The following is a 57,671-nucleotide window of genomic DNA, read 5'->3' on the forward strand; positions in this document are numbered from 1 at the left end:
TGTCGTTATCTTTTTTTGATAACTATTGAAATTACAATATTTTATAGCTATTTTAAAGGGATAAACTTGACACTACCTAAATAACTGAGGGGGTGTATGTATGAAGGTCAAGGAATTGATTGATAGTTTCAACTATGCAGTTTCCGGTATTATGACTGCTATGAAGCTTGAAAAGAGTTTAAGAATACATTATATTGCCGCAATTGCGGTAATCAGCCTGAGTACACTATTTAACCTTACCAGGGTGGAGTTTATGATTCTTCTTCTGACGGTTGTGTTGGTGGTAGTTTTGGAAATGATAAACACAGCAATAGAAAAAACAATAGATATGATAACCAGGGAATACCATCCACTGGCAAGGGTAATAAAGGATGTTTCTGCAGGCGCAGTCTTAATAGCTACATTCAATGCTGTGATTGTAGGATATCTTATGTTTTTTGAAAGATTGAATCCCTTTAAGGAATTGGTTCTGTTAAAAATACGAAATTCACCGATTCATCTTACTTTTGTTGCTCTTATACTCGTTGCACTTCTTACAGTTGGCTTGAAATCCAAATTCTATAAGGGCCATGGCACTCATTTTCAGGGTGGTGTAGTAAGTGGCCATTCTGCCGTAGCATTTTGTATAGCGACAATTGTATCAATTTTATCAGAGAATCTTTTGATAATAACATTGGTTTTCGGATTGGCATTTCTGGTCGCGGAAAGTAGAGTTGAGGGGAAGATTCATTCAGCGATGGAAACAATCGTTGGAGGTATACTAGGTATTCTTGTAGGGATACTGATATTTCAGATAGTTGGATAGGGGGAAGAAAATGGACATTAGAAAGATATTGACACTTATAATGGTAGTGATAATGAGTTTAAGCCTTATAGCTTGTAATAATAATCAGCCGTCAGAAGAGCCAGAGCTACCAGTTGAGATACCGGCTGAAGAACCCGAATCAGTTCCAGAGCCTGAGCCGGAACCAGAACCAGAACCTTCGGGGATTCCATCTCCATTGAGCGGAATATATGCAGAAGAAGAAATTGTCAATGGAAGAATCATCTCCATTATATTTGACAACCATCCCAAAGCGAAATGGCAATCAGGCTTAAAGGATGCAGAAGTAATATATGAGTTTCCCGTGGAGGGACCATACACTAGATACTTGGGACTTTACCTGATAAATAATCCGGAATCAGTAGGGCCAATTAGAAGTGCAAGACCGTATTTTGTTACAATGGCTTTGCAATTTGACGCTATATTCGTTCATGTTGGAGGTAGCGAACAGGCAAAAGTAGATGTAAGGAATCTCAATTTAGGAGAAATTGATGGTCTTACAAGCTCATCAAGAGTTTTTTGGAGGATGTCCCATAAAAGAGCTCCCAACAATATGTATTCAAGCATGGAAGTTTTGAGAGATGTTCAGGAAGAAAGAGGATTCCGGGATAAAAGCGAGTATGAAGGGTTTGTATTTGATATGGAGAGAGAAAGTAGAATAGGTCAATCGGCTGAAGAAGTATCCATTACATATAATGATGAAAATAACACCAGGTTTGTATATGACGCTGAAATAGAGAGATATGAACGATATAAGGATGGAACTAGACATGTGGACGAATCGGATGAGAGTGGACTTTATGCAGATAATATAATAATTCAGGAGAACTCAATGAGAGTTCTTGATAATGTAGGAAGACTTGGTATTGCAGTCGAGGGCGAAGGTGAAGGTAAATATATATCAAGAGGGGTAGTTGAAGACATAAAATGGGTAAAGGATAACAGGAAGGCAAAAATTTACTACCTTGATAAAAACAATGAAGAAATCAAACTTACACCAGGAACAACTTGGATTCAGGTTGTTAAACCTATGACACCAATTACTATAGAATAAGTGAGGTTTTATAATGGATAAGAAGGAATTGATTAGAAGGGCTATAAAGGCTAAAAAGAAGGCTTATGTACCTTATTCAGGTTTTCATGTAGGGGCAGCCATATTAACAGAGGATGACAAAATTTATGATGGCTGCAATATTGAAATTGCATCATATTCACCAACAATATGTGCTGAAAGAACTGCCATATTCAAGGCTGTATCTGAAGGTCATGAAAAAATAAAGGCAATAGCAATTGTTGGAGATGCTGATCACACATATCCCTGTGGTGTGTGTAGACAGGTTATACGTGAATTTGGCAAGGATACAAGGATAATTATTGCTAATTCAGAAGAAGATTACAGAGAGTATGATTTGGAGGAACTGCTTCCACATAGTTTTGGGCCAGAGGATCTGCAATCTGCAAGCAAGGAGGAAAAAGATGTATAAATCAGGATTTATAACGGTAATTGGTCGACCAAATGTTGGAAAATCAACGCTTTTGAATCAAGTTATAGGAGAAAAAATCTCCATAATTTCTGACAAGCCACAAACTACCAGAAATAAGATTCAAATGGTCTACACTGGTGATGATTTTCAGATAGTATTTTTAGATACACCAGGGATGCAGATGCCAAAAAACATACTGGGAGACTACATGCTTAAAATATCCAGAACAACTCTGGAAGAGGTTGATATCGTAACATTTATGGTTGATGAAAGCATGCAAACAGGAAAGATGGATAGTTATATTCTTGACCAGCTCAAAGTTATAAGTACACCTATTGTTCTATTAATAAATAAGACTGATAAACTTAAAAAAGATGAGGTTGAAATTTTAGTAAAAAAGTATAAGGATATGGGTATATTTGAGGATGTAATTCCAATTTCAGCATTGAACAATGATAATATCGAACGATATCTGGAGGTTTTAAAGGAGATGATACCTGAGGGACCACAGTATTTTCCAGATGATATGATAACAGATCAACCAGAGAGATTTATAATATCTGAAATTGTAAGGGAAAAAGCTCTGGTTAATCTTGAAGATGAAATACCTCACGGTATATATGTTGAGATTGATAAAATTGTTCAACGTGAAGACAAGGAATTAATTGATGTTTTTGCTAATATTTACTGTGAAAAGAATTCACATAAGGGCATGATAATTGGCAAAAATGGAAGAATGCTAAAGACAATTGGTCAACAAGCTAGAGAAGATATTGAGAAACTAATGGGAAGTAAGGTAAATCTTCAGTTGTGGGTAAAAGTGGAAAAAAATTGGAGAGAGAAAGCCAATAAGGTAAAATATTTTGGCTACAAATAGAAGGGTTTAATATGTCTGGGACAAATGGAATAGTAATATCGGGCATGAAATATAAGGAAAGCAGTAAAATATTGACAGTTTACACAGAGGATCTGGGAAAAATAAGGGTCCTTGCTCAAGGAGTTCTTAAACCTAAGTCTGGAGCAATGGCATCCACTGAAGTTTTTGCCTTGAGCAGTTGGAACTTTAAAAGAGGCAAGAGCTTTTACTATATCGAAAGTGTCGACCTTATTGATTCTTTTTATACCATTCGAAATTCTATGGAAAGAATGCTTTTCGGCTTCTATGCTCTGGAATTGCTGGATAAATCGACACCAGACGAGGAGGAAAATTTGGTTCTATTTTCTCTTTTGGAAAAATTTATGACTATATTGAAAAATGAAGATAATCTCCTGGCATTAATTGTAGCCTATGAAATTAAATTTGCTAGTTTTATTGGATATAGGCCTCATCTTGACAGCTGCTTGACATGTGGTAATAAAAACTCAGATATTTGGGAATTTGACGGCACCAAGGGAGGAATTCTATGTCCAACGTGCAGTGGATCTGGAAGAGACAGGATTAGTCAGCTGGAAAAGGATCAGATGATTAGTCTATTGATGTCTAAATTGGAAGATGTAAGAAAGCTTGACATAAGCGAAAGCACTTTATGGAGATTTCACAAAAGGTTGTCTGAGTACCTATTGTACAATCTTGACATCAGGGAACTAAAATCCTTGTCCATGATAGGACAGGGACTGTTATAGGAGAGCTCACCTGCTCTTGACAGATGGGTGAAATTTTGTTAAATTAATAAACGAAACTTAATTCTATACGATGATGAAGAGAGTACCTGTAGCTGTTTAGCCAAGAGAGTCCGATAAAGGTGGGAACGGACCTGTATGGTTATGGGGAACGGCACTTCTGAGTATTGCAATCTAAGAGAATACCTTGTAATAGGTATTAAATAGGGTGGAACCGCGGAAGAGACCTTTCGTCCCTATAAGGACGCTAAGGTTTTTTTGTATTCAAAAATAAAGGGGGGATTAATATGTATTTTCAGGATTTGATGCTGAAATTACTAAATTACTGGGGTGAAAAAGATTGTATTATAATGGAACCATATGATGTGGAAAAAGGTGCCGGAACAATGAGTCCACATACATTTTTGAGGGCTTTAGGTCCGGAGCCATGGCAGGTGGTCTATGTTGAACCTTCAAGAAGACCAGCTGATGCAAGATATGGAGAGAATCCCAACAGAGTATACCAACATCATCAGCTTCAAGTTATTCTCAAACCTTCACCTGAGAATATTCAAGACCTATACCTGGACAGTCTGAAAGCCATAGGTATTGATCCACTTAAGCATGACATAAGATTTGTTGAAGACAACTGGGAGGCACCAACTCTCGGTGCATGGGGTTTAGGTTGGGAAGTATGGCTTGATGGAATGGAAATCACTCAGTTTACATACTTCCAACAGGTTGGAGGGATAAATTGTGAATTGGAATCTGGAGAATTGACATATGGACTTGAGAGAATAGCAATGTATCTTCAGGATGTCGATAATATTTTTGATATCCAATGGAATAAAAACTTTACCTACGGAGATATATTCAGAAAGGCTGAGTACGAACATTCTATCTATAGCTTTGAAAAAGCTGATATAGAAGTATTGAAAGAGCTTTTCAATACTTATGAAAAAGAAGCAAACAGAGGAATTCAGGAAAAGTTGGTTGTACCCTCATACGACTATGTTCTTAAATGCTCACATACCTTTAATGTCTTGGATGCCAGAGGTGCAATATCAGTTTCAGAGAGGACAAACTATATCGGCAGGGTTAGAAATCTGGCAAGAAGTATAGCAGCTCTTTATTTGGAGCAAAGAAGTGAAATGGATTATCCTTTGTTGAAAAAAGGTGGTGCAGACAATGAATAGAAGATTCTTACTTGAAATAGGTGTCGAAGAGCTTCCTGCAAGATACATCAAGGACGCAATAAGACAGCTTAAAGAAAATGCTGAGGCTTTATTCAAGGCAGAAAGAATATCCTTTGAATCCATACAAACATACTCAACACCACGTAGATTAACTATCGACATAAAAGGATTAGGTGATGAGGGCGAAAGTCAGCAGGATTTTGTAAAGGGCCCTGCTGCAAGAATTGCATATGATGAAGAAGGGAATCCTACTAAGGCTTTACAAGGATTTATGCGTGGACAAGGTGTTTCAATTGAACATATTAAAACTGAGGACTACAATGGTGAGGAATATATTTATGCAACAGTGCACAAGGCCGGAAAATCTCTTCAGACAGTACTTCAGAAAGGTCTGGATGGAATAATAAAAGAAATCACCTTTCCCAAGTCGATGAGATGGGGTGGTAAAAACATAAGGTTTGCTAGACCTATTAGGTGGTTGGTAGTTCTTCTTGACAACAATCCAATTCCGTATGAACTTGAAGGTATAAAGGCTGGAAGTATAACCAGAGGTCATAGATTTCTTGGAAGTCAAAATATCAATATAGAAGACATAGATAAATACAGTGAGCTTCTGAAGGAAAATTACGTTATAGTTGATGAAGAAGAAAGAAAAGATATAATTAGACTTCAGGCTGAAAAGCTTGCCAAGGAGAAAGGTGGTTCAATTCAGAAGGATGAGGACCTGTTGGATGAGGTTACGAATCTGGTTGAATACCCAACGCCCATCATGGGAAGAATCAAAGATGAATATTTGAGCCTTCCATTCGATGTGATTACAACACCTATGAAGGAACATTTAAGATATTTCCCTGTGCTTGATGACAAGAACAGACTTCTTCCTTATTTTGTTACCGTAAGAAACGGAGATTCACAATTTGAGGAGATTGTCGTAAAAGGGAATGAAAAAGTACTTGGTGCAAGGCTTGAGGATGCTAAATTCTTCTATAAGGATGATATAAGCATACCATTGGAAGGATACGTGGAAAAACTTAAGGCACTTACATTTCAAGAAAAACTCGGAACTGTTTATGATAAAACAAGCAGAATAATGAAACTTGCTGAAAAAATTGGAGATTATCTCGAAGTTGGTGAAGAAACTGAAAAGAATCTTCAAAGAGCAAGCTATCTATCCAAGGCGGATCTTGTTACAAAAATGGTAACTGAATTTACAGAGCTGCAAGGCAAGATTGGAATGGAATACGCTGAGGAAGCAGGAGAGAATGAAATTGTGAGTTTGGCCATATACGAACAATATATGCCAAGATATTCAGGAGATGAATTGCCTTCTACAACTGCAGGCGCCATTCTGTCAATAGCTGACAAACTCGATTCAATCTGTGGCTTGTTTGCCATAGGAATTAAACCAACTGGATCACAGGATCCATTTGCTCTACGAAGAGCAGCTTTGGGCATTATTAACATCATTATGGATAAGAAACTAAACATTTCATTATTGGAGCTTATAGACTTTTCACTCTACATTTATGTTGAAGAGAATGGACTAGCCTGTGATTACAATAAAGTAAGGGTTGAAATTCTTGAATTCTTTATAGGTAGGGTAAGAAACATATTCCTTGAAACTGGAATGCCATATGATGTTATTGATTCCGTTATTAATACTGGCAGTGATAATATCTATGATATGAGAACAAGGGTTGAAAAGCTATCCAACTGGTTCCGAAAAGAAGATGTGGCAGATATCCTTGTGGCTTTCAATAGACTAAGCTCAATGGCCATCAAGACAGAGTCAACTGAAGTCAAGAGAGATCTTCTGGCGGCTGAAGAAATTCAACTTTATGATGCATACAATAATATTGAAGATAAGGTAGATTCACATATAAACAAGAAGGAATACGACAAGGCTATGATGGTTCTTGGAACTCTCAAGGATCCAATCAATGAATACTTTGACAAAGTTATGGTTATGGTGGATGACCAGGAGCTTAAAAACAATAGACTGGCGCTACTTAGAAGAATATATTCAAAGATGATTATGGTATGCGACCTGACATATATTGTCGCCAGATAGGTGGTGGTTTTATCCAACTCTCAAACAGGCAGGAAACAATAATAAGCATAGTTCAGGATAATCAACCAATAACCAGTAGTGAAATAGGCAAAAGGTTAGGGTTGACAAGGGCAACGATAAGGCCAGATTTGGCAATACTAACCATGTCAGGGATTCTGGATGCGAGACCCAAAGTCGGGTATATATATCTAGGGAGACCAGATATCGACATTGTGTCAGATAAGATTTCATCGATCAAAGTCAAAGAGATTATGTCAGTGCCTGTTGTAATGGAGGAAGACAAATCCATATACGATGCTGCTGTATATATGTTCACTGAAGACGTAGGTTCAATATTCATTACTCAAGATGGGTACCTATCAGGTGTTATTTCAAGAAAGGACCTTCTGCGAAGTGCCATGGGAAGAATGAATCTAAACAATACTCCTGTTGGAATGATAATGACAAGAATGCCAAAGGTTGTTGTAATACTTGAATCGGAATCCATTTTAAAAGCTGCTATTCAGATGATAGAACACGAGATAGATAGTCTCCCAGTAGTTGAAAATGTAGAGGGAAAGGATAGAAATTACAAGGTGACAGGGAGGATTACCAAAACAAACATAACGAGAATGTTTGTCGAACTGGGTACCAATATCTAGGGAGGGAATCATTATGAACAGACTTACAGTATACGTATTGTCAGACTCCATAGGGGAAACGGGAGAACTGATAGCAAAAGCTGCAGCCAAGCAGTTTATTACAGAGAATTATGAAATCAAAAAATATCCTTTTATGGATGATAAGGATGGAATAAGAGAGATTTTTCAGGAAGCAGTACCCGGAGAAAGCCTCTTTATATATACTACTGTTCTAAGTGATATAAAGGACCTTATAGACAGTCTTGGTGAAGAAAACAACATACCGGCAATTGATGTAATGTCTCCACCCATGTTGGCAATAGAGAAGCTCTTGGGCTATGCTCCCAAGAGGGAAGCGGGACTAATCAGAAGAATTGATGCAAACTACTTCAAGAAGGTTGAGGCTGTTGAATTTGCCGTCAAATATGATGATGGTAAAGACCCAAGAGGAATTGAAAAAGCGGATATATGCCTGGTGGGTATTTCCAGAACGTCAAAAACTCCTCTTAGCATGTATCTAGCTCATAAAAACTTCAAGGTAGTCAACATACCATTGGTACCAGAGGTAAGCGTTCCGGCGGAAATTTACAAGAAGGATCGCAGGAGGATAATCGGATTGGTGGCTGATCCGAAAAAACTAATTGAAATAAGAACTGAGAGACTTAAAGCTCTTGGGCTTAAGAATTCTGCGAATTATGCGAGTGTTGAAAGAATTCAAAGTGAGCTTGAATACTCCATGGATATTATGATGAATTTAGGTTGTGAAATAATAGATGTCTCAACCAAGGCGATAGAAGAAACTGCCTCAATAATAATTGAGCACATGGCAAATGAATTTGGGGACAAAATGTTTTAGTGCACTAAATATACTCAATATTAACAAAGCGTTCTTAGGGACGCTTTTATTTTGTGATTTAGCCTAAAAGATGTTTTTTAATAAAAAAGAAGGAATTTAAGAATCCATGTTGAATATATATATATAGGAAATATGGAGGTGAAAAATGAATATTCGCGAGCAGTTCGAACAATTAGAACTCAAGACACTTTCATCTCTTGCCAGTTTAAGCATGAATACAGCAGGTCGCAAGGTAGAGGAAGAGAAGTGCCAAATAAGAACCGAGTTTCAGCGTGACAGGGACAGGGTCATCCACTCCAAGGCATTTCGGCGCTTGAAACATAAGACACAGGTTTTTATTGCACCTGAAGGCGATCATTTCAGAACCAGACTTACACATACTTTGGAAGTGGCTCAACTTGCCAGAACAATGGCAAGAGCATTAAGATTAAATGAAGATCTGGTTGAAGCAATCGCATTGGCTCATGATCTTGGACATACGCCATTTGGTCATACGGGTGAAAAGGTTCTGGATAGAGTTAATCCTCGTGGATTCAAGCATAACGAGCAAAGTGTAAGGGTTGTTGAGTTACTTGAAGGACATGAAAAAAGGCAGGGTTTGAATTTGACATACGAGGTCTTGGAAGGTATAATGAATCATTCTGGGGATAATGTATCAAAAACCCCTGAAGGCCAGATTATAAAGTTTGCAGACAGAATTGCATATATAAATCACGACATAGATGATGCTATAAGAGCAGGTGTTATTGAGGAAAAGGATTTGCCTGATGATTGCGTACAAGTATTAGGAGATACTCATGGCAAAAGAATCAACACAATGATAGTGGACCTAATAGAGAATAATATTGGTAAGGACAGGTTGATAATGAGCAATCTTGTTGGTGAGAAGACCAGCAAGCTCAGGCAGTTTATGTTTGACAATGTATATCTGAATAAAGATGCAAAGAAAGAGGATGACAAGGCGGAGTATATCATAGAGGTTTTGTTTAAGTATTACAAAAAGAACTTCAATAGGCTTCCTTCCGAGCATCTGGGTATATATGAAGGTGTTGAGGCTGATAAGGAAGATATTATCTGTGATTACATTGCAGGGATGACGGATAGATATATTGTAAACCTGTATATGGATATATTTGTACCAAAGCCATGGGGAAAATAATAACATATTTCGGAATTTGGAATACTAAACTAGACAAGTGGTGAGAGAATGTCATATTCGAACGAAGATGTCCTTGAGAAAGTCAAGGATCAGATGGATATAGTGGAATTGGTTGGTGAATACGTTCATCTAAAAAAATCAGGTTCAAACTACGTGGGACTATGTCCGTTTCATAGTGAAAAGACTCCTTCATTTACTGTATCTGAATCGAAGCAGATATTTCATTGTTTCGGTTGTGGTGAAGGCGGAGACGGAGTAACGTTCATAATGAAGAAAGAGAATCTTGATTTTATTGATTCCTTGAAGTTTCTTGCAGATAAATATGGTATTCCATGGGAAAATGATGGAAACAAGGAAGACAATGAAGATAAAAAGAAACTTTATGAAATGAACAAGGAAGCTGCACGGTATTTCCATAATAATTTGATGAATAATAAAAAACCGAGGGAGTACCTTGCAAAGAGAGGAATTACTGCAGAAATAGCAAGAAAATTTGGACTAGGTTATGCTACAGAAAACTGGGATGGACTTCTGAAAGAGCTTCTTGTAAAAGGATATAGTGAGGAAGATTTGGTCAAAGCCGGATTAGCTGGAATTAGAAAAGACAAATCCGGATATTTTGATAAATTTAGAAATAGAGTAATTTTTCCTATTATTGACACTAGAGGAAGGGTCATTGGGTTTGGAGGCAGGGTGCTTGATGAGAGTTTACCCAAATATCTGAATTCACCTGACACAAAGGTTTTTAACAAAGGCTATCACCTATACGGTTTGAATTTGTTGACAGGAAATACAGACAGAAAAAAGATACTTCTCGTGGAAGGATATATGGATGTAATATCTTTATATACAGGGGGTGTCCCTTTTGCTGTTGCAAGCCTTGGAACTGCACTCACAAAAAGTCAGGGAAAGCTTCTTAAAAGATATGGGGATGAAGTTTTAATATGTTATGACAGCGACAAGGCTGGCATAAAAGCAACCCTCAGAGCAATAGACGTGCTGAGAGAGTTGGAAATCGATCCTAGAGTTGTTTTTCTTCCAGAAGGAATGGACCCAGATGATTTTATTAGAGAAAATGGACAGGCAATGTTTCAAAAAAAGATAAATACTGCGTTAAGTTATATTGATTTTAAGGTATATATGTTAAAAGAGGATCATGATATCAAAGAGCCAAAAGGTAAGATCGAGTTTACTCGAGAGGTGGCAAAAATTATCAGAAGTATGAAGTCGCCTGTTGAACAGGATGTATATATTGACAAAATATCCTCTGAAACGGGAGTATCAAAGGAGGCAATATCGCGTGAAGTCCTTGGGAGAGAAAAACGACAAAGAAAGTTCAATGAAACCAGGAAAATTGAACCTGCTTTTACAAATCTTCCACCGGCACATACCAAAGCTGAGATGGATCTTATAGGATTTATGCTAATTGATAAAGAATATTTTGATAGGATTTCTGATAAAGTAATATTTGAAGACTTCCAAGACATGGAATGCAGATTTTGTTATAGAATCATAGCCGATACCTATAACAGATTCGATACAATTGATAAGAACTCTTTACGGGAGGAATTGTCTGAAGACCAACAGAGCAGCGATAAGTTTAATGAGATTCTAGACCACCAGCCTAGATTTCTGGCATCAAACTGGGAAAGAGTAATTGATGATTTAGTTAGGACCATAAGGCACAATAAGTTGGTAAGTGAGAGAAATTCTATTTTAATAGAAATGGAGAAGTTGGGAAAAAACGAAGAAGACCAGGAAAAATTTCTTAAATTGCTTGGTAGCATAGATGAACTAAACAAGAAAATAAATTCATTAGTTAAGTAGGGAGGAAATAAATTGAACGATACAACTAAGAACCCAGAAAAAAACTTCACAAATAAGCAGCTCGCCGAGAAGAAGCTTTTAGATAAGGGTAAAAAGAACGGCTTGTTGACTTATAAAGAAATAATGGATACATTAGAGGCAATTGACCTCGATTCGGAAGAAATTGATGAAATTTACCAGAGAATAGAAGATAGTGACATTGATATCATGGGGGAAAAGGATGATGAAATCCTGCTGACTGATGACGAGGATGAGGATGAAGACAGTGACGAGGATATTGAAAAGGTAGTCGACGAAGAGCTTGAGAGCGAGGACGATGTTAAGGAAGATCTTACTGTTCCAAAGGGAATAAGTGTAGATGACCCAGTAAGGATGTACCTAAAAGAAATAGGCAAGATTCCACTACTCACAGGTGAAGAGGAGATTGACTTGGCCATGAGAATGGAAGAAGGCGAGGAACTGGCAAAGAAAAAGCTGGCTGAAGCCAACCTGAGACTCGTGGTAAGCATTGCCAAGAGATATGTTGGAAGAGGAATGCTATTCCTTGACCTGATACAGGAAGGGAATCTCGGCCTAATGAAGGCTGTAGAGAAGTTTGAGTATAGAAAAGGGTTTAAATTCAGTACCTATGCAACATGGTGGATAAGACAGGCTATAACAAGAGCAATTGCAGACCAAGCCAGAACAATCAGAATACCTGTTCATATGGTAGAGACAATAAACAAACTTGTTAGAGTACAGAGACAACTTGTACAGGAGCTTGGAAGAGATCCTTCCCCAGAAGAAATTGGTCAGGAAATGAACCTCGATGTTGAACGTGTCAGAGAAATAATGAAAATAGCTCAGGAGCCTGTATCACTTGAAACTCCAATTGGAGAAGAGGAAGATAGCCATTTGGGAGATTTCATTCCTGATGAAGATGTACTTGCACCTGCTGATGCAGCTACATTTACAATGCTAAGAGAGCAATTGATTGATGTTCTGGACAGCTTAACTCCTAGAGAGCAAAAAGTATTGAAGTTAAGATTCGGTCTTGATGACGGCAGAGCCAGAACTCTTGAGGAAGTAGGAAAGGAATTTGAAGTTACTCGTGAAAGAATCAGACAGATTGAAGCAAAGGCATTGAGAAAGCTTCGTCATCCAAGCAGAAGCAAAAAATTAAAAGACTTTCTTGAATAAGATTCGCTATGCGGGTCTTATTCCTTTTGAAAAGGAGAATTTTATGAATTTATCACCTAGACTAAAAAGAATTGCTGATTTTATACCTAATAATTCAATAGTTGCCGATGTTGGTACTGATCATGGTTACGTGCCCAAGTATCTTATTGACAAGGGAATAAGTAAACTGGTAATCGCCACAGATATAAGCAAGGGATCTCTTCAGAAAACAGTTGACTATATCAGAGAAGAAAATCTTGAGGAAGAAATTACAACAAGATTAGGCGATGGCCTTGATCCAATACGACCATTTGAAGTAGATACTCTTGTAATTGCAGGGATGGGAGGCTTGCTTATAGCTGAAATAATGTCGAAATCCATGGAAGTATCAAAAAGCATTAACACTTTGATTCTCCAGCCTATGGTAGGTTCACCCGAACTAAGGAAATATCTCCTCCAGAACAATTTTCGTATCGTTGACGAGGATTTAGTAAGAGAAGGAGATAAGTTTTACGAAATAATTGTTGCAAAAACAGGATTACAGAAATTTGACAAGGAACTGGATTATGAAATCAGTCCTGTAATGCTGAAGAAGAAAAACAGTCCAGTTCTAAGAGAGTTCGTTGAGATGAAAATAAAGATGAATGAAAATGTCATTGAAAAACTTAGGAACAGAACAGGTGAAAAAAGCATGTCTAGACTGCTGGAACTCGAAAAGATAGTAGAGGATTATAGGGAGGTGTTTTCAAAGTGAAGGCCTTGGATATAGTAAGTAAGTTTGAACAATGGGTTCCATTAAACCTCGTGGATTCCTGGGATAATACTGGTCTTCAAATCGGTGATCCTGAACAGTTGATTAAAGGAATAATCATCTCGATGGATGTTACAGAGGATGTTGTTGAAGAGGCAATACGAGAGCAATGCAATATGATTGTTACACATCATCCTTTTATATTCAGACCAATGGATAATTTGGTTTTAAACACATACAAAGGGAGATTAATAAAAAGAATAATTTCCAATGACATTTTGATCTATAATGCACATACCAATCTTGATCTTGCTGTAGAAGGAATAAACGATCAGTTGGCACTTATATTTGGAATGAAAAACACTGAAACATTGAGTGAATTGAGCAGCGAAGAATTGGTGAAAGTTGCAGTCTATGTTCCTGAAACCCATCAGAATAAAATCCTTGAGGCTCTGTCCGAATCTGATGCCGGTCATATTGGAAATTATAGTGAATGTAGTTTTACTGTAAGAGGAACTGGTAGATTTAAACCTCAGGCAGGTTCAAATCCATTTCTTGGATCTACCGGCAGGTTGGAATCAGTTGCTGAGGTCAGAATCGAGACTATAGTAAAAAAGGATTTACTCCAGAGAACGATGGATATGATAAAGGAAGAACACCCGTATGAGGAAGTTGCATTTGATATTTTCCCAATACTTAACAAGGGAAAAGGATTTGGATACGGCAGAGTAGGAAATATCGAGGACTGCACGCTGAAAGAATTGGCTGAGAGTACGAAAGCACTCTTAAATCTGGATGAAATTCGAGTTTACGGAAGCGATAAGGGTATAATCAATAGAATTGCGGTTTGCGGAGGAGCTGGCTCTGATTTTATCAGAGATGCCGCAAGAAAAGGAGCACAAGTATACATTACGGGAGATATAAAATACCACGATGCACAGTTGGCATATGAAGAGGGTATTGTTATTATTGATGGGACACACTACGGAACAGAAAGCATTATTCTACCTGTCATGGAAAGAAAACTTGTTGAATCTACGCATAATAGCATTAAGATTAAAATTCATGAAGACAGATCATTTCACTTTGCATGCTACTAAATAGGAGGGGTCCGTATGTCAAATCTTGACAGGCTATGGGATATCGAAAAACATTATGGTAATTTAGAGTTATTTGTAAAAGAACTGAATGTCCTTGAGGAGAATAAGGAAATGCTTCGAATGGAGAATAGGTACCAGGCGTTAAAACAAACTTATGAAGACCTGGTGCTGAAAAAGAAAACACTCAAGACTCATCTGCGAAAACTTGATCAGGAAGTCCAAATTCACGAAGAGAAATTTAAGATTGCTGAGAATACATTATACAGCGGCTCTGTTACAGACCTAAAGCAGCTGAATCATTTGGAAAAAGAAAAAGAGCACCACTTTATTTCCATTGATAAGCTGGAGGATGACATTCTGGAATCAATGGGGACAAGTGATAGTGTTGATTCTGAAATAGATAACATATCAAGGGATATCTTGATGCTAGACACTGAATTAGTAAAGAAGAGAGTTGAAGTGGATAGCCTCATGTCTGAGTTGAATGATAAAATCAATAATGAAAAGAGTATAATTGAAGAGTTGGAGAATTCTTGTGATGAAAATCTTCTAGTAGCTTATCATGGCATACGGAGTAGAAAAGGTAGTGGAATAGCAGAAATCAAAAATGATGTTTGTGGTGGTTGTCACATGCGGATACCAGAAAATCTCGTTGAAAAAGCAAAACAGGGAAAGAAGATAATCAATTGTGAGAACTGTGGGCGAATTCTATATCCATTGCAGGAGTAAAGACGCATTCTAGTTTAAAAATGTCTCTATTTATGCTATAATATAAATAGAGTAAGTTGTATGGTCGCATGTCCATGACATGAGGAAAGTCCGTGCTCCGTAGAGCAGGATGCTGGATAACGTCCAGTGGGGGCAACCCTAAGGATAGTGCAACAGAAATAGACCGCCAGAAATGGTAAGGATGGAAAGGTGAGGTAAGAGCTCACCAGCATCTAGGCGACTAGATGGCTCTGTAAACCCCATCCGGAGCAAGACCAAAAAGGAGCATAAAAAGGCAGTTGCTCGTTGCCGCTCCAAAGGTAGGTCGCATGAGTCTGCTGGTAACAGTTGGCCTAGATAGATGACCATAGAAACAGAACACGGCTTATAGACTTACTCAAACATGAGAACCTTCGGGAGATACCCGGAGGTTTTCTTATTTCAAGTATTCCAAGAAAATATTTATCAAATAAAGATTAGGTAATATCAACATTTGAGTTGTATTGGATCAAATTTTGTAACCGTTTTGTAAATATTTCATTGTAAACATTAGTTTCATGTATTATAATACTTTTATGAGATTAATCGAAAAAGGGAGTGTTCATATTGCATAATAGAAAACACAAACTGGCATTCAAGACTTTGGTTCTTTGCATGCTAATGGGAGTTGCATTCAAAGACACAGGCATATTCATAAAGGATTTTGCACTGATGAATGATCAGACAGCAGAGATTATGTTTGCAAAGGAAGAAGAGGTAAAAGTAGCAAAGGAAGGAAGCGATTCCTACCAGGTGCTTAAGGATGGTACATATTATAGTATTCCAAAAGATGTAATGATAAGGACTACAAGAAGTTCGGATAGATATACGGTAAAAGAACCTGTTACAATGTATAAGGAACAGGATGTAAATTCCCAAGTGGTCAAGGAAATACAACCTGGTGAAGAGTTGGTCATGGCAAGCTACAATGAAACATTTGGTTATTTTATAACAGCAAAAAGCTTTCATATTGGCTATGTTCACATGAACAGTACACAAAGAAATATCACTGAAAACATATCCTACGGTATGTCGAATATAACCAGGGTATTGAAAAATGGCGAGAATACACTTGTACTTGTTAAGGGTGGATCAGTAGGTGTAAAGAACTTTCAAAATGGTCAGTTTGAAATAGTAGACGACGAGATGAACAGTTACTTTATTGAAGAAACTGCAGTAACTCTTTTCAGGACTTTGGAGCAGGCATCAAGAGCAGCTGAAAGAGGTACGGGGACTTTAATAGCGAAAATCGTGGATGCTGCACACAGAGAAATTGGAAAGCCATACGTTTATGCAGCTGCAGGCCCTAACGCATATGATTGCTCTGGATTCACATACGCTTTGTTTAAGAACGAGCTTGGAATAATGATTCCAAGAGTATCATCTTCTCAAGGATCTGCTGGAGTAAAAGTTGAGAAGTCTCAACTGATCCCAGGAGACCTGGTATTTTTCAACACAACTGGAAGAGGAATATCCCATGTAGGGTTATATATTGGAGATGGAAATATGATTCATGCATCTTCTGGGAAAAGACAAGTAAGGATTGACACAATAAACTCAGGTTATTACAGTCAAAGGTATGTGACTGGCAGAAGAGTAATAAATTAGAATTGGCCTTAAAATGCACCTGATATGCTCCTTTTAAAGTAGACAGTTGAAATAACAAAAATTTCAACACTACTTTGAAAGGAGCTTTTCTTATGCGTAAAAGTAAAATTAGCGGTTATCTAAAAGTTAAATACGTTGAAGAGTATAAAGCTGGAAAGATTAGTATAAATGATATTTGTGATAAGTTAGGAGTTGCAGATAAAACTGTTCAACTATGGATTAATAATTATGATGTATTTGGTGCTTCGAACATTGAAAGCGGATCTACAAATGCTAAATATACCATAGAAACTAAAGTTGCCGCTGTAAAGGATTATCTTGATGGTAAAGGAAGTCTGCAAGAGATTTCTGCCAAATATAAAATAAGAAGCAAAACTCAACTCAGAACGTGGATTAAATTGTATAATGGTCATAAAGAACTCCGATCTACTGGAGGAAAAGGGAGTGAAATCTATATGACCAAAGGGCGGTCCACTACATTGAATGAACGAATAGAAATTGTGAGTTACTGTATAGCTCAAAACAAAGATTATACAAAAACTATGGAAAAGTATAAGGTATCTTATCAGCAGATTTACAGCTGGGTTAAGAAATATGAGAAGAATGGCGTAGATGGCCTAATCGACAAACGTGGAAAGAAAAAACCTCTGGTAGATATGACAGAAGTCGAACGCTTACGCGCTGCAAATAAGTTGCTTCAATCTGAAATCGAACAAAAATCCATGGAGATTGATTTGTTAAAAAAGCTCGAAGAACTGGAAAGGAGGCGACGCTGAGCGGAGTACGTCAAGAATCCCTCTATAAGGCCATAAAAGAACTGAATGAAGAAAAAAGATACCCTATAGAAAGACTATGCAAAATACTAAGCCTCAACAGGTCTTCATACTATAAGTGGCTTCGAAGAAACAAGAGTGGAAGAGAAATAGAGAATGAGGATATCACACACAAGCTAGCATATCTATATGCTATGTATAATGGCATCTATGGTTACAGAAGGCTTAGAGATGAGCTGGAAGAACAGTTTGGAATCGACTGTAGTGAAGGTCGTATTTACCGTCTAACCAGCCTGGTTGGATTGAAGTCAGTAATCCGACGAAAGCGACCAAAGTATCAGCGCTCCACTCCTGAAATTACAGCTGAAAATATACTCAATCGTGACTTTAGAGCAGATAAACTGAATGAAAAGTGGCTGACTGATGTTACGGAACTGAAATATGGAAATGGCCAGAAACTTTATCTCAGTGCAATCCTTGACCTCAAGGACAAGAGTATCGTCTCCTTTTCCATAGGTTCTAGCAACAACAATAAGCTGGTTTTCGACACATTTGATTTGGCTGTTGAAAAGTATCCTGATGCAAAACCACTATTTCATAGCGACCGAGGGTTTCAATATACCAGTAAACAGTTCAGACATAAACTCGATGAAGCAGGTATGTTACAAAGTATGTCTCGGGTAGGTCGATGTATCGATAATGGGCCCATGGAAGGTTTCTGGGGGATTATCAAGTGCGAAATGTACTATCTGAACCAGTTCCGTACATATCATGATTTACAGGATTCAATAAGTAAGTATATCCATTTTTATAATTATGAACGCAGACAAAGAAAACTCAATATACTACCCCCAATGTCCTATCGTTCGATCCTTGAAAATGCTGCATAGAAAAAAGAGTCCCACCAAGATGATGGAACTCAATAATTATTTTTGTTATTTCAACTGTCTACTTGACTTATAGCAGATCAACCCTCTAGGGTGCTTTTGTTTTTTTTCTATGTTATAATTAAAGTAATAATTACATGAGGAGGTTCGTAATGACTGAAATATTAAAGGGAAATGTAGTAGCAGCAAGTATTAAAGAGGACATGACAAAAAGAATTGCAGTTTTAAAGGAAAAAGGTATTGTACCAACACTTGGAATAATAAGACTCGGTAACAATGCAGGGGATGTTTCTTATGAAAAGAGTATAATCAAAGCTTGTGAGAAAATGGATATTCAAGCCAAGGTTTATGAAAAAGAGATTTCCATCGATACATCAGAGCTTGTATCACTACTGGAAGAGCTAAACAGTGATGCGGAAATTTCTGGAATACTTTTATTCAGACCATTGCCCAAGCATATTGATGAGGAAGTAATAAGAAGCTCAATTAGTCCAGACAAGGATGTTGATTGTATGCATCCGTTGAATCTTGAAAAGATATTTGAAGGAAATATGACTGGTTTTGCACCGTGTACACCAAAAGCAGCAATGGAGATTCTTATTCACAATAACATTCAGCTTGAAGGAAGCAAGGTTGCTGTAATAAATAGATCAATGGTAGTAGGAAAGCCACTTGTTATGATGCTTCTTGAAAAAAATGCAACTGTTACCATTTGTCACTCAAGGACAAAAGATTTGGCTCAGATAACCAAGGATGCAGATATAGTTGTAACGGCTCTTGGAAAACCTAAATTCTTCGGAGAGGAATTCTTTAGCAGTGAATCCGTTGTAATTGATGTAGGAGTCGGAATGACAGAAGATGGTAAACTAAGTGGAGATGTAGATTATGATAATGTATCTGAGAAAGTTTCAATGATCACTCCTGTACCTGGAGGAGTTGGAAGTGTCACTACGACAATCTTGCTTAATCAGGTTGTACAGGCAGCTGAGAAATAGAAAATACAATAAAAAATGCTTGAAATCATAAGATTTCAAGCATTTTTTTATTCATTCTCTGTGTCGTCCTGATCACTATTACCATTTCCATTGCCGTTACCATTGTTATCTGGGTCATCATCAAGTTCAGTGGAAGGTGGCATCTCCTCAGGAGGAGTTTCTCCTTCGTTGTTCTCAAACCATTCGTTTAGCCAGTCAAGTACGGGGTTTTCAATTACAGTATTTTCATTGTGATCATCACATACTTCAGTAGGAACCTGGTAATTATAATCACTAGGAACTATTCCGTTATGATCATCTGGATTATATAATGGACTTCTTTCTATAAACACTCTAGTTGCAACATTTTCATCAGGACAGTATTCATTTGCAATCTTCCCGTTCGTAACATCTATCTTGACTTCAACATGCATGTCACAATAAGCCTTAGGAACTGTTCCGCTAGCAAAAATCTCAGTTCTTACTACACCTCGCGGATCATTTGAACAAAGGTTGGTAGCAAGTAGTCCTGACTGTGTACAGATACTTGCAGACACAATTCCATCTGGTCTATCAAAACTGGTTTTACTTTCAAGACCTTCGTGTATTGTATTGTTAATGTACTGCCAAAGCTGGGCTGCAGTACTGCTGTTTCTAGATAGGGTGACTCTTGGGGAGTCATTCCCGATCCATGTACCTGAAACATAATAGGGTGTGTATCCAACAAACCAAATATCAGCCTGATTCTGTGTAGTACCGGTTTTACCAGATACGGCCATGTTTGACATTCTTGCCCTTCCTGCTATACCGCTTGAAACAGTTGTTCTAAGAATATCACCCATAATATATGCAACCTGGGGCGATGTGACTATTGTTTCTTCAGGTGTATTGTCCAGCAACACATTACCATTCTTGTCAAGAATCTTTGAAAAAGATACCGGCTCTATAAACACACCGTCATTTGCAATAGCACCATATGCTGCCGTTAGTTCAAGCGGGCTTAATCCGTTTGTCATACCTCCAAGACCCAATGCTGAAAGATTTTCATCATTTGTAGCTCTATTTTCCATGCTCGTAACAAAATTATCACGTTCTGGATGATCTTTGTTTATTATTCCCATTTTTTCAAGATATGAAATAGAAGTTGCCACACCGATATTCTGTACAGTTTTAACAGCGTTTACATTTACTGATTGTTCAACTGATCTTCTCAAGGTATGGATACCTCGGTATCCATTGTACCAGTTCTTTGGCCAGAGAGTTCCATTTCCGTCATAAAAAGGGATATCATCAATGGCTGTTGCAGCCGTCATGCCACTTGCAAGTGCAGGCCAGTAAGTGGATACAGGTTTTATTGCAGATCCTGGCTGTCTTGCTGAAGCAGTTGCACGGTTTAGAATTCTGGAACCATCAATATCCCTGCCGCCAACAAGAGCTTTGATGTGACCGGTTTTGTAATCCAGAACCACTGTTGCTGACTGTGGTTGTACAACGCCTTCCTCGTGAACATAAAAATATCTGTTACTGATTGTAATTCTTCCATCTTGACTTTGATAGAATTCAGGATTGTTGTCAAGATAGCTTTTATCAATAGTCAGTACTCCTTCTGCAACACTGAATTGTCCTTCTGGTATTACAATTGAACCAACGCTATGGGATACCAGATTTTTTTTGTCATCAATTGTATAATAGTCAACTATATCAAAGTGAGTGGGATAGAAGTTGATTTTATTTGTATTAATTATTAGATTACCATTTTCAAGTTGATACTCATTTTCTTGTAGTATCAGAGAATTATCCTCAGTCATTAGAGAATCCTTGCTGAAGTAAACAATCTCATTTTTGTCGTCAATCACATTTCCGGCACTGTTGATTCTCCAGTCAACAAGGACTGGTCCCCTGATTCCATCTGTATTGCCAACTAGGATCTCAACAAAATTTGTGTAGATGTTCTCAAGCTGCTTTTGCATCTCCATATCAATGGTTGCATATATTGTAAGACCACCGGTAAAGAGCTCGATTTCTGCTTGTTCTCTTGTATATCCTTTTTTATCGACTAAGGCCTCAACTACCTGAGTTTTAACATAGTCTGCAAAATACGATGTAATATCCTGTGGTTTCTTTTCTTCTGGATTTAGACTGGATTTTATATCCTGTGCAATGGCTTCTTGGTACTGACTTTCAGTTATCTTTTCTTGTTCCAGCATTTTGTCCAATACGAGTCTTTGTCTATTAATTGAGTCTTCGTTAAAAACTGCAATAAATGTTTCACCCAAGACATCCAATTGTCCAACCTCATAATGTATTTCAGGATCAAAGTCACCTGGCTTTACCCGATAGTAGGGTTGGAACTGAGTTGTGCTTTTTACTACCCCTGCCAATAGGGCGGACTCAGCAATAGTAAGATCCTGAACATTTTTTGAAAAGTATGTCCTTGAAGCTTCCTGAACACCATAAGCATTTTGGCCGAAATAGTTCCTGTTCAAGTAGGCCTCAAGAATCTGGTCTTTGGATAGAATTGTTTCAACTTTAAGTGCCAGATATGCTTCCGTGATTTTCCTTGTCAGCTTGACTTCATTACTTAAGTAAACATTCTTGACCAGCTGCTGGGTTATTGTACTTGCACCTCTTAGACCACCTGATCTTAGGTTGTCCACCAATGCTCCCATAATTCCTTCGATATCCACGCCTGGATGCTCTTCAAATCTATGATCTTCTATTGCAATAAAGGCATCAACAAGATGCTGAGGCATTTCCTTTATACTTACAACGGTTCTAAGTTCCTCAGCCTGAATCTTTTCGATCAGATTACCGTTTAAATCATAAATACTGGATGTTTCAGCAAGTGATGTTACAATTGTAGTTGGATCAATTTCAGGCGCTTCATCTAAAATCGAAACCACTGCGGCACCTACTGCTCCTCCTGCCATAATACCTGCAATAATTATCATAACCAGTAATATTTTTATGGCTTTTCCTATGGTAAATTTATTTTGTTTTCTTTTTCTTTTATTCTCAGTGGACATTATTGACCTCCTATATTTTGATTACAAAAACATAACATATTATACCACAGAACAATTTTTTTGTTAAGCAAAGTAAGGTTACAATAGTATTACGGAATAGCGGTTTCAACTGGCCTATAAGCTCCAAAAGTGTTATACTGTAAGCATCCGGATGGGAGAGTGATGTTATGGAAGAGAATAAAGAAAAAGTTTTGCTTGTTGGAATTGAATTGGATAGAGACAAAATAGATATTGACGATTCTCTCGATGAATTGGAAGAACTTGTAAAAGCAGCGGGGGGAGAAGTCCTTGCTCGAATAATTCAAAAGAAAGATAAAATCAATGCAGCTTATTTTATAGGGACAGGTAAAGCCAAGGAAATTCAAGAATACTGTGAAGATCTTGAAATAGATACTGTAATTTTCAATGATGAGCTATCAGGCGCACAATTGAGGAATCTAGAAGAGATTATTGACAGAAAAGTGATTGACAGGACAACTTTAATACTAGATATTTTTGCACTAAGGGCTGTATCAAAGGAAGGCAAGCTTCAGGTTAAACTTGCCCAACTTAAGTACAGGTTGCCTAGGCTTGTAGGTTTTAGTGATTATCTTTCCAGAGAAGGTGCCGGAATAGGAACAAGGGGACCTGGGGAGCAGAAACTTGAAACCGATCGTAGACATATACTAAGGGAAATCAATAATATCGAAAAACAGCTTAAGGATATTGAAGGAGTACGAGATGTAAAAAGAAAAAAAAGAATATCATCCCAGATGCCTATGGTTGCTCTGGTTGGATATACCAATGCAGGCAAATCAACCTTGATGAATGAATTGATGTCTGAGAAGGATGGTACGGGTGATAACAAGAAGGTTTACGTTGAAGATATGCTCTTTGCCAGCTTGGATACAGCTCACAGGATTGGGAAGCTACCCAACGGTCAGGATTATCTTCTTGCAGACACAGTAGGTTTTGTATCAAAGCTTCCTACAAAGTTGGTGGAGGCGTTTAAAGGGACACTTGAGGAAGTTGAATATGCCGATCTGCTTTTACATGTTGTTGATGCATCAAACAAGGATTTGGATATTCAGATAAATACAACCATGGATCTTTTAAAAGATCTTGAAACTGTGGACAAACCAATTATAACGGTTTTTAACAAAATTGATAAATTGGATATATATAAGGTCAATACATCAGGAAGAGATACGGATAATCCAATTTATATATCTGCCAAAAAGGGTACAGGCGTAGAGGAATTGAAGAAACTGATTCAAGAGACCCTGCCAATGGAATATAGGAAAGTAAGGATGCTTATACCATTTGAAAAACAATCAGTTTCAAGTTATTTTATGAATCAGTATCAGGTGGATGAAATTGAATACACCGAAGAGGGGACAATTTTTGTGTTGACCATCAATCATATTGATTTTCAGAAGTACAACCAATATATTGTGAAATAATTGAAGGGAAGTCAAATATATGAGTCATAGCTACAAAACAATTGCAAGTAGAGGTGTAGACGAGTTCATTGTAAATAAGTCAAGATTTATTGGGTATGCTTCTCCTGTATATACAGAGGAAGAAGCCTTGAGTTTTATTGAAGAGATTAAAATCAAGCATAAAGATGCTACCCACAATGTTTCTGCATATGTGTTGGGGGAAAATTCTATTATTCAGAGATTCAACGACGACGGAGAACCATCAGGTACAGCAGGAATACCTGCGCTTGAAGTTTTAAAAAAAGAGGAAATAAGAAATGCAGCATTAGTAATTACGAGATATTTCGGAGGTGTGAAGCTTGGTGGAGGTGGACTTATAAGAGCCTACACAAAAGGAGCAAAAATTGCCATAGAGTCATCAATTATTGTAATAATGAGTGAGTTCAATCTGGTATCACTGAAACTTCAATACACAGCTTATGGAAAAATTGAAAACTATTTTATCGAAAATGGATATACACCTGAAAAAGTTGAATTTAGAGATGACGTTACAATGGAGATATTTGTCAAAAAGAACCTTTATGACAGATTTGTTTCAGATATGATGGATATGACCAGTGGTGACATTAAATACAGAATTATTGAAGAAAAGTTTCTTCCTGAAAAAGATGGTGTGAGATGGAGAGAATAGAAGGGTATAAATTATAGCGAGGTGATTATTATGACATCAGACAAAGAATTGAAGAATGAAATGATGGAATCCAAGAAATGGGTTGTTGTTGGAGTATCAGGTAAGAAGGAAAAGTACGGCTATAAAATATGGAAGATCCTAAAGGAAAATGGGTATACAACATATGGAATAAGCCCGAATTACGATGAACTTGAGGGTGATAAGATTTATAAGTCCCTGGCATCATTGCCTGAAAAAGTTGATGTACTTGATATGGTAGTACCACCAAAGATCAGCATTGGTGTCCTGGATGAAGCAAAAGAAGCTGGAATAGAAATGATTTTCTTTCAACCGGGGACCTACAATGATGAAGTTGTAGCAAAAGCGGAGGAATTGGACCTCAGATACCTTTTGGATGATTGTGTTTACGCAACACTGAAAGCTGAGTAATAGACCAGGGATGGTCTATTTTCCTTTATAATTAATATTTGGAATATTATATACAATTATTAAGGAGGAGTTGATAAAGTGAAAGATATGAAAATGGAGTTGGATAATATTGTAACCTGGCTTCAGGAAAAAGTTGAGGAAGCAAATGCAAAAGGAGTTGTATTTGGATTAAGTGGAGGGATTGACTCTGCGGTAGCGGCAGGACTGGCAAAAAAAGCATTTCCACAAGATTCAATGGGAGTTATTATGCCAATTTATAGCAATCCTAAAGATGAATCTGATGCATTGATTATCGCAAGAGATTTGGATATTGACATTACCAGCATCGATCTTTCTCAAGTCTATGATTCTTTTCTCAAAGCACTTCCTTTTGAAGGAGAGAATCCATTAGCCAATGCAAATATCAAACCAAGACTCAGAATGATGACTTTATATTATTTTGCACAGGAAATGGGATATTTGGTTTGTGGAACAAGCAATAAATCGGAGCTTCATGTTGGTTATTTTACAAAACATGGTGATAGCGGGGTTGATTTGTTACCACTTGCCGATTTTGTCAAAGAAGAAATATTTGAACTTGCCAGGCTTCTGGAGATACCTTCAGAAATAATTGAGAAACCACCGAGCGCAGGGTTGTGGGAGAACCAGACTGATGAAAAGGAGATGGGATTTACTTATAAGGTTCTTGATAATTATATAAGAACTGGTGAGGGTCCTGAAGATTCGGTAAAAAAAATTGATCACATGAATAAAATCAGTGAACATAAAAGAAACTATCCCCCTGCCTATAAAAAAAGCATCTAACGATGCATTAATGTAGCTTTTCTTGATACCCATAAAAGGAAAGTTCTTGATCAAAAAGAGTTGAACTTTCCTTTTCGTATTAAAAAAAGTTAGTGAAATTTATTTTAGCATATGCTAAAATAAATAAGTTAATGGAAGGAGATGTTTAACTATGGCAGGACATTCCAAATGGAATAACATTAAGAACAGAAAAGGTAAGGAAGATGCCAAAAGAGGCAAGGTATTTACCAAACTGGGAAGATATATTATGGTGGCAGCCAAAGAAGGTGGGGGAGACCCTGATTATAATCCGTCATTGAAAGCAGCTATTGATAAAGCGAAAGCTGAAAACATGCCAAACGATAATATTGAAAGAGCTATCAAAAAGGGAACTGGTGAATTGGGTTCTGACAGTTTCGAAGAAATCATCTATGAAGGATATGGACCATCAGGAACAGCACTAATAGTGAATTGTTTAACTGACAACAGAAATAGAACAGCTTCAGATGTCAGGCATGCATTTGATAAATACGGTGGGAATCTGGGACAAAGTGGATCAGTATCATTTATGTTCGACAGAAAAGGTTTAATTGCAATTGAAAAAGAAGATTCAATAGATGAGGATGAATTAACCATGCTTGCAATAGAATTGGGAGCAGAGGATTTCGAGGCAGATGAAAATGGATTTGAAATAATCATGGAACCTACTGACTTTAACACAGTCAGAGATGGATTACAGAAATCTGAATACAGCTTTGCTGTAGCGGAGCTTACTTATTTACCTCAGAATATGGTATCACTTCAAGATGAAAAAGACATAAAGAATATGGAGAAACTCATAGATATGCTTGAAGACAATGATGATGTTCAGGAAGTTTACCATAATTGGGAGATGCCTGAAGAAATGTAATTTAAATAATTGTTTTGCAAATATCAATTAAAATAGTCTGGTGGAAAAGAGGACAGAAATCCCATTATTCCATCAGATTTTTTTAGAAGAGGTGATGGATTGAGAACTTTTAACATTGCACTTATTGTTGTACTAGTGGTTTCTGTATCAATTATAGCGCTTGTAATGGCAATCGAAGAAAATACTTACGACCTGGATTACTACATGGATTCCTATGAGGAAAATGGAGTATATGATGTTACAGGAAAAACACCTGAAGAATTGGAGGTAGTTTCGAAAGACATTATTACTTATCTCAAGGGGTCCGATGATAGTGCCTTGGATAGACACTTTAATGAAAGGGAAATTCAACATATGGAGGATGTCCTTCAGTTATATGAGCTGTCGAGAGTTCTAAAACTGGCATCTGCATTATTTGCCTTGGCAGTGGTTTTTTGGTTTCTTTCAAAAGAGATGGCAGGCTTTATGGGCAAATGGATGTCCATTGGGCTCTTTGCAAATCATTTGCTTCTTATTGTCATGGTGATTCTTGTCTTAACTGATTTCACAAGGTATTTTACTGTTTTTCATGAAATATTCTTTGATAATGACCTTTGGATATTGAATCCGAGGACAGACTTGTTGATCCAGATTCTACCTGAGCCATTTTTCATAAATATTGCAGGCAATATTGGGATAAGCTTCATTAAGTATCTCTCCATAGCACAACTTATTGGATATATTTTCTACAAGAAGGGTAAATACACCATAGGTAGATTTAAAAGCAAAAAAAGATATTGATTAACATGACTTATAGGATGAGTTAACAAGCTTTTCTAAATCCAAGGTTTGTTTACAAATTTGTTTCTATCATGTATAATATGAAATTAAATTGTTATGTATGACAGAGTAGGTAAAGAGCGTTAAGTGCCTCGGGATGGGAAGTTGCCCGTTGACGAAAGAAGATTTCTGCGATTCTTTACCGCATCCGCTGACAATTAAGGGTACCTTCTTTAATTGGCAGTAGCTGTCAGTTAAAGAAAGGGGATTCAAATGAAAAGAAAAGAGGGGAAAATAAGTGTTAGAATCATGGTAAAGGCTGGTTTTCTGGTTGCAATATCAATTGTTATGACCAGATTTGCCTACATCATGGTACCACTTGCAGGTGTTTCAGCTTTAAGGATCAGTTTTGGAGATTTACCGCTGATGCTTTCAGGAATGATGTATGGGCCACTGGTAGGAGGACTTACAGGATTTGCGGCGGATATAATTGGATTTCTGATTAATCCTCAGGGGCCATACCATCCGGGATTCACATTAAGTTCAATACTTTGGGGAGTAATTCCTGGCCTGGTATTCTTTAGGCTTAAAAGAGAAAAGAACTACGATAAAATATATTCCTACAAGAATATATTTGTAGCTGTTTTGCTGGTATCAGTAATAGTTTCATTGGGACTTAATACTTATTGGCTTTCAACACTATTTGGAAAAGGGTTTATCATCCTTCTCCCAACAAGGGTTCTGGCAGCGCTAATAAGCATACCATTGAACACTATTGTCATTAAATATCTAATGAAGTATATGAGAAATTTCATTTAGCAAAAAATGGCACTACTTAATGCTAGAGGAGTGCTTTTTAGACTTAACATTTATTTGACAATCTCTTTGAAAAACCATGGTAAAAAGAGTATAATGAGTATATGAATAAATAATAGGAGGGTTACGATGAAGAAAACATTACCAATTGCATTATCAAACAGACATATTCATATAAGCCAGGAGGATCTTGATACACTATTTGGAGAAGGATATGAGCTTACGAAAATGAAGGACTTGTCTCAACCTGGACAGTATGCCTGCGAGGAAAAGGTAGATGTTGTCGGTCCCAAGAAGACAATCAAGGGAGTAAGAATACTTGGCCCTGTAAGACCCGATACACAACTAGAAGTATCCATCACAGATGCTTTTACACTTGGCGTCGCTCCAGTGGTAAGAAATTCAGGTGATGTAGCAGAAACACCAGGGGCTAAAATAGTTGGGCCGAAGGGTGAAGTGGAGATTGACAAAGGGATTATTGTTGCCGCAAGACATATTCATATGCATACGACAGATGGTGAGGAATTTGGTGTAAAGGATGGAGAAATTGTTAGCATTAAAATTCCTGGGCCAAGAGGTCTGGTATTTGACAATGTCCTTGTAAGAGTAAATCCAAACTATGCATTGGAAATGCATGTAGATATTGAAGAAGGTAATGCTGCAGGAATAAGAAACGGAGATATGGTGGATATTATTATTTAGGGGTGACTAACTATGATTGATTTGGCAGGCATTATTGATCACACTGCATTAAAGGCAGATACTTCCAAGGATTCAATAAAGGTATTGTGTGAAGAAGCTAAGACGAATAAGTTTAAGGCTGTTTGTGTGAATCCGATTCATGTAAAATATTGCAGTGAGCTTCTTAAGGACTCAGAAGTAAGAGTGGCAACTGTTATAGGTTTTCCGCTGGGAGCAAACACACCTCAGACTAAAGCATTTGAAACAAAGGATGCAATAGCCATGGGGGCCCACGAAGTAGATATGGTTATTAATATTGGAGCACTTAAGGATGGAAATTACAGTCTGGTAAAGGAAGATATTGAGGCAGTCGTTGTAGCTTCCGAAAACAAGGCACTTGTAAAAGTCATAATTGAAACTGCACTTTTAACAGATGAAGAAAAAAGGAAAGCTTGTGAGTTGGCAATGGAAGCAGGAGCTAATTTTGTAAAGACGTCAACTGGGTTCAGTACAGGTGGAGCAACCCTTGATGACGTAAGACTAATGAAGTCAATTGTAGGTGAAAAACTGGGAGTCAAAGCATCTGGTGGAGTAAAGAATCATCAACAAGCAGTTGCAATGATGGAAGCAGGCGCCACAAGAATAGGAACAAGTTCAGGAGTAGAAATTGTTAAAGGATAAAAATAAAGGGTCTGACCCTTTATTTTTTTGATAAAATAATTAAGAGTTTTAGTGATTGGGTAATAAATGACTTGTACAATATAGAAAGGAGGGATTGTAGAAATGGAATCCCAGAGAAAAAAAATTGGTAACGGAGTGCATATAAATTCAACTTATACAGATAAATTCAAGTCCAACTATCTTGGGGTTTATATCATAAGACCACTGGATAGGGAAGAAGTTACATTGAATTCTTTGTTGCCAACAGTGCTTAATAGAGGGACAAAGAACTACCCAAGTACGCTTAGGATGGAAAGAAAACTTGAAAACCTTTTTGGAGCTAATCTAAAAATCAACTCTTCAAGAAGAGGAGAGAGACAGATTATAAAAATTTCAATGGAATGGGCTGATGGAAGATACACTGGAGAAGAAGGACTTGATAAGGATGTTCTTCAAATGGTCAAGGAAGTTCTTTTCGACCCATATACTGAGGAAGGTGTATTCTCCAAAAACTATATAGAACAGGAAAAGAAGAATTTAAAAACAAGAATTAACAACAAAATTAATGACAAAAGGAGCTATTCAATCAATAGATGCATAGAAGAAATGTGCAAAGGTGAGAAGTTTAGCATTTATCCCAATGGATATGTAGAAGATGTTGATGGAATAGATGAAAATATACTCTATGATCATTATCGAAACATTCTTCTGACAAGTCAGATTGAGATAGTATATACAGGGCATGATAACAAGATGAATCTGGAAGAACTTATGCCTAAAGAAATCCTGGAAAGGGAAAACATAACCTATGTTCCAAGGGAAGTAATCATAGAAAAGTCCCAGAATAAAAATCAGGTTAGAGAGAAGATGCAAGTAAATCAGGGTAAGCTGGTTCTAGGGTATAGAACTGGGATAAGATATGAAGATTCATTATATAATGGATTGCTTCTTGGGAATGAAATCTTTGGAGGAGGACCAAATTCGCTCCTATTTAGAAATGTTAGAGAAAAGCATAGTCTTGCCTACTATGTAACATCAAGTATTGTTAAGCATAAGTCCATAGTTTTACTTGATGCAGGAATCGAATATAATAATTATCAAAAAACTGTAGATCTTATAAACGAAGCATTGCAGGATATGGTTAAAGGCAACTTTTCTGAAGAGGATATGGAAATAGCAAAGAAATCAATCAGAACATCCAGTGAATCAATAATTGATAATCCTCAACTTGTGTCAGAATTTGTTTTTGGGAAAATAATATCCAATGATGATAGAAGCCTGGAAGAAATGATTAAGCAACTGGAGGACGTAACCAGAAATGATGTAATTGATGCCATGAGTAGAGTAAATCTGGATACTATCTACTTTATGTATGGTCCCAATAGAGAGGTGCAAAATGAAAAGAATAAGAAATGAAAATCTAAGGGAAGAAATCTATAATCAGAAACTAGATAATGGTATTAATTTGTTTTATTTTCCCAAGAAAGGTTTTACCAAGAAATATGCAATATTTACTACCAACTATGGTTCAACCGACAATATATTTACTCCTCTTGGAGAGAGTGAGCCTGTGGAGCTACCAGAAGGAATAGCTCACTTTTTAGAGCACAAATTATTTGAGGAACCTGATGAAGACTTGTTCCAGAAATTTTCATCCCTGGGGGCATATGTAAATGCATATACAAATTTCAATCAGACCTCGTATCTGTTTTACTCGACAGACAACTTTTATGAGAATCTAAAGCTGCTTGTAAATTTTGTACAAAGCCCATTTCTCACTGAAGAAAATGTTGAAAAAGAGAAGGGAATAATTGCCCAGGAAATTCAAATGTATCAGGATAATCCAAAATGGGTTGTTTTCTTTAATACTCTAAAGGCAATGTATTATAGTCATCCAGTCAGAACAGATATTGCAGGCACTGTGGAAAGTATTAATAAAATCAGCAAGGATGACTTGGAAACTGCTTACAAAACATTTTACAATCCAGGGAATATGGTCTTGTTTGTAGTAGGTGATCTTGACAGGGATGAAATTGTAAAGACGGTCAAATCAGCAGGTAAAGATTATGCAGATACTTTGGATGAAGTTAAAAGAGTTGTGCAATATGAACCAGATGATGTTCTTTTAAAATCAATTGAAGAAAGAATGATGACATCAAAACCGCTTTTCCAAATCGGAATAAAAGACACAGAATTAGGTTTGACTGGCAGAGATTCTGTAAAGAAAGACATAATTACAAACATTATTCTGGATATGCTATTTACCAACAGCTCGGAGTTTTATAACGAGTTATACTCGGAAGGTCTAGTTGACAGTAGCTTTGGTGCATACTTTACCGGAAAAACGACCTATGGGCATTCATTGATTGCAGGACAAAGTGATAATCCTAAGGAAGTATATGATCGAATTGTGGAAATGTTTAGTAAACCAGAGGACTATATTACAGAAGAGGCATTCCTAAGAATTAAAAGAAAGGAAATTGGTACCTTCCTCACAAGTTTCAACTCCATTGAATTCATTGCAAATAATCTAACGGATCTTTATTTTCAGGATTTTTTGCTGATAGATTATCTGGATGTTCTTAATGAAATTACATTTGAGGACATACTAAAGAGATTCAAAATCCATTTCAGGGATGACAGAAGTGTTATATCAATAATATGGCCTGAGTTGGAAACAGGCAACAATTGAAAGGTGGTTAAAGAATGGACCCAGTAGCATTTACAATATTCGGACTAGAAGTCCGATGGTATGGACTGCTAATAGCAATAGCCGTTCTCATAGGAACCCTGATTGCTACAAAAGAAGCAGGCAGAAAAGGAATAAAGGAGGAAACATTCATAGACTTTCTCCTTTTTGCAGTGCCTGTGGCAATAATATTTGCAAGGCTGTATTACGTTGTCTTTTCCTGGGATTATTACAGTGCCAATCCTGGACAGATTCTAAATTTCAGAGGTGGCGGACTGGCAATTCACGGCGCGGTAATCGGTGGTGCGCTTGTAGCAATAGTATTCACAAAAATCAAGAACCTAAAATTCTGGACCTTTGCTGATGTAGCTGCTCCGAGTTTAATACTTGGACAAGCTATAGGTAGATGGGGTAACTTTGCCAATCAGGAAGCCCATGGTGGCCCCACAGATCTTCCCTGGGGAATAATGATAGATGGGGTCAAGGTACACCCAACATTCCTTTACGAGTCAATATGGAACCTGATGGTGTTTCTGTTTTTAATATGGTACAGGAAGAAGTCTAAAATTGAGGGCGAAATCTTTCTGCTATATGTAATTCTATATTCTGTGGCTAGATTTTTCATCGAAGGTTTGAGAACAGACAGCCTAATGTTTGGACCCTTTAGAGTTGCACAGTTAATAAGCATATTGACCATATTAGTTGGGGGAGCCTTATTGTATAATAGAAAAAGAGCAGCTCAGAAAGGCAATCTAGAATAGTAATTTAAGAAAAAAATTAAACTAATGCTAAGCAGTAAGCCCGGAAATTATTCTTCCGGGCTCTTTTATTGCCAGGAATCGGGACTAAAGTCCCAAAAGGGCACTTTATCTAACTAAAATGGTGGATAAAACACGAGGTTTAGGGTAAAATAAATACAAAGTGGTGAGAAGTGGAGGAAAGTGGTAAATAATCGGCAAAGGTGGAGAAGAGTATGTTTATAGGTGAATATCAACATACCATCGATGGAAAAGGAAGATTAATCATACCTTCAAAATTCAGGGTGCCTCTTGGAGATGAGTTTGTCATGACCAAGGGCCTTGATAACTGCCTCTTTGTTTACCCCAAAGACGAATGGAAAATAGTTGAGGACAAGCTTAAAAGCTTACCTATGACAAACAAGGATGCTAGAGCATTTGTAAGATTTTTCTTCTCGGGAGCTACGGAATGTGTACTGGATAAACAGGGTAGAATATTGATTCCTGGCAATCTGCGAGACCACTCAAAACTTACAAAGGATACAGTGGTAATCGGAGTATCCACTAGACTTGAGATATGGAGCAAGGAAGAGTGGGATAGTTACAATGATGATGATAGTCTAAGCTATGATAGCATAGCTGAAAAAATGGCGGAATTAGGAATCTAGTTGAGATAATAATTGAGATATAGTCAGGGGGTGTTCATATGGAGTTTCATCACGTATCAGTATTGTTGCAGGAAGTTCTTAAGGGGCTCTCAATAAAGGAAGATGGAATATATGTGGACGGAACACTTGGAGGAGCAGGGCACTCACTTAAGATTGTCGAGCAACTGACTACCGGAAGGCTAATAGGAATAGATCAGGATATGGATGCATTGGAGAAATCCAGAGAAGTACTTAAGGATCATATAAATAAGATCCACCTCGTTCATTCAAATTATGTAAATATAAAAGCGGTGTTACGGGAGCTCGAAATAGAGAAGGTAGATGGAATACTTCTTGATTTAGGGGTTTCATCACATCAGCTGGATACAGAGGAAAGAGGGTTTTCATACAACAAAGATGCACCTCTGGATATGAGAATGGATACCAGCAGTGAATTTTCAGCATGGGATGTTGTTAATACATACTCATCTGAAGAGCTTACAAGGATTTTCCTTCAGTATGGCGAGGAAAAGTGGGGAAAGAGAATAGCAGAATTCATAGTGAACGAAAGAGCTGAAAAACCAATTGATACAACAATGGAGCTTGTGACCGTTATAAAAAAAGCAATTCCCAAGAAAGTCAGAATGGAAGGACACCATCCAGCCAAGAAGACATTTCAGGCTATTAGAATAGAAGTAAACGGAGAGCTGGACGTATTGAAAAAGGCTATAAAAGAAATGGTGGAGAGCCTTAAACCTGGTGGAAGACTTGCAATCATAACCTTTCATTCACTGGAAGACAGAATAGTAAAGGAACAGTTCAAGGAGCTATATAAAGATTGTATCTGTCCACCTGAATTTCCAACATGTATTTGCGATAAGAAACGTGAAATTGAAATTATTACAAGAAAACCAATAGTTCCTGGAAAAGAGGAACTCGACAATAATCCTAGGAGTAGATCAGCGAAGCTGAGAGTGGCTGAAAGAATATAGGCAACTTGTTAAGGGGGCTAATATTATGATGGCAGCAAAAGTACTGTATGATCAATACCCTGAATACATAGGTGAGAAAGAACAGAAAAGAGTCCGAACAACGATTCGGAAGAAGTCATACTCCCTAAATAGACGTATGTATATTTCCCTTGCAATTATTTTATTAAGTACTTCTTTGTTTATACTACAAGGATATGCTAAAATAACTTCTATGAGATTAGAAATAACAAGTCTGGAAAATGAAGCAACAGAATTGGAGAAATTGAAACAGGATTTGGCAGGGACTCTTGAAGGATTGAAAAATACCACACTGATAAGTGAACAGGCAAAAAACAGCCTGGGAATGATTTATCCCGAAGAAGGTCAGATAGAATATATAACTGTCAATGATTCGATTTCCAATGATTCATACCAGGTTACATTACAGGATAAAGTAAGAAATGTAATCGGTATTTTTGCCAGCCTTTACTAGGAGGGATTTTATTGCATAGAATAAATAAATCAACCAGAAAACGATTAAAGTTTGCTATATTTGTAGTAACTTTAATCGTGTTTTTTTTAGGATATAGATTAATTAGAGTTCAGGTGATTGAAGGCTCAGAATACAAGCGGGGCGCTATGCAGCAATGGACTAAAGCAATTAATCTGAAATCCGATCGAGGTTTTATCTACGACAGGAAGGGTAGAAAATTGGCTGTAAACATAACTTCATTTACAGTATGGGCAAGCCCTTCAGATGTAGAGAATCCAGAAGAAACAGCCTTGAAGTTGGAAACTATTTTAGAAATTGATTCAACAAAAATATATGAGAACCTTGTAAAAGAAAATTCTGTGGTAAAACTAAAGCAGTGGATAACGAGAGAAGAAGCCGAAATGGTAAGAGAACTTGAGCTGGAAGGTGTATCAATTGTCGATGACAATAAGAGGTACTACCCATTTGGTAATTTCGCCTCGTATGTTCTTGGATTCACTGATATCGACAATAATGGACTCTATGGAATTGAAAGGGTTTATGACGAATACCTGACTGGAGTACCAGGTGTATGGGTTAAGGCAACAGACAGAGATAACAGGCAGCTGCCATATGGCGGTGAGAAAATTTATAATCCCGAGGATGGAACATCTGTTGTTCTTACAATTGATGAAACGATTCAGGGTTTTGCTGAAGACGCTGCAGAGGAAGCCTTGATTAAAAATCAGGCAAAAAGTGTCTCTATAATAGTAATGGATCCTAATACAGGAGAGGTTCTTGCAATGGCTAATAAACCAGATTATGATCCCAATAATCCCAGGATGTCATTGGACGAAAACGTGAACAAGCAATGGGAATCTCTTTCCTTTGAGGAGCAGCAACAAAAATGGTACGAATTATGGAGAAATTACGCTATTAACGATATATACGAACCTGGTTCTACATTCAAGATTGTAACTGCGGCAGCTGCACTTGAAGAAGCATCAGCCAATCTTAATACCCATTATTACTGCAACGGGTTTATAAGAGATATTCCAGGAGTTGTATTAAGATGCTCAAGTTGGTACGACCCTCACGAAGATCAGGATTTTTCTACATCGTTTAGCAATTCATGCAACGTTGCCTTTGTTAATATGGCAAGGGATCTTGGAAAGGAGAAAATGCTTGAATATATAAAAGCTTTTGGTTTTGGAGAAGTAACGGGGATTGACCTTCTTGGCGAACAAAAAGGAATAATTCCATCAGGAATTGATTCTATCAGAGAGGTAAATCTTGCAACATTATCCTATGGTCATGGTATAGCAGTAACTCCCATACAAATGATAAATGCAATTTCAGTAATAGGTAATGGTGGAAATCTTATGACACCACACATAGTAAAAAGTCTATTGGATTCAGATAGCAGAGTTATTGAAACCTACGAACCCGAACTCAAGAGGCAGGTGATTTCAGAGGATACATCCAGTGAATTACTGGATATGCTTGAGTTGACGGTTCTGGAGGGAACGGGGCGAAGAGCATATGTTCCTGGATACAGAGTAGGAGGGAAAACTGGTACTGCTCAGAAAATCATTGATGGAAGATATGTTGATGGAAAATATATATCATCATTTGGAGGATTGGCTCCTGTCGATGATTCTAGAATTGCTGTCTTGGTCATTGTAGATGAGCCAACAGGGATATATTACGGAGGTACTGTTGCTGGGCCGGCTGCAGCCAGTGTCATAGAAAATACATTGAATTATCTGGAGGTTCCAAGAAAGTACACTGAAGATGAGCTGGAGGCCACCAAAGAGACAGTACTTGTACCTAATGTAAGAAATCTATCCATAAACAGTGCTGGAAAAATGCTTACAGATCTTGATCTTAGATATACCACAGAGTATGAGGATTTTAATATAAACACATTGGTTTTGGATCAATATCCTTCTCCTGGAGTAGAAGTAATTAAGGGTTCCATAATAGATCTTTATCTTGAGGATGGTAGTAACAATCCTATTTTATCGAGTGAGGAGATAAATGATTCCAATTAGAAGACAACCTAGTGTTGTCTTTCTTATTCGGAAGTTGATAAATACCTCTGGTAAATGGAGGCAATCTTTACTATAATAGGAATGATATAGACTAAGAATGACTGTTGAGAGGAGCAGGTTTATGAATGAAACAACCCAGCTGTTGCTGGCTTCAGGTGCAGGATTCGTATTAAGCTCATTTCTTGGGCCGAAAATAATACCATTACTGCAAAGATTAAAAATAGGACAGAGCATAAGAGAGGATGGGCCTACATCTCACCTGGCAAAATCAGGCACACCAACTATGGGAGGTATGATCTTCCTGGTAGGATTTATTGCAGCATCTTTGATTGCAGGTGGATTAAGCATGGATATGGGTATGATTATGTTTTCTACCCTTGGGTTTGGTGCCGTGGGATATATGGATGATTATATAAAGGTAGTGAAAAAAAGAAACCTTGGACTAAGAGCCTATCAGAAGATAATAGGACAGATTATCGTTGCAATGGTACTGATACTTTACTACTTGAATTTTTCGGAATCCTATCCACAGATAGTAGTTCCGATACTGGGTGAAAGAACAATGGCATTGGGACTTTTAACCATACCATTTTTGCTGGTAGTTATCGTTGGAACAGTGAATGCTGTAAACCTGACAGATGGACTTGATGGTCTTGCAACTGGAGTATCTGTAATAGTTTTTACAGCATTTGGGGTGCTTTCCTATAGATTTGGATTTACAGAAGTTGCTATTTCATCATTTGCCATGACAGGAGCATTGTTGGGATTTTTAATATACAATTACAATCCAGCAAGAATATTTATGGGAGATACTGGCTCTCTAGCACTGGGTGGAGCACTTTCAGCAATAGCATTGTTATCTGGGACTTATATATTTATACCTATAATAGGAGGGATTTTCTTTGCAGAAGCTTTATCTGTAATAATTCAGGTTGGGTACTTCAAGCTCACCAGAAAAAGATTTTTTAGGATGGCGCCTTTGCATCATCATTATGAGCAAAAAGGCTGGAAAGAGATTAAAGTTGTCTGGGTATTCTGGGCAGCTACCTTGATACTGTCATTGGCAGGATTATTTATACTAAGTTAGGAAGTGTGTCATATGCTTATAAAGGGCAAAAAAATAATGGTTATGGGTATCGGGATTACAGGGGTGTCAGCACTGAAGCTTCTTGCGGAGCACAATAATGAACTTTTTGTATACGATGAAAAACCCGAATTGGAGATTAAAGAAATTCTCATAAGAAACCAATTGATCAATGTAGAAGTAATCCAGGAAGAAATGATAAACATGGTTCAGGATGTGGACTTTATTGTAAAAAGCCCTGGTATTCCACCTGACAATATGGTTATCAAGTTTGCAATGGATAAGGGAATACCAGTTATTTCTGATATAGAACTTGCCTATAATCTGGGGATACAAGGAACGATAATTGGAATAACAGGAACAAATGGAAAGACTACATCCACAATACTGGCTGGTGAGATTCTTAACAATAATGAGAATAGAGCACATCTGGCAGGCAATATGGGAACTGGAGTCCTTCAAGTTGTGGAGAATGTCCAGAAGGAAGATTATCTGGTTCTTGAGTTAAGTAGTTTTCAACTTGAGCATACCTATCTATTTAAGCCAAAGGTTTCGCTTATTCTTAACATAACTGAGGATCATTTGGATTGGCACGGGACATTTGATAACTATAAGGCATCCAAGTTCAAGATATTCGCAAACCAGAGTGGTGATGATTACCTGGTTCTAAACAAGGAAGATGAGAACCTAAGAAACATTGAAGGGAAAACAAGAGCTTCAATAATTTGGTTCAGTGCAAAAAAAGAGCTTGCTCAAGGTGTTTTCATTAATAATGGTTCAATAATATATAGAAATAATGAATCAATGGAGATTATACTTTCACTTGAAGATATTAAAATTCCAGGAGTTCATAATATTGAAAACATATGTGGTGTTGTAGGAGTTATGAAAGCTCTTGGGATCGATAATGATACAATTAGAACAACAATTCGAAATTTCAAGGGAGTGGAACATAGAATTGAGTATGTAGGCAAGTGGAATGGGGTAGATTTTTACAACGATTCCAAGGGAACAAATGTAGAGTCAACTACAAAAGCGATAGAGGCCATTAACAATCCAATTGTACTTATTGCAGGTGGATATAACAAAGGAGCAAATTACGACAAGTTCCTCAAAGCTTTACAAAACAAATCTCGAGCATTGGTTCTTATTGGAGAAACAAAAGAAGATATAGAAAGAGCTGCTGAAAATATTGGTATCAAGGTCATTTACAAAGCAATCAATATGGAAGATGCAGTAAATAAAGCTATCTCAATTGCAAAAATCGGTGATGCAGTACTTCTATCACCTGCATGTGCAAGCTGGGATTTTTATCAGAATTTTGAAGAGCGAGGGAACCATTTCAAGAGAATCGTAAAAGACTTGACGGAGTGATATCATGGCAAAGCAAAATATGAAAAAGAAGCCTGTAGACTTTATAATCTTTATTTCCGTCATAACACTTGTTTTCATAGGAATAATTATGGTGTACAGTGCAAGCTGGCCTGAGGGAATGGTTAGATATTCAGATGGAAGTCATTATGCCAGAAGACACATTCGATGGGCACTTGTTGGAATTGCAGGAATGGTCTTAATGATGAATATTGAATACAGAATCTGGAAGAAATTATCCGTTCCAATTTATATTTCAGCGATAATCTTGGCGCTTCTTATTTTTACACCCATGGGAGTTGAAATAAAGGGTGCGCGAAGATGGATTGATCTTGGCTTCACTACATTTATGCCGTCTGATGCAGTCAAGTTGGGCAGCATAGTATTTTTTGCAGCGTTTCTTGATAACAAGAAAGAAAGAGTAAGAAAACTGTTTGATGGCGCATTTCCTGCTTTTCTATTGATAGGATTATCTGCAGCTCTTGTATATATTCAGAGAGATTTAAGTACCACTGCCACAGTGGCAGGAACTTTATTTGCCATGTTCTTCGTTGCAGGTATGTGGTTGCCAATTATTGGAGTGATAATAGCGGGAACGGGTGTATTTGCAAAGTATGCAATATTTTCTGAAGGCAATGAGTACCGACAAAGACGTATACTTGCTTTTCTTGACCCCTTTGAAGATAAGCTGGGCGATGGATGGCAGATTGTTCAGTCTCTATACGCCATGGGGTCTGGTGGACTTATTGGAGTTGGCCTTGGCCAAAGCAGACAAAAGTTTTTCTATATACCTGAGTCCTACAATGATTTTATCTTCTCAATTATTGGTGAAGAACTTGGACTTATAGGGACTCTGTTTGTACTATTGCTATATGCCATGATAATATGGAGAGGATATGTAGTTGCTCTTAATGCCAAGGATGCATTTGGTAGTTATCTGGCAACGGGAATTACTTCCTTGCTTGCAATACAGACATTTATAAATATTGGTGTCGTTACATCAAGCATACCTGTAACTGGAATCACTTTGCCTTTGATCAGTTTTGGTGGGACTTCATTGGTAATTTATCTTGCAGGACTTGGAATTCTAATGAACATATCAAGGACTTCAAACAGTGATAGGAGAAAAGTCAATGAGAATAATAATTAGCGGTGGCGGGACAGGAGGACACATCTATCCTGCTTTGGCAATTGCAGATGGATTAAAAAATAGATATAAAGACATTGAAATACTTTACGTAGGGACAAAAGGTAGCTTGGAAGAGGAGCTTTCGACTAATGCTGGTTATGAATTTCAATCCATACACGTCAAAGGAATGCCCAGAAGATTCAATAAGAAGTCAACTGTAGCCGTAGCAGAACTTTTCCGTGGCCTACATGACTCAAGGAAAATCTTGGACAAGTTCAAGCCGGACTTGGTAGTTGGAACTGGTGGGTATGTTTGTGGACCTATTCTTTACAGAGCTGCTCGGTCGAAAATACCAACCGTTATCCACGAGCAAAATGCTTTTCCCGGGATAACAAATAAGATTTTATCAAGATTTGTAGACAAAGTACTTATAACCTACGAAGAATCGAGAAAGTATTTTACAAAATGTAGAGATGTCTCCTTGACGGGGAATCCGATTAGGCAGGACATACTCTTGACCGATAAGCAGGAAGCTAGAAAAGAATTGGGATTTGACGAGAAACCTTTGGTTCTGTCATTTGGCGGAAGTGGAGGACAAAGAAGCCTCAATGATTCGATGTTGGGAGTCCTTAAAAAGATAATATTAGAAAACAGGATTAATTTGATTCACGTAACAGGAAAATCACACTACAATAGTTTTTTTGAAAAAATTGAGGAAGAAAAAATCCAAATTGGTGATAATGTAGAGATAATTTCATATCATCACAGCATGCCATTAGCCATAAGTGCTGCAGATATTGTTATTACAAGTGGAGGTGCGATTGCACTGGCGGAGATTTCTGCAGCTGGGAAACCTTCAATATTGATTCCGAAAGCTTATACTGCTGAAAATCACCAGGAATTCAACGCAAGGGCTTTTGAGGATAATGGAGCTGCAAAGTTAATACTGGAAAAAGAGCTGAATCCAGAGATCTTATTTGAATCAATTATGAAGCTGGTCTTTGATGATGAGAAGTTGAATGCGATGTCAAAAAAAAGCAGAGAACTTGGGAACCCTGGTGCAACCATTTTAATAATTGAAGAAATCGATAAGTTAATATAGATAGAAGGTGAAACGATGGTCAAGGAGACCAGAGTACAAAGAAAAAATAGAAAAGTAAGGATATATCGAAGAATAGTTGTTTTAATTCTTGTACTAAGCCTTCTTATATTCTGGAGTCTAAGAACTAAGTTATTACAGATCAAGGCTATTCAAGTTGATGGCAATTCAAAAATAACCACTGAAGAGATAGTGGAAGTATCAGAGATTGGTCATGGTGATAGTATAATAAAGACAAAAGTTGGAAAAGCTGAGGAGTCAATTGTTCAATTGCCATACATCGACACTGTCGAAATAAAAAGGAAGTTTCCTGGAACCATTGAGATTCTTGTTCAGGAAAGAGTTCCATATATGCAGTTTGAATACAATTACAGTTATGCAGTAATTGATTCACAGGCAGTACTTCTTGAATACTCCATCAGACGCAACAGCGACATTCCCTTGGTGAAAGGGTTTGACTGGGAACAGCTAAAACCAGGTGAGGAAGTCCTCAATAATGGAATAGGTAATAAACTCCAGGATATGTTTAATGATGAGGAGATGGAAAAAATAGTTCTCAATTTCCGAGAAATAGTATATGATGAGGAGAATAATATTAAGATTAATTTATTTAATGGAGTGATAGTTGAATTTGGACCTCTTCATAATGTAAAATATAAATTAAAGGTACTTCAGGAAATAATTGAGGATGTAGAAGAAAAAAACATTCCTACAAAAATGATAATTATGAATAAAGGAGAACATCCAATAGTAGTAAGAGATGAGAGATGAGGGGGATAAAATGAAAATCAAGGGAGAAATAATAGCACTTGTGATGGTTTCTCTTATTCTTGGATTGATTTTATCCATCCAGTTCAAGACAATAAATCAATCTGTAGGAGAGGGTGTCATGCCCACTCAGAGAGCACAGGAACTAGCGAATGAATTGAGAAAAGCACAAACTGAGATGGAATCTCAGCTAAGACATATTCAGGAAATAGAAGCAAAAATTGAGCAATATGAAAAGGGTGGCATAGAAGACGACATATATGCAGAAAATCTCTATAAGGATGCCATGAAGTACAGAATGCTTGCAGGTTACACAGATCTTAAAGGAAAAGGAATAGTTCTTGAGATAAATGATCCGCCAGTTGATATCCAGTTTGGTGAGGGATTCAGTATAGTTGATGAACTTGATTTGATACTTCAGGTTGTAAGTGTTTTAAATGCTGCTGAAGCAGAAGCCATAAGTATAAATGACCAACGTTATACTGCTTTTACAGAAATAGTAAGAGCTGGAAATCACATAGAGATTAATGGAGTTTCAACCGGTTCGCCAATTATAATCAAAGCCATTGGCAACCCCGATACTCTGGAATCGGCTTTAAGCATTAAGTGGGGAATTGTATGGCAGTTAAGGAGTTACGACTACATTGTCCATCTAACCCAGAATAATGAAGTTGAGATTCCAAGGTACAGAAGGGTTAAAGATTTTATATACGCCAGCCCTGTAGAAGAATCTGCTAATTAGGGAGGGGTATCATGAAAAAGAATAACCCCAAACTTATAATTACCTTGTTTAGCATATTTGTTGGAGTGCTGCTTGCATCCCAAATGAAACTCAATGTTGAACTATTAACACCTGTGACTGTAAAGTCAATACTAGATACAAAAAAAGAAATTGTGTCCGTAAGAAATGAAATAGGCGAGTTGGAGAAAATAGCGCTTCAAAAAGAAGCAAAATTGGAGACTTTGGAGAGCATAAATACTGGAGATGCAAATATCATTGACATACTTGTAGCAGATGTAAATGATAATATGAACAGAGCCGGGTATACAAAACTTAAAGGACCAGGCATTGAAATCATAATGTATGATAACTTGGGAGACTATACTGGTCTGAATTTTAATGACTATATTATCCATGATGTTGATATAATGAATATAATAAATGATCTGAGGGTAGCAGGAGCTGAAGCCATAAGCATAAATGATCAAAGGATAATTGCTACAAGTGAGATAAAGTGCGGGGGACCAATAATTCGTGTAAATGGCAAAAGCATTGGCACACCTTTTGTAATAAATGTTATTGGCGACCCACAAATGTTGATGGCAGCTGTAAGTGCACCGGGAACATACGGTGATACCCTGATGAAAATCTATGGAATTGGTCTGCAACCATACATAAAGGATCAAGTAGATGTTCCAGGTTACAGTGGACCGTTTCAATTTAATTATGCGAAACCTATGGAAGAAGGTGAGTAAATGGTATATGCTTTAATAGGAATACTTATAGGTGCAACAATAGGATTTCTTCTTCCATATACTTATAATACCGCATATACTCTATATATATCAGTAGCTATACTGGCGTGTCTGGACTCTGTATTCGGAGGAATAAGAGCAAATCTGGAGAATAAGTTCAATACTAAGATATTTATTTCCGGTTTTTTCGGAAATGCTATATTGGCAGCATTTTTGGCATATATTGGAGACCGGTTAGGTTTTCCGTTGTATTATGCGGCCATTTTCACCTTTGGAAGCAGACTTTTTGATAATTTCGCAAGAATAAGGAGACTTTGGCTATTTAAGGAAAAGCCGGCTAAAACAGAAAAGTAGTACCAAATGAGAATAGGAGGAATGGGAATGTTTGATTTTGACATTGATGTGGACCAATTCGCAAAGATTAAGGTTTTTGGAGTAGGTGGAGGAGGAAATAACGCAGTTAATCGTATGATAGAATGCGGAGTCAGGGGAATAGAATTTATTGCACTTAATACAGATAAACAAGCATTATATTCATCCAGAGCAGAACTAAAGGTTCAACTTGGAGAGAAAATAACAAAAGGACTTGGAGCAGGAGCTAATCCAGAGATAGGAACCAAGGCAGCTGAAGAAAACAGAAATGAAATTCTTGAATCACTAAAAGGAGCAGACATGGTCTTTATCACTGCAGGCATGGGTGGAGGAACTGGAACAGGAGCAGCACCCATTGTAGCAGAGATTGCCAAGGAACTTGGGATTCTTACAGTTGGAGTAGTAACCAAGCCTTTTACATTTGAAGGTAAAAAGAGACTTCTTCACGCTGAACAAGGTATTCAGGAGTTAAAGGAGAGGGTAGATACCCTTGTTACAATTCCCAACGATAGACTTCTTCAAATAGCAGACAAGAAGACGACCATGGCTGATGCTTTTATGATGGCCGATGAAGTGTTGAAACAAGGTATACAAGGAATATCAGATCTAATAAGTGTACCTAACTTAATAAATCTGGACTTTGCTGACGTTAAAACAATTATGTTTGACAAAGGAATAGCACATATGGGAATAGGAAAAGCTTCAGGCGACAATCGAGCTACAGAAGCGGCAAAGCAGGCGATTACAAGTCCATTGCTGGAGACATCAATCGATGGAGCAAGGTCTGTTCTTTTAAATATAACAGGTGGAAGTGATCTGGGAATATTTGAAGTTAACGAAGCTGCGGACATAATCAGACAATCTGTGGATCCTGATGCGAATATAATATTTGGTGCTGGAATCGATGAAAGCATGTCAGATGAAATCCAGATTACAGTTATCGCAACAGGTTTCGAGGAAGGACCTTTAAAAAACAAGTCAACTATAAATCAAAAGACAGGATTATTCGGATCCAGAAAAGCTGACGAACCAACTGAGGAAAAAGAGACAAAGGAAACCAGCATGGAAGATTTGGACATTCCCATATTCCTTAGAAGAAGAGATAAGAACAAATAAGAGCTCAAGACGTATCCGATTCAGGATGCGTCTTGTTGATAGAGAGGGTGACAACCATGAAGTGTCCTTATTGTGAATATCAGGAATCTAAAGTGGTAGACTCAAGACCTACAGATGAAGGGCAGGCCATCCGACGTCGTAGAGAATGCATCAGCTGCGGAAAAAGGTTTACGACCTATGAAAAAATCGAAGAACTACCGATAATAGTCGTAAAAAAAGATGGAAACAGGCAGGTGTATGATAGAAACAAGCTGATGAACGGTATAATAAAAGCGTGTGAGAAGCGACCAGTATCCATGGCTGTTATTGAACAGACAGTAGACAGCATTGAGAAGGCCATCTTCAATTCCTTGGAGAATGAAATCACATCAGTACAAATTGGTGAACTTGTAATGAACAAGCTGAAGGATGTGGATGAAGTAGCGTATGTGAGATTTGCGTCTGTATACAGGCAATTCAAGGATGTAAATTCCTTTATGGATGAACTTAAGAAGATTCTAGGTGAGAATAAATAGGGGTTGTTACTCAATGAAAAAAACTCAAATCAATGATTTAATGGTGCAAAATATTTTGCGTTATGGAAATATTGGAATCCATGTTATTGACAAGGACAGAAAAACTATCATTTACAATGAAGCAATGGCTGATCTTGAAGGTCTGGAGATATTTCAAGTACTGGAGAAAGATATTTTGGAAATATTTCCAAGCCTCAATGAGGATACTTCAACATTGATAAAAGTCATTAATTCCGGTCAACCCATATTAAATTCAACACAGACATATTTTAACTTCAGAGGTCATTCAATAACAACAATTAGTTCAACAATCCCATTATATTATGGGGAAGTAATTGTCGGTGCAATGGAGATTGCACAGGATGTAACAAATTTAAGAAAGCTTTCTGACCAACTGCTGGAGTTGCAACAGGAGTTAAAAGTAAGCAAACGTGATACAAAAAGAAGTGCACAAATAAAAAAGTACACTTTCAATAGTATTATCGGTAACAATAAAACCTTGGTATTGGCAAAGGAAATCGGTGAAAGGGCAAGTGAGACTCCGTCAAGTGTCCTTATACACGGTGAAACAGGAACTGGTAAAGAAATGTTTGCCCAGTCAATACATAATCACGGAGTAAGACGAAACAATACTTTCATTGCTCAGAATTGTGCAGCCATACCGGATTCACTTTTGGAAGGAATATTGTTTGGAACAGAAAAAGGTGGATTTACTGGTGCAATCGAGAGAGAGGGCATATTCGAGCAAGCCAATGGTGGCACACTATTACTGGATGAAATCAATTCAATGAGTCTTCCTCTCCAGGCCAAGCTATTAAGAGTGCTTCAGGAAGGATACATAAGGAGAATAGGTGGATTGAAGGATATCCCAATAGATGTAAGAATAATTGCAACCACCAATGAAGATCCCAGAGCAGGTGTGGATAATGGAGCAATAAGAAGAGACCTTTACTATAGATTAAGCGTAATCAATATACATATTCCACCACTTAGAGAAAGACTGGATGATCTACAGCTGTTGATCAAGTATTTTATCAGAAAATATAATAAGCTGTTGAATAAGTCTATTGAAAAGGTATCTGACCAGGTTATGAATGATTTTAGCAGCTATGATTGGCCAGGAAATATCCGTGAGCTTGAGAATTTTATTGAAGGTGCCATGAATATGGTCTCTTCAAAGGATAAAGTCCTCAACAGAGAGAACTTCATTACATCAAACTTTATTCCGAAAACATCAAATGCTGAAAGCAATATGATTGGGCAGTTATCCAAGAATTCATTACCGGAGCTTCTACAGGATATCGAAGAAAAACTTATTCTGGAAATGATGGGAAGGTACAACAATAATATTACTATTGCAGCCAGGCATATGGGGATTAAGAGACAAACACTACAACATAAATTAAAGAAAATGGACCAGACGCAATAACATTTGCATTAAATGCAAATGTTATTGCGTTTTTTAATGTGAATATCTGATTTTTACGACTTTTCTACTGCAAGAATAGTATATTTCATGTAAAATACAGGTTTATATAACTTGGCACGGGAATTGCAATGTATAAAGGTATAAATAATATTAGAACGCTAATCAAATACTAACGGAGGTGCTTTATGAGAAAAGAAAACGTAAAGGTAATAATTTGGGGATTAGGCGCAATGGGAAGCGGCATGGCTGATATGCTGCTAAAAAAGAAAGGCGTTGAAATTGTTGGAGCAGTTGGAAGAGGCAATAAGCTTGGAAAGAGTATGTATGACTACATTTCAACTGAGAGAGGCGACAGACCAGACGTCATAATAGGAACACCTGAGGAAGTAATAACAGAAGGTTGTGCTGATGTTGTACTTACAGCAACTGACTCATTTACAAAAATAGCATTTGATAGATTGAAGTTTATACTTGAGAAGAAGATAAATGTTGTTTCTTCAGCTGAAGAGATGGCTTATCCACTTGCTCAGTCACCTGAAGAAGCAAAGCAGCTTGATGAAATAGCAAAGGCTAACGGAGTATCAATCATAGGTACGGGTATCAACCCTGGTCTGATCATGGACCTTCTAGTTGTATTGATGACTGGATGCTGTGAAACAGTAGATCATGTTACAGCCAGGAGAGTAAATAGCCTTTCACCATTTGGTCCTGCAGTAATGGAGGAGCAAGGAATTGGAATCACCAAGGAAGAATTTGAAGAAGGTGTAAAAACAGGTCATCTATCAGGTCACGTTGGATTCCCAGAGTCAATCCATATGATAGCTGATGCCATAGGTTGGGATGTAGAAAAGATTGAGCAGTCAATGGAACCAATCATGACAGATGTGGACAGAAAATCTCCACATGGATTTGCCAAAGCAGGAAATGTAGCAGGATGTGCCATGAAAGGATTCGGATATGTTGATGGAGAGATGAAAATTGAAATGGATCACCCACAGCAAATAGAGCCTGAGCAGGTTGGAGTAAATACTGGGGACTATGTAATAATAAAGGGTAACCCAGATATAAATCTTGTAAACTCACCAGAAGTTCCTGGAGGAATCGGAACAATTGCAATGTGTGTAAACATGATTCCGCACATTATAAATGCAAGACCAGGATTAAAAACCATGATAGACCTTCCAGTGCCTAGAGCAATTATGGGTGACATGAGAAAAATGATTGAAGTTGAATAATTAAGACAAAATAGATATAAAAACATTAAGATTTAGAAACATATTGGAAATGAGTAGATAATTTGTCTACTCATTCTTCCATGAAAACAGGTGAAGAAGGAGGAACTGGATATGACTGCAAAAAAAGGCGATTGGGTAAGAATCCACAAGATTATTCTAAAAGTTGGTGAAAGAGCACCGAACATACCTGAGGATACTCAAAGCGTTCCCTTGGAAATGTGGGATAAGGGATTCCTGATGAACGAGAATGCAAATATTGGAGATCAGGTTGACATTGAGACATATATTGGACGAAAAGTGACTGGAGAATTGATAGAAATCAATCCTTTCTGGGATCACGATTATGGAAAGGCAGTGCCTGAACTTCTGTATATTGGAAGACAGGCAAGGGAACTATTGGAGGAAGGTGAAAAACATGACTAAAGACAGGAGCTTCAGCGCCGTTATGGCAAGAAAACCTGAAATTATGAAGTCTTCAGTTGGAATTGACTACGATATCTTCGAGTCAGGAAGAATTGCCTTTGATTATGAAAGAATGATGAAGGAAACAGGATATAGTTTACAGGAAATTGAGGAGATACAAAAGCAAACAACTGTTGGGAACACGCCACTATACGAGCTGAATAACATTACAAGACTTGCAAGAAAATACTCCAAGCCAGGAAAGGGAGCCAGAATTTTTCTTAAAGATGAGGCAAGCAATCCTTCTGGAAGTTTTAAAGCAAGGCGAGCAGCTACTGCAGTTTATCACGCTCAAAAATTGGGGTATAAAGGTGTTATAGCAGCTACATCAGGAAATTATGGAGCAGCGGTTGCATCACAGGCAGCAATGAGAGGCCTAAAATGCATAATTGTCCAGGAATGCTATGATTCTAAAGGAAAAGGTCAGCCTGAAATAATCGAGAAGGCAAGAGCATGTGAAGCATATGGAGCAGAAGTAGTACAGCTGTCAGTAGGACCTGAACTGTTTTACTCATTCCTTCTTTTGCTTGAAGATACAGGATTTTTCAACGCATCTCTTTATACGCCATTTGGTATTGCAGGAGTGGAAACACTTGGATATGAAATATCAATGCAATTCAGAGAAAAAGAAGGAAGAGATCCAGATGCAGTTGTGGTAACAAATGCAGGTGGTGGAAACCTTACAGGTACTGCCAGAGGACTTATCAAGGCAGGCGCACTTGATACTACAGTTATAGGAGCCAGTGTGAGCCTTTCAGGACTTCACATGGCAAGTGATGAGCAGTTCAATAAAAAATCATTTACAACAGGACATACCGGTTTTGGTATTCCTTTTGCAACTTGGCCAGACAGATCAGACGTTCCAAGATCAGCAGCCAGACCATTAAGATATATGGATAGATATTTAACAGTAAACCAGGGATCAGTATTCTATATGACTGAGTTGCTTGCACAAGTTGAAGGACTTGAAAGAGGACCGGCTGGTAACACTGCCCTTGCTGCAGCATTTGTTCTAGCTCAGGAAATGGATGAGGACCAGATTGTAGTTGTTCAGGAGACTGAGTATACTGGAGCAGGAAAGCATATCAATCCACAGCTTACATTTGCAAAGGAAAATGGAATAAAGATTCTTAAGGGAAATCCAGCCCAAGAGGTTCCAGGAGAGAACATTATTCTTCCTGAGAATCCAGGAATGCTGTGTGTTGAAGAGCTTGACATTGAAAAAACAAAAAAATCATATATAAGAAACTGCATAAAGAACTCAGGAGTTGAAACTGTAAACAGAGAAGACCTTGACTTTCTTGTAGCTGATACAAAATCGAAAGAGGGTTTTGTTAGAGATGCACTGGAAGAATTGGGAGTAAAAGTTGAAACGGAGGAATAATAATGAAGAGAGCAGATGATTTTCAAGAACGAAGAAAAAAACTGGCAGATCTTTCAGAAGATCAGCTGGAGGCCAGATTCTGGGAGTTAGCTGAAGAGCTTGTTGATCCAATAGTAGATTTGGGTTACAAGAATACAAGTCCTTCGATTGAGAGAAGCATACTATTGAGAATGGGCTTCTCAAGTGTAGAGGCAAAAAGTATAGTCGATAATGCAATAGACAGAGGCTTGATTGGAAAAGGTGTTGGACACATTGTTTACAAGCTTGCAAATAAGAAGAACATGGGAATTAGAGAAACAGGTCTCCTTCTGGTAGAAGGCGACGCCTGGAATGAAGTTAAGCCCTTGTTTGAAGGAGGTGCCAAATAATGGATCTTAAACCAAATGAAAAACTGGATATCAAGGAACTCTTAAAGGACATAGAGAATTACAGGCCAAAGAGAAGAGGATGGCACTGGAGAGAAGGCCAAGGCGAAAAGAGACAAATCGGAAAATTTGAATACTATGAGACTTCCGAGAATCTTAAGCAAAGCCAACCACTTCCAGCTTCAAAGTATTTTGAAAATATCGATCCACAACCGCAACCTGTTATAACTACGGAAATAGCATCAGGTAGATTCGAGGATGATATAAGAAGAATGAGAATGGCTGCATGGCATGGTGCTGATCATCTAATGGTAATTAGAACTGCCGGACAGTCACATTTTGAAAGTTTGATTGAAGGTACACCACAGGGTGTTGGTGGAATTCCAATAACCCGTAAGCAGGTAAGGGTACAGAGAAAAGCCCTGGACTTGATTGAAGAGGAAGTTGGAAGACCAATAAACTATCATTCATATGTATCAGGGGTGGCAGGTCCTGAAATTGCAGTTATGTTTGCAGAAGAAGGCGTAAACGGAGCACACCAGGATCCACAATATAACGTATTGTACAGAAACATAAACATGATAAGATCATTCGTTGATGCTGCAGAGGCAAAGAAGGTTATGACCTGGGCTGACATTGCACAGATTGATGGTGCTCACAACGCTAATGCTACAGCCAGAGAAGCTTGGAAGGTCATGCCTGAGTTGATGGTACAGCATGCGATAAATTCAATATTTTCTGTTAAGGTAGGAATGAAGAAAGGTAATATATGTCTTTCAACTGTACCTCCAACAGCACCTCCAGCGCCAAGTATGAGACTTGATCTGCCATATGCAGTTGCTTTGAGAGACCTGTTCAGGGAGTATAGAATGAGAGCGCAGCAAAATACCAAATACATGGAATCATCAGCAAGAGAAGCAACCGTTACACATGTATTGAACCTATTGATTTCACAAATGACATCAGCTGATATTCAATCGACAATCACACCTGATGAAGGAAGAAATGTGCCATGGCACATTTATAACATCGAAGCAACAGATACTGCAAAGCAGGTTTTCAACGGACTTGACGGTTTGATGTCAATGATTCAGCTCAAGCGTCACGACAGTGAGCTGGGAGATATGGTAAGAGAACTGAAGGAAAGAGCAATTCTGTTTATGGAAGAGATGCTGGAAATCGGAGGCTACTTCAAGGCAGTGCAGGATGGATTCTTTGTTGACTCAGGATACTATCCCGAGAGAAACGGAGATGGAATCATAAGGAAAATAGACGGTGGTGTAGGAGAAGGTACTGTATACGAGAGAGATACTGACTACATGGCTCCTGTAACAGCACATTTTGGATACAACAACATCGCACAGTATGGCGAGGAATATGTTGAGGATCCATCAAAGCTAATCGGTGGATCAACACTTGAAGACCCAGAAAAGATAATCTTTATAGATGAGCTTGATGAGTCTGACAATGTAAATGTAAGACTTGAAGAAGTAAAGGATCTGATCGGCACAACAAAGATTAAGCCGGAAATGGAATGGCTTGGAGATGGAATCATCCTCTTGACAATGTTCCTTCCAACTGATGTCAGAACTGCTGAATTTGCAGCTCTTGAAATCGGCAAGAGGATGAACCTCCACGACTGTGAAGTAATCCACAGGGAGATCATGCAGGAAGCAGAGGGTTCAAGAATTGAGCTTAAGGGTAAGGTTGATTTTTCAATTGATACAAGTGAGCTTGTAATTCCTCCGAAACCGGAAGTAATGTCAGATGACCAGATCAGGGAGGAAATCGACAACAAACATATGAAGGTAGTTGCTGCAACTGTAGGAGAGGACGAGCATTCCGTAGGTATCCGTGAGATCATTGATATAAAGCATGGTGGAATCGAGGGATACGGAATTGAATGTCATATCCTTGGAACATCAGTTTCAGTAGAAAAGTTGCTTGATGCTGCAATTGAGATGAATGCAGATGCTGTTCTTACTTCAACAATCATTTCACACGATGATATCCACTACAAGAACATGAAGAAGCTTCACGAATACGCCATTGAGAGAGGTGTAAGGGACAAGATGATCTTTATTGCTGGTGGAACTCAGGTATCAAATGAAACTGCAGTTAAAAATGGTATGGATGCAGGATTTGGCCGTGGAACAAAAGGTTCACATGTAGCTACTTTCCTAGTGAAGAAGAGACGTGAAATGGCCAATGAAGATTAATCTGCTTGTAGCTGAAATAGGCAGTACCACAACTGTGGTAAATGCTTTCAACGGAATAGAAACCAATCCGGTTTTCCTTGGACAGGGACAGGGGGCAACCTCTGTTCTCCAGGGAGATGTAACAATTGGACTTAATGAAGCAATAGATGACCTTTGCAGTAATATGAAGGTCGACAAAATTGAATATGATGAGCTTATAGCAACCAGCTCTGCTGCAGGTGGTCTTCGAATGACAGTTCATGGTCTGGTATATGATATGACCGTAAGAGCTGCCAAGGAGGCAGCCCTTGGAGCAGGAGCTAATATAAAGTATATTACGGCAGGAAAGCTGAGAAAATCAGATCTTAGAAAAATAAAGGAAACAAAACCGAATATAATCCTGATTGCAGGCGGAGTAGACTATGGTGAGAGAGATACGGCCTTAAACAACGCTGAACTGATAGCGGAGCTTAATCTTGGTATTCCGGTGATATACGCAGGAAATGTAGAAAATCAGGAGGATATAAGAGATATTTTTGAAGGAACGGAAAATGAACTCTATATTGTGGAAAATGTCTATCCAAAGATAGATGAACTCAACATTGAGCCTACAAGAAAAGTTATACAGTCCGTATTCGAAAAGCATATAGTCCATGCCCCTGGAATGGAGAAAATCAGGGATATGGTAACAGGAAACATTATGCCCACACCAGGAGCTGTTATGGAGGCATCGCAGGTTCTCTATGATGAAATCGGTGACTTGATGACAATAGATGTGGGAGGTGCAACAACAGATGTACACTCAGTGACTGAGGACAGCGAAGAAATTGCAAGAATAATGCTGAGCCCTGAACCATTCGCCAAGAGAACAGTTGAAGGCGATCTTGGGGTTTTTGTCAATATGAAGAATATCGTGGAAATGGTAGGAGAGGATAAATTGATGTCTGAGCTTGACTTGGACGAACCGGCACTGGACAATCTTATCCAACACCATAAGCCAATACCCCTATCTGACCTTGAAAAAAGATTCGTTGAGGTTCTAGCTGAACATGCAACGATTACAGCAGTAAAGAGACATGCAGGAAGACTTAAGGCTCTCTATGGTCCAAGCGGTAAAAAGACAATAGCAGAGGGCAAGGACCTTACAGGAGTTAGATATATAATAGGTACTGGTGGTGCGTTGACAAGACTTTCCGCGAGAAATGAAATAATTGAGAAAATCACTGTTTCAAATATGGGAACAGACTTGCTTCCGAACAAGGAGGCAGAAATACTGATAGATAATCACTATATAATGGCATCATTGGGTGTTATGTCAAAAAAATATCCTAAGACAGCTCTCGATTTGATGATGAAGAGCTTTGGATTGAGATAAGGAGGAGTGCTATGGCCTATCCAAGAATTACAATTGACACAGAAAAGCTTAGACACAATGTAAAAACGGTAATGAAGTTAGCCGCAGCCAATCATATTACGGTTGCAGGAGTAACAAAAGGTTTCTCTGCCAATCCCGAAATCGCAAAGGCATATGTAGACGGTGGAGTCACCTATCTGGCTGACTCTAGGATTCAGAATCTTAAAAGACTCAAGGACCTGGACATACCGAAGCTAATGCTTAGACTTCCAATGATTTCTGAGGCGGATGATATGGTGAAGTATGCAGATATATCACTTAACTCTGAAGTGGAAACAGTCAAGGCTCTTAACAAGGCTGCTGAAAAGATTAATAAGGTTCACGACATAATTCTTATGGTTGACCTTGGGGACCTTAGGGAAGGCTACTTCCACGAGGAGGACCTTATGGAGGCTGTAGAGGAAATACTGGATTTTAAATGGATCAAAATAAGAGGGCTGGGGGTAAATCTCACCTGTTATGGAGGGGTTATTCCTAACGAGAGAATACTTCAGAGACTAGTGGATACTGCAACAAGGGTTGAAAAGAGATTCAATATCAATCTTGAAATAATTTCCGGAGGAAACTCAAGCACAATTCACCTTCTTCAGGGAAGACTTCCTCAAGGAATAAACAATCTGAGGATGGGAGAAGCCCTTCTTATGGGGACAGAAGCGGCTTATGGAAATAGGATTGAAGGAACGGATGATTCTGTATTTACCCTGGAAGCACAGGTAATTGAGGTTAAAGAGAAACCATCGGTGCCAACAGAGGAAATTGGAAGAGATGCATTTGGAAAGGTACCTACATTTGTAGACAGAGGTGTTAGAAAAAGAATACTATGCGCTATAGGTAAACAGGATATGGATCTGGATACACTGAAACCGATGGATCAGGGACTGATAATCCTTGGAGGAAGTTCTGACCATCTGATACTGGATGGTACAGACTCAAAAATCGATTACAAAGTTGGAGATATTGTTTCCTTTAAGATGCACTATGTTAGCATGCTTAGAATAATGACAAGTGAATACGTTGAGAAAAAAACTATCTAGGAGTCCGAAAGGGCTCCTTTCTCATTGCATTTTTTATCATCCATTCTTGTGATATAATATGAGTGTTGAAATAATAATAGAAAGAAATAGGTGATTTTGGATGGATTTATTTACAATGTCCATGGAGGACAAACTAAAAAAGGAAGCTCCTCTTGCAGACAGGATGAGACCAAAGAATGTGGAGGAATTTGTTGGCCAGGATCATATTCTGGGAGAAGGCAAATTTTTAAATAGAGCTATTAAGGCAGACCGGATTAATTCCATGATATTCTATGGACCACCGGGAACCGGAAAGACTACGCTTGCAATGATAATAGCCAACCAGACAAGGATGAGATTTGAAAAGCTTTCAGCTGTAACCGCTGGAGTCAAGGATATAAGAGAGGTAGTTGCCAGAGCAGAGGAGAGTCTTAAGATCAGGGGTAAAAAGACAATTCTGTTTGTTGACGAGATACACAGATTCAACAAGTCGCAGCAGGATGCTCTGCTCCCATTTGTTGAGCGAGGAATAATAATCCTTATTGGAGCGACTACTGAAAACCCATATTTCGAGGTAAACAAAGCCTTGTTATCAAGAGCAATGGTTCTTCAACTGCATCCACTGGAGAGAAATCATCTTGAGCAACTCCTTGACAATGCATTAAGTGATAGTGAAAAAGGTCTTGGCTCATATACTGTTGAAATCTCGCATGAGGCTAGAGATTATCTTCTTTCAATTGCTCAGGGTGATGGAAGGATACTTCTTAATTCAATAGAAATTGGAGTTCTTTCAACGGAACCGGGTGAGGATGGCAAGAGAAGAATTGACCTTTCTGGAATCAAGGAGTCAATTCAGATAAAAACGGCAAAGTACGACAAGGGTGGAGATGAACACTACGATACAATCTCAGCCTTCATAAAGAGCATGAGAGGTTCTGATCCCGATGCAACGCTCTATTATCTGGCCAAGATGATAAATGCCGGAGAAGACCCAATATTCATTGCAAGAAGGATTATAATCGCTGCATCAGAAGATGTAGGCAATGCAGACCCCCAGGCGCTTCAGATTGCCACTGCAGCCCTTCAGGCTGTTCATGCCATAGGAATGCCGGAAGGAAGGATCATACTGTCACAGGCAGCCTTGTACGTCTCCACAGCACCAAAGAGCAACAGGGCCTATATCGGAATAGACAAGGCACTCTCGGATATCAGAAATGAAGAGATTGGAGCAGTACCTCTTCACCTTAAGGACTCACATTACGGAGGGTCAAAGGCGCTGGGTCATGGGAAAACATATTTGAACCCTCACGACTATTCAGGTGGACACGTGGAACAGACATATCTTCCTGAAGGGTTGGAGGATAAGGTTTACTATGAGCCTACTGAACATGGATATGAGAAAAAAGTTAAAGATGAAATGAAAAAGAAAAGATAAACTGAATTATTGTTATTCATCGTTTGTATTATCCAGGAAAGTCAGATGAACCGCTCGGATTCAAGATCAGAGATTTATCAAACTCGTTTCAAAAATGGGCTTGCTATCGATTTTACTGATAATTGATTCAGAAATAGCTTCCGTTCTTTGACGGTTAAAAGATTCTATGCTTAATTGAAAATCACGCAAGCCAGAACAATTTTCTTTACTTCGTTTGAGAAATCGAGCTGCTTTTTCCATGTATAAGTTCGCTTGTGCCCGGCGATAGAAATAACTAAAATCTTTGATTTTGTGAGATTTCATCGAGGGGGTACTTACTCATCAAGACTTTCCTCTTGCACGGTTTGCTGTTTATAAATCAGAAGCAAAGGATAGAAGATTAAATCCCGAAAGGTCGTTTACAAAGCAGTTCATATGAAAGAACGAC

At 38.0% G+C, this 57,671-nt stretch carries 55 protein-coding genes, 1 other RNA gene and 1 riboswitch; of the genes, 55 read left to right on the forward strand and 1 reads right to left on the reverse strand.

Annotated features, from left to right (window positions below):
• Window positions 1-100: 100 nt before the first annotated feature.
• The 20 genes from ACOEN1_RS08665 to ACOEN1_RS08760 all read left to right on the forward strand — a co-directional run bounded on the left by ACOEN1_RS08665 (window position 101) and on the right by ACOEN1_RS08760 (window position 19,654).
• The gene (locus tag ACOEN1_RS08665; protein WP_422486494.1) at window positions 101-805 is read left to right on the forward strand and encodes a diacylglycerol kinase; all 705 of its coding nucleotides are present in this window, start codon (window positions 101-103) and stop codon (window positions 803-805) included.
• Between the two features lie 10 nt (window positions 806-815).
• Window positions 816-1,877, forward strand: a complete 1,062-nt coding sequence (locus ACOEN1_RS08670) for a DUF3048 domain-containing protein (RefSeq protein WP_422486495.1) — start codon at window positions 816-818, stop codon at window positions 1,875-1,877.
• A gap of 13 nt (window positions 1,878-1,890) precedes the next feature.
• Window positions 1,891-2,307, forward strand: a complete 417-nt coding sequence (locus tag ACOEN1_RS08675) for a cytidine deaminase (protein ID WP_422486496.1) — start codon at window positions 1,891-1,893, stop codon at window positions 2,305-2,307.
• The gene (gene era, locus ACOEN1_RS08680) at window positions 2,300-3,184 is read left to right on the forward strand and encodes a GTPase Era (RefSeq protein WP_422486497.1); all 885 of its coding nucleotides are present in this window, start codon (window positions 2,300-2,302) and stop codon (window positions 3,182-3,184) included. Before ACOEN1_RS08675 ends, era begins: the two co-directional genes overlap by 8 nt.
• 11 nt (window positions 3,185-3,195) lie before the next feature.
• Window positions 3,196-3,930, forward strand: coding sequence for a DNA repair protein RecO (gene recO / locus ACOEN1_RS08685; RefSeq protein ID WP_422486498.1), 735 nt, complete (start codon window positions 3,196-3,198; stop codon window positions 3,928-3,930).
• A gap of 284 nt (window positions 3,931-4,214) precedes the next feature.
• On the forward strand, window positions 4,215-5,102 hold the full coding sequence (glyQ, locus tag ACOEN1_RS08690; protein WP_422486499.1) for a glycine--tRNA ligase subunit alpha: 888 nt from the start codon (window positions 4,215-4,217) through the stop codon (window positions 5,100-5,102).
• Window positions 5,095-7,173 (forward strand): glycine--tRNA ligase subunit beta, encoded by a 2,079-nt coding sequence (glyS, locus tag ACOEN1_RS08695; protein WP_422486500.1) that lies wholly within the window; start codon window positions 5,095-5,097, stop codon window positions 7,171-7,173. Before glyQ ends, glyS begins: the two co-directional genes overlap by 8 nt.
• Window positions 7,143-7,814, forward strand: coding sequence for a helix-turn-helix transcriptional regulator (locus ACOEN1_RS08700; RefSeq protein ID WP_422486501.1), 672 nt, complete (start codon window positions 7,143-7,145; stop codon window positions 7,812-7,814). Before glyS ends, ACOEN1_RS08700 begins: the two co-directional genes overlap by 31 nt.
• A 13-nt stretch (window positions 7,815-7,827) precedes the next feature.
• Window positions 7,828-8,649 carry a pyruvate, water dikinase regulatory protein gene (locus ACOEN1_RS08705; protein ID WP_422486502.1) on the forward strand — a complete coding sequence of 274 codons (822 nt, stop codon included), beginning with the start codon at window positions 7,828-7,830 and terminating at the stop codon, window positions 8,647-8,649.
• A gap of 145 nt (window positions 8,650-8,794) precedes the next feature.
• Window positions 8,795-9,808, forward strand: a complete 1,014-nt coding sequence (locus ACOEN1_RS08710) for a deoxyguanosinetriphosphate triphosphohydrolase (RefSeq protein WP_422486503.1) — start codon at window positions 8,795-8,797, stop codon at window positions 9,806-9,808.
• A 48-nt stretch (window positions 9,809-9,856) separates the two neighbouring features.
• Window positions 9,857-11,635: a DNA primase gene (dnaG, locus tag ACOEN1_RS08715; RefSeq protein ID WP_422486504.1), complete on the forward strand. Its 1,779-nt coding sequence runs from the start codon at window positions 9,857-9,859 to the stop codon at window positions 11,633-11,635.
• A gap of 12 nt (window positions 11,636-11,647) precedes the next feature.
• Window positions 11,648-12,814, forward strand: coding sequence for an RNA polymerase sigma factor RpoD (gene rpoD, locus ACOEN1_RS08720; RefSeq protein WP_422486505.1), 1,167 nt, complete (start codon window positions 11,648-11,650; stop codon window positions 12,812-12,814).
• A gap of 43 nt (window positions 12,815-12,857) precedes the next feature.
• On the forward strand, window positions 12,858-13,547 hold the full coding sequence (locus tag ACOEN1_RS08725; RefSeq protein ID WP_422486506.1) for a tRNA (adenine(22)-N(1))-methyltransferase: 690 nt from the start codon (window positions 12,858-12,860) through the stop codon (window positions 13,545-13,547).
• On the forward strand, window positions 13,544-14,644 hold the full coding sequence (locus tag ACOEN1_RS08730) for a Nif3-like dinuclear metal center hexameric protein (RefSeq protein ID WP_422486507.1): 1,101 nt from the start codon (window positions 13,544-13,546) through the stop codon (window positions 14,642-14,644). The genes ACOEN1_RS08725 and ACOEN1_RS08730 overlap by 4 nt, the downstream gene beginning before the upstream one ends.
• A 15-nt stretch (window positions 14,645-14,659) precedes the next feature.
• Window positions 14,660-15,373 (forward strand): zinc ribbon domain-containing protein, encoded by a 714-nt coding sequence (locus tag ACOEN1_RS08735; RefSeq protein WP_422486508.1) that lies wholly within the window; start codon window positions 14,660-14,662, stop codon window positions 15,371-15,373.
• Window positions 15,374-15,421: 48 nt separating this feature from the next.
• Window positions 15,422-15,756, forward strand: an RNA gene (gene rnpB / locus ACOEN1_RS08740) — RNase P RNA component class A.
• A 202-nt stretch (window positions 15,757-15,958) separates the two neighbouring features.
• On the forward strand, window positions 15,959-16,999 hold the full coding sequence (locus tag ACOEN1_RS08745) for a C40 family peptidase (RefSeq protein ID WP_422486509.1): 1,041 nt from the start codon (window positions 15,959-15,961) through the stop codon (window positions 16,997-16,999).
• 92 nt (window positions 17,000-17,091) lie between these two features.
• Window positions 17,092-17,775 carry a transposase gene (locus tag ACOEN1_RS08750; RefSeq protein WP_422486510.1) on the forward strand — a complete coding sequence of 228 codons (684 nt, stop codon included), beginning with the start codon at window positions 17,092-17,094 and terminating at the stop codon, window positions 17,773-17,775.
• Window positions 17,772-18,662, forward strand: coding sequence for an IS3 family transposase (locus ACOEN1_RS08755; RefSeq protein ID WP_213238695.1), 891 nt, complete (start codon window positions 17,772-17,774; stop codon window positions 18,660-18,662). The genes ACOEN1_RS08750 and ACOEN1_RS08755 overlap by 4 nt, the downstream gene beginning before the upstream one ends.
• 149 nt (window positions 18,663-18,811) lie before the next feature.
• Entirely contained in the window at window positions 18,812-19,654 is an 843-nt protein-coding gene (locus ACOEN1_RS08760) for a bifunctional 5,10-methylenetetrahydrofolate dehydrogenase/5,10-methenyltetrahydrofolate cyclohydrolase (RefSeq protein ID WP_422486511.1), read from the forward strand.
• A 47-nt stretch (window positions 19,655-19,701) separates the two neighbouring features.
• Here ACOEN1_RS08760 and ACOEN1_RS08765 read toward each other — a convergent pair whose 3' ends face one another.
• The gene (locus ACOEN1_RS08765; protein ID WP_422486512.1) at window positions 19,702-22,659 is read right to left on the reverse strand and encodes a penicillin-binding protein 1A; all 2,958 of its coding nucleotides are present in this window, start codon (window positions 22,657-22,659) and stop codon (window positions 19,702-19,704) included.
• A gap of 167 nt (window positions 22,660-22,826) precedes the next feature.
• On the opposite strand from ACOEN1_RS08765, the gene hflX reads away from it, so the two are divergent.
• The 35 genes from hflX (at window position 22,827) to ACOEN1_RS08940 (ending at window position 57,244) form a co-directional block, all read left to right on the forward strand.
• Entirely contained in the window at window positions 22,827-24,101 is a 1,275-nt protein-coding gene (hflX, locus tag ACOEN1_RS08770; RefSeq protein ID WP_422486513.1) for a GTPase HflX, read from the forward strand.
• Window positions 24,102-24,120: 19 nt separating this feature from the next.
• Window positions 24,121-24,771, forward strand: coding sequence for a YigZ family protein (locus ACOEN1_RS08775; RefSeq protein ID WP_422486514.1), 651 nt, complete (start codon window positions 24,121-24,123; stop codon window positions 24,769-24,771).
• Between the two features lie 30 nt (window positions 24,772-24,801).
• Window positions 24,802-25,200: a CoA-binding protein gene (locus tag ACOEN1_RS08780; RefSeq protein WP_422486515.1), complete on the forward strand. Its 399-nt coding sequence runs from the start codon at window positions 24,802-24,804 to the stop codon at window positions 25,198-25,200.
• Window positions 25,201-25,287: 87 nt separating this feature from the next.
• The gene (gene nadE, locus ACOEN1_RS08785) at window positions 25,288-26,004 is read left to right on the forward strand and encodes an NAD(+) synthase (protein ID WP_422486516.1); all 717 of its coding nucleotides are present in this window, start codon (window positions 25,288-25,290) and stop codon (window positions 26,002-26,004) included.
• A 151-nt stretch (window positions 26,005-26,155) separates the two neighbouring features.
• Window positions 26,156-26,893 carry a YebC/PmpR family DNA-binding transcriptional regulator gene (locus ACOEN1_RS08790; RefSeq protein WP_422486517.1) on the forward strand — a complete coding sequence of 246 codons (738 nt, stop codon included), beginning with the start codon at window positions 26,156-26,158 and terminating at the stop codon, window positions 26,891-26,893.
• A gap of 99 nt (window positions 26,894-26,992) precedes the next feature.
• Window positions 26,993-27,673, forward strand: a complete 681-nt coding sequence (locus ACOEN1_RS08795) for a TIGR01906 family membrane protein (protein ID WP_422486518.1) — start codon at window positions 26,993-26,995, stop codon at window positions 27,671-27,673.
• A 102-nt stretch (window positions 27,674-27,775) separates the two neighbouring features.
• A riboswitch (THF riboswitch) is annotated at window positions 27,776-27,868 on the forward strand.
• 57 nt (window positions 27,869-27,925) lie between these two features.
• Window positions 27,926-28,471, forward strand: a complete 546-nt coding sequence (locus ACOEN1_RS08800; RefSeq protein WP_422486519.1) for a folate family ECF transporter S component — start codon at window positions 27,926-27,928, stop codon at window positions 28,469-28,471.
• Between the two features lie 126 nt (window positions 28,472-28,597).
• Complete coding sequence (gene pduL / locus ACOEN1_RS08805) at window positions 28,598-29,170, forward strand: phosphate propanoyltransferase (protein WP_422486520.1); 573 nt, start codon at window positions 28,598-28,600, stop codon at window positions 29,168-29,170.
• 12 nt (window positions 29,171-29,182) lie between these two features.
• Entirely contained in the window at window positions 29,183-29,830 is a 648-nt protein-coding gene (deoC, locus tag ACOEN1_RS08810) for a deoxyribose-phosphate aldolase (RefSeq protein ID WP_422486521.1), read from the forward strand.
• A 102-nt stretch (window positions 29,831-29,932) separates the two neighbouring features.
• Complete coding sequence (yfmF, locus tag ACOEN1_RS08815; protein ID WP_422486522.1) at window positions 29,933-31,225, forward strand: EF-P 5-aminopentanol modification-associated protein YfmF; 1,293 nt, start codon at window positions 29,933-29,935, stop codon at window positions 31,223-31,225.
• Window positions 31,206-32,501: an EF-P 5-aminopentanol modification-associated protein YfmH gene (gene yfmH / locus ACOEN1_RS08820; RefSeq protein ID WP_422486523.1), complete on the forward strand. Its 1,296-nt coding sequence runs from the start codon at window positions 31,206-31,208 to the stop codon at window positions 32,499-32,501. Before yfmF ends, yfmH begins: the two co-directional genes overlap by 20 nt.
• Before the next feature lie 14 nt (window positions 32,502-32,515).
• Window positions 32,516-33,259, forward strand: a complete 744-nt coding sequence (gene lgt, locus ACOEN1_RS08825; RefSeq protein WP_422486524.1) for a prolipoprotein diacylglyceryl transferase — start codon at window positions 32,516-32,518, stop codon at window positions 33,257-33,259.
• Window positions 33,260-33,471: 212 nt separating this feature from the next.
• Window positions 33,472-33,903, forward strand: coding sequence for a division/cell wall cluster transcriptional repressor MraZ (gene mraZ / locus ACOEN1_RS08830; RefSeq protein WP_422486525.1), 432 nt, complete (start codon window positions 33,472-33,474; stop codon window positions 33,901-33,903).
• Window positions 33,904-33,941: 38 nt separating this feature from the next.
• On the forward strand, window positions 33,942-34,874 hold the full coding sequence (gene rsmH / locus ACOEN1_RS08835) for a 16S rRNA (cytosine(1402)-N(4))-methyltransferase RsmH (protein WP_422486526.1): 933 nt from the start codon (window positions 33,942-33,944) through the stop codon (window positions 34,872-34,874).
• 25 nt (window positions 34,875-34,899) lie between these two features.
• Window positions 34,900-35,346 carry a septum formation initiator family protein gene (locus tag ACOEN1_RS08840; protein WP_422486527.1) on the forward strand — a complete coding sequence of 149 codons (447 nt, stop codon included), beginning with the start codon at window positions 34,900-34,902 and terminating at the stop codon, window positions 35,344-35,346.
• An 11-nt stretch (window positions 35,347-35,357) separates the two neighbouring features.
• A complete protein-coding gene (locus ACOEN1_RS08845; protein ID WP_422486528.1) occupies window positions 35,358-37,379 on the forward strand; it encodes a penicillin-binding transpeptidase domain-containing protein in 2,022 nt (673 codons plus the stop codon).
• A 121-nt stretch (window positions 37,380-37,500) separates the two neighbouring features.
• Complete coding sequence (gene mraY, locus ACOEN1_RS08850) at window positions 37,501-38,466, forward strand: phospho-N-acetylmuramoyl-pentapeptide-transferase (RefSeq protein WP_422486529.1); 966 nt, start codon at window positions 37,501-37,503, stop codon at window positions 38,464-38,466.
• Between the two features lie 12 nt (window positions 38,467-38,478).
• Window positions 38,479-39,837, forward strand: a complete 1,359-nt coding sequence (gene murD, locus ACOEN1_RS08855) for a UDP-N-acetylmuramoyl-L-alanine--D-glutamate ligase (protein ID WP_422486530.1) — start codon at window positions 38,479-38,481, stop codon at window positions 39,835-39,837.
• Window positions 39,838-39,841: 4 nt separating this feature from the next.
• Window positions 39,842-40,984, forward strand: a complete 1,143-nt coding sequence (gene ftsW, locus ACOEN1_RS08860; RefSeq protein ID WP_422486531.1) for a putative lipid II flippase FtsW — start codon at window positions 39,842-39,844, stop codon at window positions 40,982-40,984.
• Window positions 40,968-42,065: an undecaprenyldiphospho-muramoylpentapeptide beta-N-acetylglucosaminyltransferase gene (gene murG, locus ACOEN1_RS08865; protein ID WP_422486532.1), complete on the forward strand. Its 1,098-nt coding sequence runs from the start codon at window positions 40,968-40,970 to the stop codon at window positions 42,063-42,065. Before ftsW ends, murG begins: the two co-directional genes overlap by 17 nt.
• A 15-nt stretch (window positions 42,066-42,080) precedes the next feature.
• Window positions 42,081-42,833: a cell division protein FtsQ/DivIB gene (locus tag ACOEN1_RS08870; protein ID WP_422486533.1), complete on the forward strand. Its 753-nt coding sequence runs from the start codon at window positions 42,081-42,083 to the stop codon at window positions 42,831-42,833.
• Window positions 42,834-42,843: 10 nt separating this feature from the next.
• Window positions 42,844-43,572 carry a DUF881 domain-containing protein gene (locus tag ACOEN1_RS08875; RefSeq protein WP_422486534.1) on the forward strand — a complete coding sequence of 243 codons (729 nt, stop codon included), beginning with the start codon at window positions 42,844-42,846 and terminating at the stop codon, window positions 43,570-43,572.
• An 11-nt stretch (window positions 43,573-43,583) separates the two neighbouring features.
• Window positions 43,584-44,306 (forward strand): DUF881 domain-containing protein, encoded by a 723-nt coding sequence (locus ACOEN1_RS08880; protein WP_422486535.1) that lies wholly within the window; start codon window positions 43,584-43,586, stop codon window positions 44,304-44,306.
• Complete coding sequence (locus tag ACOEN1_RS08885; RefSeq protein ID WP_422486536.1) at window positions 44,307-44,660, forward strand: small basic family protein; 354 nt, start codon at window positions 44,307-44,309, stop codon at window positions 44,658-44,660.
• A 27-nt stretch (window positions 44,661-44,687) separates the two neighbouring features.
• The gene (ftsZ, locus tag ACOEN1_RS08890; protein WP_422486537.1) at window positions 44,688-45,794 is read left to right on the forward strand and encodes a cell division protein FtsZ; all 1,107 of its coding nucleotides are present in this window, start codon (window positions 44,688-44,690) and stop codon (window positions 45,792-45,794) included.
• A 56-nt stretch (window positions 45,795-45,850) separates the two neighbouring features.
• Window positions 45,851-46,309: a transcriptional regulator NrdR gene (nrdR, locus tag ACOEN1_RS08895; protein WP_422486538.1), complete on the forward strand. Its 459-nt coding sequence runs from the start codon at window positions 45,851-45,853 to the stop codon at window positions 46,307-46,309.
• A gap of 13 nt (window positions 46,310-46,322) precedes the next feature.
• Complete coding sequence (locus ACOEN1_RS08900; protein WP_422486539.1) at window positions 46,323-47,738, forward strand: sigma-54 interaction domain-containing protein; 1,416 nt, start codon at window positions 46,323-46,325, stop codon at window positions 47,736-47,738.
• A gap of 185 nt (window positions 47,739-47,923) precedes the next feature.
• On the forward strand, window positions 47,924-48,973 hold the full coding sequence (ord, locus tag ACOEN1_RS08905; RefSeq protein WP_422486540.1) for a 2,4-diaminopentanoate dehydrogenase: 1,050 nt from the start codon (window positions 47,924-47,926) through the stop codon (window positions 48,971-48,973).
• A gap of 111 nt (window positions 48,974-49,084) precedes the next feature.
• Window positions 49,085-49,396 (forward strand): 2-amino-4-oxopentanoate thiolase subunit OrtA, encoded by a 312-nt coding sequence (gene ortA / locus ACOEN1_RS08910; protein ID WP_422486541.1) that lies wholly within the window; start codon window positions 49,085-49,087, stop codon window positions 49,394-49,396.
• A complete protein-coding gene (gene ortB, locus ACOEN1_RS08915) occupies window positions 49,389-50,819 on the forward strand; it encodes a 2-amino-4-oxopentanoate thiolase subunit OrtB (RefSeq protein WP_422486542.1) in 1,431 nt (476 codons plus the stop codon). The genes ortA and ortB overlap by 8 nt, the downstream gene beginning before the upstream one ends.
• Before the next feature lie 2 nt (window positions 50,820-50,821).
• A complete protein-coding gene (locus tag ACOEN1_RS08920; RefSeq protein ID WP_422486543.1) occupies window positions 50,822-51,187 on the forward strand; it encodes an ornithine aminomutase subunit alpha in 366 nt (121 codons plus the stop codon).
• Complete coding sequence (gene oraE / locus ACOEN1_RS08925) at window positions 51,187-53,403, forward strand: D-ornithine 4,5-aminomutase subunit OraE (RefSeq protein WP_422486544.1); 2,217 nt, start codon at window positions 51,187-51,189, stop codon at window positions 53,401-53,403. Before ACOEN1_RS08920 ends, oraE begins: the two co-directional genes overlap by 1 nt.
• Window positions 53,393-54,757, forward strand: a complete 1,365-nt coding sequence (locus ACOEN1_RS08930) for a GlmL-related ornithine degradation protein (RefSeq protein WP_422486545.1) — start codon at window positions 53,393-53,395, stop codon at window positions 54,755-54,757. Before oraE ends, ACOEN1_RS08930 begins: the two co-directional genes overlap by 11 nt.
• Window positions 54,758-54,768: 11 nt before the next feature.
• Window positions 54,769-55,830 (forward strand): ornithine racemase Orr, encoded by a 1,062-nt coding sequence (orr, locus tag ACOEN1_RS08935; protein WP_422486546.1) that lies wholly within the window; start codon window positions 54,769-54,771, stop codon window positions 55,828-55,830.
• A 100-nt stretch (window positions 55,831-55,930) separates the two neighbouring features.
• Window positions 55,931-57,244 carry a replication-associated recombination protein A gene (locus tag ACOEN1_RS08940; RefSeq protein WP_422486547.1) on the forward strand — a complete coding sequence of 438 codons (1,314 nt, stop codon included), beginning with the start codon at window positions 55,931-55,933 and terminating at the stop codon, window positions 57,242-57,244.
• Window positions 57,245-57,671: the final 427 nt, after the last annotated feature.

Origin of the sequence: Gudongella sp. DL1XJH-153 (assembly GCF_049310905.1) — a bacterium.
Taxonomy (GTDB): Bacteria; Bacillota; Clostridia; order Tissierellales; family Tissierellaceae; genus Gudongella.

Bases quoted from the DNA above. Each gene is read 5' to 3' on its own strand.
- ACOEN1_RS08665 (WP_422486494.1), top strand. From the start codon at position 101: ATGAAGGTCAAGGAATTGATTGATAGTTTCAACTATGCAGTTTCCGGT.
- ACOEN1_RS08670 (WP_422486495.1), top strand. From the start codon at position 816: ATGGACATTAGAAAGATATTGACACTTATAATGGTAGTGATAATGAGT.
- ACOEN1_RS08675 (WP_422486496.1), top strand. From the start codon at position 1,891: ATGGATAAGAAGGAATTGATTAGAAGGGCTATAAAGGCTAAAAAGAAG.
- era (WP_422486497.1), top strand. From the start codon at position 2,300: ATGTATAAATCAGGATTTATAACGGTAATTGGTCGACCAAATGTTGGA.
- recO (WP_422486498.1), top strand. From the start codon at position 3,196: ATGTCTGGGACAAATGGAATAGTAATATCGGGCATGAAATATAAGGAA.
- glyQ (WP_422486499.1), top strand. From the start codon at position 4,215: ATGTATTTTCAGGATTTGATGCTGAAATTACTAAATTACTGGGGTGAA.
- glyS (WP_422486500.1), top strand. From the start codon at position 5,095: ATGAATAGAAGATTCTTACTTGAAATAGGTGTCGAAGAGCTTCCTGCA.
- ACOEN1_RS08700 (WP_422486501.1), top strand. From the start codon at position 7,143: ATGCGACCTGACATATATTGTCGCCAGATAGGTGGTGGTTTTATCCAA.
- ACOEN1_RS08705 (WP_422486502.1), top strand. From the start codon at position 7,828: ATGAACAGACTTACAGTATACGTATTGTCAGACTCCATAGGGGAAACG.
- ACOEN1_RS08710 (WP_422486503.1), top strand. From the start codon at position 8,795: ATGAATATTCGCGAGCAGTTCGAACAATTAGAACTCAAGACACTTTCA.
- dnaG (WP_422486504.1), top strand. From the start codon at position 9,857: ATGTCATATTCGAACGAAGATGTCCTTGAGAAAGTCAAGGATCAGATG.
- ACOEN1_RS08725 (WP_422486506.1), top strand. From the start codon at position 12,858: ATGAATTTATCACCTAGACTAAAAAGAATTGCTGATTTTATACCTAAT.
- ACOEN1_RS08735 (WP_422486508.1), top strand. From the start codon at position 14,660: ATGTCAAATCTTGACAGGCTATGGGATATCGAAAAACATTATGGTAAT.
- ACOEN1_RS08750 (WP_422486510.1), top strand. From the start codon at position 17,092: ATGCGTAAAAGTAAAATTAGCGGTTATCTAAAAGTTAAATACGTTGAA.
- ACOEN1_RS08760 (WP_422486511.1), top strand. From the start codon at position 18,812: ATGACTGAAATATTAAAGGGAAATGTAGTAGCAGCAAGTATTAAAGAG.
- ACOEN1_RS08765 (WP_422486512.1), bottom strand. From the start codon at position 22,659: ATGTCCACTGAGAATAAAAGAAAAAGAAAACAAAATAAATTTACCATA.
- hflX (WP_422486513.1), top strand. From the start codon at position 22,827: ATGGAAGAGAATAAAGAAAAAGTTTTGCTTGTTGGAATTGAATTGGAT.
- ACOEN1_RS08775 (WP_422486514.1), top strand. From the start codon at position 24,121: ATGAGTCATAGCTACAAAACAATTGCAAGTAGAGGTGTAGACGAGTTC.
- ACOEN1_RS08780 (WP_422486515.1), top strand. From the start codon at position 24,802: ATGACATCAGACAAAGAATTGAAGAATGAAATGATGGAATCCAAGAAA.
- nadE (WP_422486516.1), top strand. From the start codon at position 25,288: ATGAAAATGGAGTTGGATAATATTGTAACCTGGCTTCAGGAAAAAGTT.
- ACOEN1_RS08790 (WP_422486517.1), top strand. From the start codon at position 26,156: ATGGCAGGACATTCCAAATGGAATAACATTAAGAACAGAAAAGGTAAG.
- ACOEN1_RS08800 (WP_422486519.1), top strand. From the start codon at position 27,926: ATGAAAAGAAAAGAGGGGAAAATAAGTGTTAGAATCATGGTAAAGGCT.
- pduL (WP_422486520.1), top strand. From the start codon at position 28,598: ATGAAGAAAACATTACCAATTGCATTATCAAACAGACATATTCATATA.
- deoC (WP_422486521.1), top strand. From the start codon at position 29,183: ATGATTGATTTGGCAGGCATTATTGATCACACTGCATTAAAGGCAGAT.
- yfmF (WP_422486522.1), top strand. From the start codon at position 29,933: ATGGAATCCCAGAGAAAAAAAATTGGTAACGGAGTGCATATAAATTCA.
- yfmH (WP_422486523.1), top strand. From the start codon at position 31,206: ATGAAAAGAATAAGAAATGAAAATCTAAGGGAAGAAATCTATAATCAG.
- lgt (WP_422486524.1), top strand. From the start codon at position 32,516: ATGGACCCAGTAGCATTTACAATATTCGGACTAGAAGTCCGATGGTAT.
- mraZ (WP_422486525.1), top strand. From the start codon at position 33,472: ATGTTTATAGGTGAATATCAACATACCATCGATGGAAAAGGAAGATTA.
- rsmH (WP_422486526.1), top strand. From the start codon at position 33,942: ATGGAGTTTCATCACGTATCAGTATTGTTGCAGGAAGTTCTTAAGGGG.
- ACOEN1_RS08840 (WP_422486527.1), top strand. From the start codon at position 34,900: ATGATGGCAGCAAAAGTACTGTATGATCAATACCCTGAATACATAGGT.
- mraY (WP_422486529.1), top strand. From the start codon at position 37,501: ATGAATGAAACAACCCAGCTGTTGCTGGCTTCAGGTGCAGGATTCGTA.
- murD (WP_422486530.1), top strand. From the start codon at position 38,479: ATGCTTATAAAGGGCAAAAAAATAATGGTTATGGGTATCGGGATTACA.
- ftsW (WP_422486531.1), top strand. From the start codon at position 39,842: ATGGCAAAGCAAAATATGAAAAAGAAGCCTGTAGACTTTATAATCTTT.
- murG (WP_422486532.1), top strand. From the start codon at position 40,968: ATGAGAATAATAATTAGCGGTGGCGGGACAGGAGGACACATCTATCCT.
- ACOEN1_RS08870 (WP_422486533.1), top strand. From the start codon at position 42,081: ATGGTCAAGGAGACCAGAGTACAAAGAAAAAATAGAAAAGTAAGGATA.
- ACOEN1_RS08875 (WP_422486534.1), top strand. From the start codon at position 42,844: ATGAAAATCAAGGGAGAAATAATAGCACTTGTGATGGTTTCTCTTATT.
- ACOEN1_RS08880 (WP_422486535.1), top strand. From the start codon at position 43,584: ATGAAAAAGAATAACCCCAAACTTATAATTACCTTGTTTAGCATATTT.
- ACOEN1_RS08885 (WP_422486536.1), top strand. From the start codon at position 44,307: ATGGTATATGCTTTAATAGGAATACTTATAGGTGCAACAATAGGATTT.
- ftsZ (WP_422486537.1), top strand. From the start codon at position 44,688: ATGTTTGATTTTGACATTGATGTGGACCAATTCGCAAAGATTAAGGTT.
- nrdR (WP_422486538.1), top strand. From the start codon at position 45,851: ATGAAGTGTCCTTATTGTGAATATCAGGAATCTAAAGTGGTAGACTCA.
- ACOEN1_RS08900 (WP_422486539.1), top strand. From the start codon at position 46,323: ATGAAAAAAACTCAAATCAATGATTTAATGGTGCAAAATATTTTGCGT.
- ord (WP_422486540.1), top strand. From the start codon at position 47,924: ATGAGAAAAGAAAACGTAAAGGTAATAATTTGGGGATTAGGCGCAATG.
- ortA (WP_422486541.1), top strand. From the start codon at position 49,085: ATGACTGCAAAAAAAGGCGATTGGGTAAGAATCCACAAGATTATTCTA.
- ortB (WP_422486542.1), top strand. From the start codon at position 49,389: ATGACTAAAGACAGGAGCTTCAGCGCCGTTATGGCAAGAAAACCTGAA.
- ACOEN1_RS08920 (WP_422486543.1), top strand. From the start codon at position 50,822: ATGAAGAGAGCAGATGATTTTCAAGAACGAAGAAAAAAACTGGCAGAT.
- oraE (WP_422486544.1), top strand. From the start codon at position 51,187: ATGGATCTTAAACCAAATGAAAAACTGGATATCAAGGAACTCTTAAAG.
- ACOEN1_RS08930 (WP_422486545.1), top strand. From the start codon at position 53,393: ATGAAGATTAATCTGCTTGTAGCTGAAATAGGCAGTACCACAACTGTG.
- orr (WP_422486546.1), top strand. From the start codon at position 54,769: ATGGCCTATCCAAGAATTACAATTGACACAGAAAAGCTTAGACACAAT.
- ACOEN1_RS08940 (WP_422486547.1), top strand. From the start codon at position 55,931: ATGGATTTATTTACAATGTCCATGGAGGACAAACTAAAAAAGGAAGCT.